The sequence below is a fragment of the Paenibacillus sp. MSJ-34 genome (genome assembly GCF_018918005.1).
Lineage (GTDB): Bacteria > Bacillota > Bacilli > Paenibacillales > Paenibacillaceae > MSJ-34.
The window spans coordinates 1-56,016 of sequence record NZ_JAHLPR010000011.1 but is presented as its reverse complement, the minus strand read 5'-3'; the positions used below and the strand labels follow the sequence as shown (position 1 = coordinate 56,016).

The 56,016-nt window shown below is 48.0% G+C and carries 60 protein-coding genes, 2 pseudogenes and 1 other annotated feature; of the genes and pseudogenes, 46 read left to right on the top strand and 16 right to left on the bottom strand.

Features of this window, described 5'->3' with window-relative positions; all coding sequences use genetic code 11:
- Positions 1 to 110: 110 nt before the first annotated feature.
- From KQI79_RS07720 to KQI79_RS07680, 9 genes are all read left to right on the top strand, one after another.
- Entirely contained in the window at positions 111 to 1,397 is a 1,287-nt protein-coding gene (locus KQI79_RS07720) for an adenylosuccinate synthase (RefSeq protein ID WP_216537652.1), read from the top strand.
- A gap of 775 nt (positions 1,398 to 2,172) precedes the next feature.
- Positions 2,173 to 3,237 carry a methyltransferase domain-containing protein gene (locus KQI79_RS28180; RefSeq protein WP_367398148.1) on the top strand — a complete coding sequence of 355 codons (1,065 nt, stop codon included), beginning with the start codon at positions 2,173 to 2,175 and terminating at the stop codon, positions 3,235 to 3,237.
- A 137-nt stretch (positions 3,238 to 3,374) separates the two neighbouring features.
- A complete protein-coding gene (locus tag KQI79_RS07710) occupies positions 3,375 to 4,130 on the top strand; it encodes a hypothetical protein (RefSeq protein WP_216537650.1) in 756 nt (251 codons plus the stop codon).
- Positions 4,131 to 4,341: 211 nt separating this feature from the next.
- Entirely contained in the window at positions 4,342 to 5,886 is a 1,545-nt protein-coding gene (locus KQI79_RS07705; protein WP_253298009.1) for a peptidoglycan DD-metalloendopeptidase family protein, read from the top strand.
- A 140-nt stretch (positions 5,887 to 6,026) separates the two neighbouring features.
- Positions 6,027 to 6,758, top strand: a complete 732-nt coding sequence (gene yycF, locus KQI79_RS07700; protein WP_216537649.1) for a response regulator YycF — start codon at positions 6,027 to 6,029, stop codon at positions 6,756 to 6,758.
- Positions 6,759 to 6,761: 3 nt separating this feature from the next.
- Positions 6,762 to 8,612, top strand: a complete 1,851-nt coding sequence (walK, locus tag KQI79_RS07695) for a cell wall metabolism sensor histidine kinase WalK (RefSeq protein WP_216537648.1) — start codon at positions 6,762 to 6,764, stop codon at positions 8,610 to 8,612.
- Positions 8,609 to 9,892 carry a YycH family regulatory protein gene (locus tag KQI79_RS07690; RefSeq protein ID WP_216537647.1) on the top strand — a complete coding sequence of 428 codons (1,284 nt, stop codon included), beginning with the start codon at positions 8,609 to 8,611 and terminating at the stop codon, positions 9,890 to 9,892. Before walK ends, KQI79_RS07690 begins: the two co-directional genes overlap by 4 nt.
- Positions 9,893 to 9,910: 18 nt before the next feature.
- A complete protein-coding gene (gene yycI / locus KQI79_RS07685) occupies positions 9,911 to 10,639 on the top strand; it encodes a two-component system regulatory protein YycI (RefSeq protein ID WP_216537646.1) in 729 nt (242 codons plus the stop codon).
- Between the two features lie 77 nt (positions 10,640 to 10,716).
- The gene (locus KQI79_RS07680) at positions 10,717 to 11,523 is read left to right on the top strand and encodes an MBL fold metallo-hydrolase (protein WP_216537645.1); all 807 of its coding nucleotides are present in this window, start codon (positions 10,717 to 10,719) and stop codon (positions 11,521 to 11,523) included.
- On the opposite strand, the gene KQI79_RS07675 is transcribed toward KQI79_RS07680, so the two are convergent.
- Complete coding sequence (locus tag KQI79_RS07675; RefSeq protein ID WP_216537644.1) at positions 11,492 to 11,698, bottom strand: hypothetical protein; 207 nt, start codon at positions 11,696 to 11,698, stop codon at positions 11,492 to 11,494. The two genes, KQI79_RS07680 and KQI79_RS07675, sit on opposite strands and share 32 nt — an antisense overlap.
- Positions 11,699 to 12,245: 547 nt before the next feature.
- Between KQI79_RS07675 and KQI79_RS07670 the strand changes: the two genes are divergently transcribed.
- The 7 genes from KQI79_RS07670 to KQI79_RS07640 all read left to right on the top strand — a co-directional run bounded on the left by KQI79_RS07670 (position 12,246) and on the right by KQI79_RS07640 (position 17,148).
- Entirely contained in the window at positions 12,246 to 13,496 is a 1,251-nt protein-coding gene (locus KQI79_RS07670; protein WP_230192593.1) for a S1C family serine protease, read from the top strand.
- Positions 13,497 to 13,628: 132 nt separating this feature from the next.
- Positions 13,629 to 13,796: a CxxH/CxxC protein gene (locus tag KQI79_RS07665; RefSeq protein ID WP_216537643.1), complete on the top strand. Its 168-nt coding sequence runs from the start codon at positions 13,629 to 13,631 to the stop codon at positions 13,794 to 13,796.
- Positions 13,797 to 14,303: 507 nt separating this feature from the next.
- Positions 14,304 to 14,783, top strand: coding sequence for a 23S rRNA (pseudouridine(1915)-N(3))-methyltransferase RlmH (gene rlmH / locus KQI79_RS07660; RefSeq protein WP_216537642.1), 480 nt, complete (start codon positions 14,304 to 14,306; stop codon positions 14,781 to 14,783).
- A gap of 103 nt (positions 14,784 to 14,886) precedes the next feature.
- A complete protein-coding gene (locus KQI79_RS07655) occupies positions 14,887 to 15,528 on the top strand; it encodes a GNAT family N-acetyltransferase (protein WP_230193386.1) in 642 nt (213 codons plus the stop codon).
- A gap of 54 nt (positions 15,529 to 15,582) precedes the next feature.
- A complete protein-coding gene (locus tag KQI79_RS07650) occupies positions 15,583 to 15,996 on the top strand; it encodes a VOC family protein (RefSeq protein WP_216537641.1) in 414 nt (137 codons plus the stop codon).
- 588 nt (positions 15,997 to 16,584) lie between these two features.
- Positions 16,585 to 16,824: an AbrB/MazE/SpoVT family DNA-binding domain-containing protein gene (locus tag KQI79_RS07645; RefSeq protein WP_230193309.1), complete on the top strand. Its 240-nt coding sequence runs from the start codon at positions 16,585 to 16,587 to the stop codon at positions 16,822 to 16,824.
- Positions 16,825 to 17,148, top strand: a complete 324-nt coding sequence (locus KQI79_RS07640) for a type II toxin-antitoxin system PemK/MazF family toxin (RefSeq protein WP_216537639.1) — start codon at positions 16,825 to 16,827, stop codon at positions 17,146 to 17,148.
- Between the two features lie 76 nt (positions 17,149 to 17,224).
- On the opposite strand, the gene KQI79_RS07635 is transcribed toward KQI79_RS07640, so the two are convergent.
- Both KQI79_RS07635 and KQI79_RS07630 read right to left on the bottom strand, forming a co-directional pair.
- Positions 17,225 to 17,701 (bottom strand): GyrI-like domain-containing protein, encoded by a 477-nt coding sequence (locus KQI79_RS07635; RefSeq protein WP_216537638.1) that lies wholly within the window; start codon positions 17,699 to 17,701, stop codon positions 17,225 to 17,227.
- A gap of 22 nt (positions 17,702 to 17,723) precedes the next feature.
- A complete protein-coding gene (locus KQI79_RS07630) occupies positions 17,724 to 18,203 on the bottom strand; it encodes a GyrI-like domain-containing protein (protein WP_216537637.1) in 480 nt (159 codons plus the stop codon).
- Between the two features lie 81 nt (positions 18,204 to 18,284).
- Between KQI79_RS07630 and KQI79_RS07625 the strand changes: the two genes are divergently transcribed.
- The 3 genes from KQI79_RS07625 to KQI79_RS07615 all read left to right on the top strand — a co-directional run bounded on the left by KQI79_RS07625 (position 18,285) and on the right by KQI79_RS07615 (position 20,875).
- Positions 18,285 to 19,271, top strand: a complete 987-nt coding sequence (locus tag KQI79_RS07625) for a helix-turn-helix transcriptional regulator (RefSeq protein ID WP_253298007.1) — start codon at positions 18,285 to 18,287, stop codon at positions 19,269 to 19,271.
- A 1-nt stretch (position 19,272) separates the two neighbouring features.
- On the top strand, positions 19,273 to 20,220 hold the full coding sequence (locus tag KQI79_RS07620; RefSeq protein WP_216537636.1) for a helix-turn-helix transcriptional regulator: 948 nt from the start codon (positions 19,273 to 19,275) through the stop codon (positions 20,218 to 20,220).
- Positions 20,221 to 20,287: 67 nt separating this feature from the next.
- On the top strand, positions 20,288 to 20,875 hold the full coding sequence (locus KQI79_RS07615) for a DinB family protein (RefSeq protein WP_216537635.1): 588 nt from the start codon (positions 20,288 to 20,290) through the stop codon (positions 20,873 to 20,875).
- Between the two features lie 68 nt (positions 20,876 to 20,943).
- Here the strand turns inward: KQI79_RS07615 and KQI79_RS07610 are convergent, their stop codons facing one another.
- Positions 20,944 to 21,912, bottom strand: a complete 969-nt coding sequence (locus KQI79_RS07610) for a DUF3137 domain-containing protein (RefSeq protein ID WP_216537634.1) — start codon at positions 21,910 to 21,912, stop codon at positions 20,944 to 20,946.
- A 165-nt stretch (positions 21,913 to 22,077) separates the two neighbouring features.
- On the opposite strand from KQI79_RS07610, the gene KQI79_RS07605 reads away from it, so the two are divergent.
- Both KQI79_RS07605 and KQI79_RS07600 read left to right on the top strand, forming a co-directional pair.
- A complete protein-coding gene (locus KQI79_RS07605) occupies positions 22,078 to 22,629 on the top strand; it encodes a LemA family protein (RefSeq protein WP_216537633.1) in 552 nt (183 codons plus the stop codon).
- Positions 22,630 to 22,792: 163 nt separating this feature from the next.
- The gene (locus KQI79_RS07600) at positions 22,793 to 23,398 is read left to right on the top strand and encodes a dihydrofolate reductase family protein (protein ID WP_216537632.1); all 606 of its coding nucleotides are present in this window, start codon (positions 22,793 to 22,795) and stop codon (positions 23,396 to 23,398) included.
- A 278-nt stretch (positions 23,399 to 23,676) separates the two neighbouring features.
- Here the strand turns inward: KQI79_RS07600 and KQI79_RS07595 are convergent, their stop codons facing one another.
- On the bottom strand, positions 23,677 to 24,861 hold the full coding sequence (locus tag KQI79_RS07595; protein WP_216537631.1) for an MFS transporter: 1,185 nt from the start codon (positions 24,859 to 24,861) through the stop codon (positions 23,677 to 23,679).
- 147 nt (positions 24,862 to 25,008) lie between these two features.
- On the opposite strand from KQI79_RS07595, the gene KQI79_RS07590 reads away from it, so the two are divergent.
- Positions 25,009 to 25,395: a winged helix-turn-helix transcriptional regulator gene (locus tag KQI79_RS07590; protein ID WP_216537630.1), complete on the top strand. Its 387-nt coding sequence runs from the start codon at positions 25,009 to 25,011 to the stop codon at positions 25,393 to 25,395.
- A gap of 382 nt (positions 25,396 to 25,777) precedes the next feature.
- Here the strand turns inward: KQI79_RS07590 and KQI79_RS07585 are convergent, their stop codons facing one another.
- Positions 25,778 to 26,986 carry an IS4 family transposase gene (locus KQI79_RS07585; protein WP_216537629.1) on the bottom strand — a complete coding sequence of 403 codons (1,209 nt, stop codon included), beginning with the start codon at positions 26,984 to 26,986 and terminating at the stop codon, positions 25,778 to 25,780.
- 61 nt (positions 26,987 to 27,047) lie between these two features.
- The gene (locus tag KQI79_RS07580) at positions 27,048 to 27,350 is read right to left on the bottom strand and encodes a DUF3116 family protein (RefSeq protein ID WP_230193307.1); all 303 of its coding nucleotides are present in this window, start codon (positions 27,348 to 27,350) and stop codon (positions 27,048 to 27,050) included.
- Positions 27,351 to 27,620: 270 nt separating this feature from the next.
- Between KQI79_RS07580 and KQI79_RS07575 the strand changes: the two genes are divergently transcribed.
- From KQI79_RS07575 to KQI79_RS07530, 10 genes are all read left to right on the top strand, one after another.
- Positions 27,621 to 28,244 (top strand): hypothetical protein, encoded by a 624-nt coding sequence (locus tag KQI79_RS07575; RefSeq protein ID WP_216537627.1) that lies wholly within the window; start codon positions 27,621 to 27,623, stop codon positions 28,242 to 28,244.
- A gap of 108 nt (positions 28,245 to 28,352) precedes the next feature.
- Complete coding sequence (locus KQI79_RS07570; protein WP_216537626.1) at positions 28,353 to 28,832, top strand: hypothetical protein; 480 nt, start codon at positions 28,353 to 28,355, stop codon at positions 28,830 to 28,832.
- Complete coding sequence (locus KQI79_RS07565; protein WP_253298006.1) at positions 28,829 to 29,677, top strand: 30S ribosomal protein S1; 849 nt, start codon at positions 28,829 to 28,831, stop codon at positions 29,675 to 29,677. Before KQI79_RS07570 ends, KQI79_RS07565 begins: the two co-directional genes overlap by 4 nt.
- A gap of 14 nt (positions 29,678 to 29,691) precedes the next feature.
- Positions 29,692 to 30,501 (top strand): replication-relaxation family protein, encoded by an 810-nt coding sequence (locus KQI79_RS07560; protein ID WP_216537625.1) that lies wholly within the window; start codon positions 29,692 to 29,694, stop codon positions 30,499 to 30,501.
- Positions 30,471 to 31,415, top strand: a complete 945-nt coding sequence (locus KQI79_RS07555) for a helix-turn-helix transcriptional regulator (protein WP_216537624.1) — start codon at positions 30,471 to 30,473, stop codon at positions 31,413 to 31,415. The genes KQI79_RS07560 and KQI79_RS07555 overlap by 31 nt, the downstream gene beginning before the upstream one ends.
- A gap of 302 nt (positions 31,416 to 31,717) precedes the next feature.
- Complete coding sequence (locus KQI79_RS07550) at positions 31,718 to 32,119, top strand: GntR family transcriptional regulator (protein WP_216537623.1); 402 nt, start codon at positions 31,718 to 31,720, stop codon at positions 32,117 to 32,119.
- Positions 32,116 to 33,213 (top strand): DUF5808 domain-containing protein, encoded by a 1,098-nt coding sequence (locus tag KQI79_RS07545; RefSeq protein ID WP_216537622.1) that lies wholly within the window; start codon positions 32,116 to 32,118, stop codon positions 33,211 to 33,213. The genes KQI79_RS07550 and KQI79_RS07545 overlap by 4 nt, the downstream gene beginning before the upstream one ends.
- Before the next feature lie 33 nt (positions 33,214 to 33,246).
- Positions 33,247 to 35,373 (top strand): serine hydrolase domain-containing protein, encoded by a 2,127-nt coding sequence (locus KQI79_RS07540; protein ID WP_216537621.1) that lies wholly within the window; start codon positions 33,247 to 33,249, stop codon positions 35,371 to 35,373.
- A gap of 268 nt (positions 35,374 to 35,641) precedes the next feature.
- Positions 35,642 to 36,253: a helix-turn-helix domain-containing protein gene (locus KQI79_RS07535; protein ID WP_216537620.1), complete on the top strand. Its 612-nt coding sequence runs from the start codon at positions 35,642 to 35,644 to the stop codon at positions 36,251 to 36,253.
- 1 nt (position 36,254) lies between these two features.
- The gene (locus KQI79_RS07530; protein WP_216537619.1) at positions 36,255 to 36,785 is read left to right on the top strand and encodes a cysteine hydrolase family protein; all 531 of its coding nucleotides are present in this window, start codon (positions 36,255 to 36,257) and stop codon (positions 36,783 to 36,785) included.
- Positions 36,786 to 36,908: 123 nt separating this feature from the next.
- Here KQI79_RS07530 and KQI79_RS07525 read toward each other — a convergent pair whose 3' ends face one another.
- Positions 36,909 to 37,568: an FMN-dependent NADH-azoreductase gene (locus KQI79_RS07525; RefSeq protein WP_216537618.1), complete on the bottom strand. Its 660-nt coding sequence runs from the start codon at positions 37,566 to 37,568 to the stop codon at positions 36,909 to 36,911.
- Between the two features lie 193 nt (positions 37,569 to 37,761).
- On the opposite strand from KQI79_RS07525, the gene KQI79_RS07520 reads away from it, so the two are divergent.
- The 3 genes and pseudogenes from KQI79_RS07520 (at position 37,762) to KQI79_RS07510 (ending at position 39,242) form a co-directional block, all read left to right on the top strand.
- Complete coding sequence (locus KQI79_RS07520) at positions 37,762 to 38,271, top strand: RrF2 family transcriptional regulator (protein ID WP_216537617.1); 510 nt, start codon at positions 37,762 to 37,764, stop codon at positions 38,269 to 38,271.
- On the top strand, positions 38,207 to 38,512 hold the full coding sequence (locus tag KQI79_RS28175; RefSeq protein WP_356710368.1) for a VOC family protein: 306 nt from the start codon (positions 38,207 to 38,209) through the stop codon (positions 38,510 to 38,512). Before KQI79_RS07520 ends, KQI79_RS28175 begins: the two co-directional genes overlap by 65 nt.
- A 23-nt stretch (positions 38,513 to 38,535) precedes the next feature.
- Positions 38,536 to 39,242 (top strand): annotated as a pseudogene (locus KQI79_RS07510) (aspartate/glutamate racemase family protein).
- Between the two features lie 168 nt (positions 39,243 to 39,410).
- On the opposite strand, the gene KQI79_RS07505 reads toward KQI79_RS07510, so the two are convergent.
- Complete coding sequence (locus KQI79_RS07505; protein WP_216537615.1) at positions 39,411 to 39,836, bottom strand: exosporium protein C; 426 nt, start codon at positions 39,834 to 39,836, stop codon at positions 39,411 to 39,413.
- A gap of 472 nt (positions 39,837 to 40,308) precedes the next feature.
- Here KQI79_RS07505 and KQI79_RS07500 point away from each other — a divergent pair, with 472 nt between their 5' ends.
- Entirely contained in the window at positions 40,309 to 41,034 is a 726-nt protein-coding gene (locus tag KQI79_RS07500; RefSeq protein WP_216537614.1) for a hypothetical protein, read from the top strand.
- A 111-nt stretch (positions 41,035 to 41,145) separates the two neighbouring features.
- Here KQI79_RS07500 and KQI79_RS07495 read toward each other — a convergent pair whose 3' ends face one another.
- Both KQI79_RS07495 and KQI79_RS07490 read right to left on the bottom strand, forming a co-directional pair.
- A complete protein-coding gene (locus tag KQI79_RS07495) occupies positions 41,146 to 41,610 on the bottom strand; it encodes a phage tail protein (protein ID WP_216537613.1) in 465 nt (154 codons plus the stop codon).
- 86 nt (positions 41,611 to 41,696) lie between these two features.
- A complete protein-coding gene (locus KQI79_RS07490) occupies positions 41,697 to 42,176 on the bottom strand; it encodes a GyrI-like domain-containing protein (RefSeq protein ID WP_216537612.1) in 480 nt (159 codons plus the stop codon).
- 108 nt (positions 42,177 to 42,284) lie between these two features.
- Between KQI79_RS07490 and KQI79_RS07485 the strand changes: the two genes are divergently transcribed.
- Positions 42,285 to 43,247, top strand: a complete 963-nt coding sequence (locus KQI79_RS07485) for a helix-turn-helix transcriptional regulator (RefSeq protein ID WP_216537611.1) — start codon at positions 42,285 to 42,287, stop codon at positions 43,245 to 43,247.
- 102 nt (positions 43,248 to 43,349) lie between these two features.
- On the opposite strand, the gene KQI79_RS07480 is transcribed toward KQI79_RS07485, so the two are convergent.
- Together KQI79_RS07480 and KQI79_RS07475 are read right to left on the bottom strand one after the other, a co-directional pair.
- Positions 43,350 to 44,144, bottom strand: a complete 795-nt coding sequence (locus KQI79_RS07480; RefSeq protein ID WP_216537610.1) for an arsenite methyltransferase — start codon at positions 44,142 to 44,144, stop codon at positions 43,350 to 43,352.
- Positions 44,145 to 44,212: 68 nt separating this feature from the next.
- The gene (locus tag KQI79_RS07475; protein WP_216537609.1) at positions 44,213 to 44,665 is read right to left on the bottom strand and encodes a MarR family winged helix-turn-helix transcriptional regulator; all 453 of its coding nucleotides are present in this window, start codon (positions 44,663 to 44,665) and stop codon (positions 44,213 to 44,215) included.
- Between the two features lie 170 nt (positions 44,666 to 44,835).
- Between KQI79_RS07475 and KQI79_RS07470 the strand changes: the two genes are divergently transcribed.
- The 3 genes and pseudogenes from KQI79_RS07470 to KQI79_RS07460 form a co-directional block, all read left to right on the top strand.
- Complete coding sequence (locus tag KQI79_RS07470) at positions 44,836 to 45,159, top strand: ArsR/SmtB family transcription factor (RefSeq protein WP_216537707.1); 324 nt, start codon at positions 44,836 to 44,838, stop codon at positions 45,157 to 45,159.
- A gap of 14 nt (positions 45,160 to 45,173) precedes the next feature.
- Entirely contained in the window at positions 45,174 to 46,229 is a 1,056-nt protein-coding gene (arsB, locus tag KQI79_RS07465) for an ACR3 family arsenite efflux transporter (RefSeq protein ID WP_290370025.1), read from the top strand.
- Positions 46,230 to 46,251: 22 nt separating this feature from the next.
- Positions 46,252 to 46,548 (top strand): annotated as a pseudogene (locus tag KQI79_RS07460) (arsenate reductase/protein-tyrosine-phosphatase family protein); the annotation flags it as partial.
- A gap of 103 nt (positions 46,549 to 46,651) precedes the next feature.
- Here the strand turns inward: KQI79_RS07460 and KQI79_RS07455 are convergent.
- Together KQI79_RS07455 and KQI79_RS07450 are read right to left on the bottom strand one after the other, a co-directional pair.
- Positions 46,652 to 47,170, bottom strand: a complete 519-nt coding sequence (locus KQI79_RS07455) for a hypothetical protein (RefSeq protein ID WP_216537607.1) — start codon at positions 47,168 to 47,170, stop codon at positions 46,652 to 46,654.
- A 103-nt stretch (positions 47,171 to 47,273) separates the two neighbouring features.
- Positions 47,274 to 48,185: a helix-turn-helix transcriptional regulator gene (locus KQI79_RS07450; RefSeq protein ID WP_216537606.1), complete on the bottom strand. Its 912-nt coding sequence runs from the start codon at positions 48,183 to 48,185 to the stop codon at positions 47,274 to 47,276.
- Between the two features lie 99 nt (positions 48,186 to 48,284).
- On the opposite strand from KQI79_RS07450, the gene KQI79_RS07445 reads away from it, so the two are divergent.
- A complete protein-coding gene (locus KQI79_RS07445) occupies positions 48,285 to 48,749 on the top strand; it encodes a VOC family protein (RefSeq protein ID WP_216537605.1) in 465 nt (154 codons plus the stop codon).
- Positions 48,750 to 48,818: 69 nt separating this feature from the next.
- Positions 48,819 to 49,083 (top strand) — a binding site (T-box leader).
- Positions 49,084 to 49,160: 77 nt separating this feature from the next.
- Entirely contained in the window at positions 49,161 to 50,831 is a 1,671-nt protein-coding gene (gene leuA, locus KQI79_RS07440; protein ID WP_216537604.1) for a 2-isopropylmalate synthase, read from the top strand.
- Between the two features lie 87 nt (positions 50,832 to 50,918).
- Here the strand turns inward: leuA and KQI79_RS07435 are convergent, their stop codons facing one another.
- Entirely contained in the window at positions 50,919 to 51,524 is a 606-nt protein-coding gene (locus KQI79_RS07435) for a TetR/AcrR family transcriptional regulator (RefSeq protein ID WP_216537603.1), read from the bottom strand.
- A gap of 194 nt (positions 51,525 to 51,718) precedes the next feature.
- On the opposite strand from KQI79_RS07435, the gene KQI79_RS07430 reads away from it, so the two are divergent.
- From KQI79_RS07430 to KQI79_RS07415, 4 genes are all read left to right on the top strand, one after another.
- Positions 51,719 to 52,498, top strand: coding sequence for a nuclear transport factor 2 family protein (locus KQI79_RS07430; protein ID WP_216537602.1), 780 nt, complete (start codon positions 51,719 to 51,721; stop codon positions 52,496 to 52,498).
- 41 nt (positions 52,499 to 52,539) lie between these two features.
- Entirely contained in the window at positions 52,540 to 53,733 is a 1,194-nt protein-coding gene (locus KQI79_RS07425) for a YhgE/Pip domain-containing protein (protein WP_216537601.1), read from the top strand.
- A gap of 363 nt (positions 53,734 to 54,096) precedes the next feature.
- Positions 54,097 to 55,137: an NHL repeat-containing protein gene (locus tag KQI79_RS07420; RefSeq protein ID WP_216537600.1), complete on the top strand. Its 1,041-nt coding sequence runs from the start codon at positions 54,097 to 54,099 to the stop codon at positions 55,135 to 55,137.
- Between the two features lie 221 nt (positions 55,138 to 55,358).
- Positions 55,359 to 55,838, top strand: coding sequence for an SRPBCC family protein (locus tag KQI79_RS07415; protein WP_216537599.1), 480 nt, complete (start codon positions 55,359 to 55,361; stop codon positions 55,836 to 55,838).
- Positions 55,839 to 56,016: the final 178 nt, after the last annotated feature.

Here is a 56,016-nt window from a genome sequence, read left to right as displayed (position 1 = left end):
TTGATTGTTCGTTTTTGTTGACTTTGCTTTTCGGTATTGATAAACTGATATTGCTGCTTTAACGCAGCAGAAGATGAGGTGTGAACGCACCCGAAACGGGGGAATGGTTTATGTCAACAGTTGTCGTTGTCGGAACGCAGTGGGGAGATGAAGGTAAAGGGAAAATTACCGATTATCTCGCCGAAAGCGCCGATGTCGTGGCGCGTTATCAGGGCGGCAACAATGCCGGTCATACCATACTAATCAACGATAAAAAGTATAAGCTGACTTTGATCCCGTCCGGTATTTTCTACCATGACAAAACTTGTGTCATCGGCAACGGTGCAGTTATCAATCCTGCCGCGTTGATCGAGGAAATTAACTATATTCGTGACAATGGATTTTCTACCGACAATTTGCGCTTAAGCGACCGCGCGCACGTCATTATGCCATATCATCTAGTGCTTGACGGTCTGGAGGAAGACCGCAAAGGCGCCAACAAAATCGGAACGACGCGCAAAGGGATCGGCCCTTGCTATATGGATAAAGCGGCGCGCAACGGGATCCGCATCGCCGATTTGCTGGATGCGGAGGAATTCGAAACGAGGCTCCGCCGTCTCGTTGCGGAGAAAAATCATTTGATTGAGCAAGTATACGGCGGGGAGCCGCTGGATGCGGATCAAATTCTGGCCGAGTATTTAGGCTATGCGGACACTCTTCGCCCGTACGTGACGGACACTTCGGTCGTGCTGAACGATGCGATCGACGAGGGACGCAAAGTGCTGTTCGAAGGCGCCCAAGGCGTCATGCTCGATATCGACCAAGGAACGTATCCGTTCGTGACGTCGTCCAATCCGACGGCGGGCGGCGTCTGCATCGGATCGGGCGTAGGCCCTTCGAAGATCAACCAGGTCATCGGGGTTGCGAAGGCTTATACGACCCGTGTCGGCGACGGTCCGTTCCCGACCGAGCTGAACGACGAAACCGGCGATTACATTCGCGAGAAAGGCTTCGAGTACGGGACGGTCACCGGGCGTCCGCGCCGCGTCGGCTGGTTCGACAGCGTGGTGGTGCGCCATGCCCGCCGCGTGAGCGGCATTACCGGCTTGTCGCTTAATTCGCTCGACGTGTTGACCGGGCTCGAGACGGTGAAGATTTGTACCGGATACAAATACAAGGATCAAATCATCGAGCATTATCCCGCAAGCTTGAAAGTGCTGGGCGAATGCGAAGCGATCTATGAGGAGATGCCGGGTTGGTCGGAAGACATCACTCGGGCGAAATCGCTGGAAGATCTGCCGGAAACGACCCGCAATTACGTCAAGCGCGTGTCCGAATTGACCGGCATTCCGATCGCGATCTTCTCGGTCGGCCGCAACCGCGAGCAAACGAATCAAGTACGTCCGATTTACGGATAGGATGGTTAGCAAATACGGTTCTCTTCGCTTATGATGGCGAGGGGGGCCGTTTTTTTGTTGTCGTCTCTCTATACATACGGAAGATTGTTTTTTTGTCAGTTCTCTCTATTCCTACGGGTGGGTTGCTTTTTCCCCTCCTTTTGTCGATATCCCCTTCGTTCAGTGAGCCGGTTATGCAGAGGTACGTACGCGAGCCGTGAGTAGTGTACGTTGATTGGTAGCTTAAAAGTCTTTGCTGCTTGCCCTTTTTCCTTTTATCCTTGGCCGGTCAGTCTAGCTGCCGATTTCTTTTACGGGGCACCGATTGCTCCGTTTTACTTTGCATGCCCCGTTCTATTCTGAGCGAGCGGGATTTCGACAGAAGGCGGAAAAGGAGGAGAAGCCGGGTCTGGAAAGAGCGCGTTAGGCTGCAGAGAACACGTTTGGCAGCAGAGCGCGTTCGGTTGCAGTGAGCACATTCGCAACACGCAGGGTACTTTAGCGGAAAAAAGTACAGCTAATTCGGCGGCATTGCCGACGATGTTCGTATTAGCGGCAATTTCCGGCGCTAATTTCGATAGTACCCCTGAATGGGCCGATTCCGGGGGAATTAACGGTAGTTTTTCCATGTAATTGAGTAAAAAGAAAAGGAAGGGGCGAATTAATGCCTGGTTTTACCGCTAATGGATCGTGAGCCAGGAATGGATCGTAATTGTGTGAAGCCGCGAATGGACGGGCGAAGAGGGCTTTACCTTGACGTTGCGAGAAGGTTTACAATAAGAGAGAGGTGACGGTTGTGAATATTAACGAAGCGGCCAAACAACTGAATATTACGGCGCGCGCGATCCGCTTTTATGAGCAGAAAGGGCTCGTATCGCCGCATAAGCATCCCGACAATCAATACCGGCAGTTTACGGAGCAAGATATCGAACGGCTGCGCACGATTGCCGCCTTGCGGGAAATCGGGGTCGGCCTGGAAGGGATCAAAAGCATATTGCTGCAGATGGAGCAAGGCAACCAGACGGAGCTGCAATATTATTTGGAAACGCAGCGCAACGCCATGTTCTCGCAATGGATCGAGCTTAGGCAATTGATAGCCGCGGCCGATACGATGATCGAGCGATTGAAGCGGCAGGACCGGCTTCATCCCGACGAAATCCATAAGCTGGCGGCAGGATTGCGCGGCTTGAAGGAAGCGCGCGGCAATTGGAAGGATCAATGGGGATTTGACGAGATGGCGCCGGACTATGACGATCTTGTTCTTAATGAGAAACAGATCGAACATACGCGGTTCAACCCGCATGAAGATTACGACCAGGTGCTGGATCTCGTCGTGGAATGGGTGGCGCCTTCCCCCGGGGACGCCGGTCTGGATCTCGGAATCGGAACGGGAAACTTGGCGGGACGCTTCTTGCGGAAAAACATCACGATGATGGGCCTTGACCAATCCCGGGAGATGCTGAAGCAATGCCGGCGCAAATATCCGGACTTGGAAACGAAGCTTGGCAATTTGCTGGCGGTTCCGTTCTTCGACGGGCAATTTGATTTTGTCGTGAGCAGCTATGCGCTGCATCATCTCACCGCGGAGCAAAAACGATTGGCGCTGGGAGAAATGAGCAGAGTATTGAAGCCGAAAGGGAAAATATGCATTGCCGATTTAATGTTCGAGAACGAACAGGCGCGGACCGGCTATATGGACCGTTTACGGGAGGCGGGCCATTGGGAAGCGGTCGATTCGATCGAAAGCGAATATTACGCCGACCGTTCCCAACTGATCCGGTGGCTGCGGGAGTACGGATTTGCCACGGTGCAGCATCGGGTCAACGATTTGATGCATCTCGTCTATGGCGAGCGGAACTAGAGGTGAGAAGCGGGAGAAGCGAGGGAAAGATTCGCAGGCGGGACGATATTTTCGGTTCAAGTTTGCGCGAATGGGAATGGAGCCTATCTTTTTCGTTAATACTGGTGAGTACATAGATTGTAGGAGGAACGCAATTGATGAGAGTACTCGGAAAGTTGACGAAATTGATAGGCATCGTTGTATTGGCAAGCGCTATTTCCATCATGACGGCCGGATATATTGTAGATTCGTATATTCAAAGTTTGCTGCAAAAATTCAACCTGCAGGCGGCGGCGCAGCCGCTTGCTCTATCCAATCTGCTGGGCGGATTATGGGGCTCGAAGACGCCGGCCGCGAAGGAGGACGCCGTGGCGGTTAACGGGCAGCCTGCGGGAACCGAGGGGGCGAAGTCCGGAGGAGCGGCGGACGAGACCGGGACAATTGGCAGCGGCAAGACTGCGGCGACCGGCGATCAAGCCGGATCGAACGGCAGCGGCGCCGCAGGAGAGGGCGGCAGCGGACAATCCGCAGGCGGGACGAGCGCGGGCAGCGGGCTGGCAACCGGCGGATTAGGCGCAGGCAACGGCTTGAACGGGACGATATCCGGACAAGAACAAGCCGGAGGCCAAGAGGCTTCGGGGCAGACGGGAAGCGCGGGCGCAGGCAGCGGCAACGAGACTGTGATATCGCGCGAAGAATTGGCCAATGCGAGAGGGCAGCTCAGCTCGCAGGATAAGGAACAATTATTTTCCCTGCTCATTACGAAAATACCGCAAGAGGACCTGCAGAAAATCTCTCTCTACGTCGAGGATGGATTGACGGAGAGCGAATTGAAAGAAATCGAGCAAATGATAGCCATGCATGTACGCGATGACGAATATGACAAACTGATGAATATTCTTAAAAAATATTAAGGCGTTGCGAACCGAAATCCTTGTTGGGCCGAACATTCCGATCTTTCGACCTACGCCGTCAGACATATTGTAGCGGCATCTTTCTTCCTACTTTTTTCCTATTGTGGGGTTGAATTTGGAAGGAAGGCTGTGTTAAAGTAATTTGTAGGTGAAATGGTTAAAATTTTGACACCATTTCCCTGTCATTTTACGAACAATAAAGGAGACGGTCATGGCAAGGAACAAGCTTACACATTGGGCCGATACCGTATGGAAGAATGCGAGAATCGTCATGCGGCCGGCTCGGTGGACAGACCTGGCAAGGAATGCGAAAGATCGGTATATTCAGTCTCGGACGCATCAATGGATAGCCGGGTCGAAGCAGCGCATCGCTCTTGTTGCCGGAGGATTTCTTCTCATCGGGGCCGCTGCATATACAGGGATCAATTACGTACAAAATAATACAATAGAATTATATAAAGTCTATATGAACGGAACGGAAATCGGGAGCGTAAGCGACCCGCAAGCGATCGATACGTTGATTGCCTTGAAAACGAAAGAAATGCAAGAGAAGTACCCGGAAGCGAATGTTCAATTGCAAACCGAAGGGCTAACCTATGAAGCGTATAAGAAGTTTCAAGGGGAAGCGGACGATGAAACAACGTTATCCCAGCTCGGTTCGATGTTCACCGTCTATGCGGCGGGAGTGGAGTTGAAGGTGGACGGGAAAACGATCGGAATCGTCAAGGATCAGGAAACGGCCGACCAAATATTGGCGGAAGTGAAAAAGCAATACACTAGCGGAGAAGCGAAGCCAATCGGAAGGGTGAGAACGCTTTCATCCGGCGCGAGGAATCATTCGCAAACGAAAGAGATGGTCCGGGTGGAAAAGGCCGCCTTTGAGGAGGAAGTACATACCGACGCCGTGCAAACAGCGCCCGACCAGGTCATTAACGCTGAGGAAGCGCTCCGGTTGCTGACAACCGGCGATGCGAAGCCTGTCAAATATAAGGTGGAGCCGGGAGATACGGTCTCGGGAATCGCGCATAAGTTCGACATTTCCAAGCAAGTGATTTACGAGAACAATCCGGACATCGAAGAGCTGTATTTGCAAATCGGGCAGGAGCTGGATTTAACGGTGATACAGCCTGCGCTGACGGTGAGTACGGTGGAGAAGGTGACGGAGAATGTCGTCATTGAACCGGACACGGTCGTTCAGAACGATCCGAACATGAAAGCCGGAGAGAAGAAAGTGATTCGCCCCGGCAAAAGCGGTTTAAAGCAAATGTCGTACCGGTTGACGAAGAAGAACGGGTTGCTCGTTTCGGAAGAATGGTTGGGTCAGCAGGTGATTACGCCTTCCGTCGCGGAGATCATTGTGAAAGGGACGAAAGTCGTTGGCGAAGGTTCGGGTTCCTTCCGATGGCCCGTATCCGGCGCCCGCTTAACCAGCAGTTACGGAAAACGGTGGGGCCGCATGCATAACGGAGTGGATCTCGTTTCCTCGAACAAGACGATTATGGCTTCGGACAGCGGCGTCGTTTCGTTCGCAGGAAAGAAGAGCGGCTTCGGCAACGCCATCATTATCGATCATAAGAACGGTTATGAAACATTATACGGTCATCTGAGCAAAATTAGCGTGAAAAAGGGAGATAAAGTCGAGAAAGGCGAGAAAATCGGCGTTATGGGCAATACCGGACGCTCGACCGGCACTCATCTGCATTTTGAAGTTCATAAAAACGGGTCGATTCAAAACCCGATGAAATATTTGAAATAAGGCGCAGCAGCCTTGAAAAGAAGCATTGTCGAAGTTACCGTTCGGCGATGCTTTTTTCCGTTATTTATTGTTTTAAAGGGAAGGATCAGGTGTGGTAAGATAGAGGAAGATAAGTATATGGTTTATAGGCGGTGAACAGGATGCACGGAAAAATATTAGTAGTTGACGACGAGCAGCCGATTGCAGATATTTTAAAATTCAACTTGGAAAAAGAGGGCTACCAGGTCATTTGCGCTTTTGACGGCGCGGAAGCGGTGGAGCTTGCCTTCCGGGAAAAGCCGGATTTAATCCTGCTCGACCTGATGCTGCCGGTAAAAGACGGGATGGATGTATGCCGCGAGGTGCGCGCCCAATTGCAGACGCCGATCATTATGCTGACCGCGAAGGATACGGAGCTGGACAAGGTGCTCGGGCTGGAGCTCGGCGCCGACGATTATGTGACCAAGCCGTTCAGCACCCGCGAATTGCTCGCGCGCGTGAAAGCGCATTTGCGCCGCCAGGCGAAGAACGCCGCTCCGGCGCCGGCGGGACAAGATACCGCGGGAGAGGACAAGCAGGGAATTCACTATTTCAATTTGTTCATCGATACGGATATGTATGTCGTGTATAAAGACGGCGAACCGCTCGACTTGACGCATCGCGAGTATGAGCTTGTCTTTTACATGGTCAAAAACGGCGGTAAAGTCATGACGCGCGAGCATTTGCTGCAGGCGGTATGGGGATTCGAATATTTCGGCGACGTACGGACCGTGGATGTGACGATTCGCCGGCTGCGCGAGAAAATCGAAGACGATCCGAGCAAACCCGAATATATTATGACCCGGCGCGGTTTGGGATATATGATGCGCAACCCGAAAACGGGAGGATTATAATTCATGAAATTGTTTCGTTTTTTCCGTACGATTCAAGCGAAACTCATCATCATTTACGTCCTGCTCATATTAATTGCGATGCAGTTAATCGGGGTTTATTTCGTGAGTGTGATGAAAACCTCGCTGACGAGCAATTTCACCAGGGACTTAAAGGGAAAAGCGGAGATGTTGTCGGGCATTGCGGTTAATTATATCAATGTCAAGCCGGAAGAGGGAACGAACGAGCAAACGTTGTCGATCGACGATTTGAATACGGTCGTACGCGACCTGTTCTCGATCAACGACGGGGAAATTCAAATTTTGGACGCGAGCGGAAAGGTGCTTACGACGTCGCTCCAGTCGCATCATGCGTATATTGGGCGTAAAAATACGCAAACGGTCGTCAGCCGCGCTCTCCAAGGCATTCGGGACAACGAGGATGAAATGATCGACGAGAACCGGGTTCGGAAGAAAATTATCGCCAAACCGGTCATCAGCAACAACCCAAGCAATAGCAAAGTGATCGGGGCGGTCTATATCGCCGCGTCGATGAAGGAACTGTACGATACGATCGACCGGATTAACAATATATTCGTATCCGGCACCCTGATTGCGCTTGGATTAACCGCGTCGCTCGGCGTTATCCTGGCCCATACGATCACCAGTCCGATCAAGGAAATTACGAAGCATGCCACCGCCGTGGCGGAAGGAAGGTTCGACCAGCGCGTGCCCGTGCTCGGCAACGACGAGATCGGCCAATTGAGCGAGGCTTTCAACTATATGACGCAGCGGCTCAGGGACGCCTTGTCGCAGAACGAGGAAGAGAAGGAGAAGCTGGAATCGGTTCTGACCAATATGAGCGACGGCGTGCTGGCGACCGACGAGCTCGGCAATATTATCGTTATGAACCGGCGCGCGAAGGAAATGCTGCGCACCGACGATATTACGCTGCACGGCAAAGATATTTCGACGCTGCTCGGCATTTCGAAGCAAACGGTCGACTCGCTGATGAAGGATTCGCATCGCTCTACGCTGCTGCCGATTGCGCTCGACAGTACGGAGGAACCGATCATCGTGCGCGTCACGTTCTCGCCGATTCACCGGCGGGATCAAGGGATAACGGGGACGATCGCCGTTCTGCAGGACGTAACCGAGCAGGAGAAGCTGGAGGAATCGCGCCGGGAATTTGTGGCGAATGTGTCGCATGAATTGCGGACGCCGCTGACGACGATTCGAAGTTATGTCGAAGCGTTAAGCGACGGAGCGTTGGAAGAGCCTCAGCTTGCGAACCGTTTCGTCGGGGTCGTGCAGAGCGAATCGGAGCGGATGATCCGGCTTGTGACCGATTTGCTGCATCTGTCGCGTTTCGACTCCAAGCAGGCCATTATGCGCAAACAGCCGACCCGCATCGTGGAAATGCTGGAAGAGGTGGCGGACCGCTTCTCGTTTCAAATGCAGCAGAAGCGGATTCGGCCGACCATTCTGATCGAGAAAGGAATCGATACGGTCGTGCTGGATCGCGACCAAATCGATCAAGTGTTGGACAATCTGGTGTCGAATGCGTTGAAATATACGCCGGACGGCGGCAGGATCGAAATTGAAGCGCGCAAATCAGGCAGCGATAAAATCGCTTTTTCCGTTAAAGATACAGGCATCGGCATTCCGAAAAAAGATCTGGACCGGATATTCGACCGCTTCTACCGTGTCGACAAGGCGCGGTCGCGCAGTATGGGCGGTACCGGACTAGGACTTTCCATTGCCCGGGAAATTGTGAAGGCGCATGGAGGCACGATTACCCTCGAATCGGAATTGAACGCAGGCACCAAGGTCACGTTCACGATCGTGACGGAGACGGAAGGGAGTGAGGCAAGTTGATAGAGAAAATGAAATCCGTTCTGCTGGCGGCATTGGTCGTCTTAAGCTTGGTGCAGAGCTATTTCCTTTCCTATAGCATGCCGTACTTCGAACCCATCCAGAAGACGGAGAGCAATTATGTCAAAACGGAGGAGATGGGCCCGGAAGAGAAAGTGGAGAACTTGATTTTCCCGGATCAAATGATACTGCATTTGGGAGAAGGGAAGCATACGTTATTCTCGCCGGACCTGGTCTTCTATAAAGAAATTTATAAACGGCTGCAAGGGCGCAAATTCGACGGGTTTCAACGCCATCCGTACAATATGATGGATTGGAACCGGGTGCGCAATGAGAACCAAGGGATCGAACTGCGGTTCTCCCAAGGCGTGCCGATCGCGCTGCTGCAGCGCGTGATGCAAATTCAGGCGGATACGACGTTTGCGGAGGAAGTCGTCGACCGGATCTGGATCTATACGTCCGGCGACAACGAGGATGTGCGATCCTTGTTCTTCAGCGCCAAAGGGGATATCGTGTACGAAGCGACGCGAGCCGACTTGACGGTGCAGGACGTGAAGCAGCATCTCGTCTTCGGCGAAGGCTGGATGCCGTATCACTCCGCCGACGGCAAAATCTATTTGCCTGACGAGCCGATCGAAATGGTGCAGGCGACGCTGCCGTACCAAACGTTTACGTCGGAGCAAATGCAGCGCAACCTGTTTCTCGATCCGAGCACGACGCGCATGATTCAGGAAAAGGACGGTTCGGAAATCTTTACGGACGGCAAACGGAGTTTGCAGGTGAAACAGGATCAGAAATGGATGATCTTCTCCGACCCGATCGCCCGGGCGGACAATAAGAACGATTTGAGCGACAACGTGCTGTCGGCGGTCCAGTTCGTCAATCAGCACGGCGGCTGGAACGGGACGTACCGTCTGGCGATTCCGCAGCATCCGGCGGAAGGCAGCGAAGTGATGTTCCAACAATATTACGGAGCCTATCCGATTATCTCATCGGATGATTTCCGGTTCGGGCATATCCGGCTCGTGATGCAGCAGAGCGTCGTCTCCGGTTATGAGCGTTCGCTGATTCATGTCGAAGACAGAGCGGAGAGCAAGTCGATCCGAACATTGCCGGGAGGTCCGGAGCTCGAGGCGATGATCGAACAATACCGGAAAAATTCGTCTTACGGCATCGAGGCCGTATTTCCGGCTTATCGGCCTGTGCTTGCCGAGGAGAGCATGAGCCTGATTCCGGTATGGGCGGTTAAGCTCAAGGACGGTACGACGGATATATTGAGGTAGTATGTTAGGAGGTTGCCCATGGATTGGAGTCGCGCGAAGAGTGTGTTGATATTTGCCTTCTTGCTTCTGAATCTGGTGCTCGGGTATCAGCTTTGGCTCGATGTGCGGGAACAGTGGAACTCCAACCTGGACTGGACTTCGTTGCCGGAAGAGACGAAGGCCGTCATGGAGCAGAAGCGTATTCAGGTGCCGGCCAAAATTCCGTCCGACACGCCGGTTATGCGCGAAGTGACGGTGCGATTCGTCGATCCCGAACCGTTCGGGAAGACGGTGAAGCTGGAAGAGCCTGTTGACAGTAAAGTGATCTTTACCGAGAAGGAACTGCGCAAGGCGCTTGAAGATCAAATTCCAGGCATTGAAAATTATAAGTACGATCCGCTGATTGCGTCGGACGAAGCTTTCGTCCTGAATCTGCTGCTTGATCGCAAGTGGCCGATGTTCGAAGTGCAGATGGAGCTGTTCTATGCGAATCAGAAAATTGTGGCGTACCGGGAAAGTCATGTGGAGATGCTCGTTTCCGAAGACGATAAGGAGCAAAAGGTGCTGCCGGCTACGACGGCGCTCGGCCGCCTGATCGAAAAATATTTGCCGCAAGGCGCCATCGTGAAAGATATTCAACTCGGCTATCACGGCCAAGTGTATAATGAGACGCTGGTGACGGCGCCGTCCTGGCGGGTCATGCTGGAGAACGGAGATATTTATTTCGTCAATGCGATTAGCGCGGAAGTGTACCATCCGCAATCGTAACGATCCTTAAGCGGGATTTGGGAAATGATTACAGTGGTTGGTGCGCTTTCGCATACAAGAGAAGGGGAAATGGACATATGGGTTTACGATTTACGGTTTTGTCCAGCGGTTCGACGGGGAACGCGACGGTCGTTGAGAATGAAGACGCAAGGTTATTGGTGGATGCCGGTTTAAGCGCAAAACGCGTGGACGAATTGTTGCAGGAGCGGGGCGTGTCCGGGGAAGAGCTCGACGGCATTCTCGTCACGCACGAACATTCCGACCATATTAAAGGATTGGGCGCTCTGGCGAGAAAGTACGATTTGCCGGTCTATGCGAATGAAGCGACTTGGGAAGCGTTAAACAAACATATTGGAGAAATTGCCGAGGAGAAGCGCATCGTCATGAATACGGGCGAAGCGCTCGATTTCGGCACGCTTCGCGTGGAATCGTACGGTATCTCGCATGATGCCGCCGAGCCTGTCGGGTATTGTTTCTACGACGGGGACGAGAAATTAAGCTTGGCGACAGATCTCGGCTATGTTAGCGAGAAAGTGAAGCAGGCGATTGAAGATTCCGACGTACTCGTGTTGGAAGCGAATCATGACATCGAAATGCTGCGCATGGGCAAATATCCTTGGAATATTAAGCGGCGGATTTTAGGCGATTTGGGGCATTTGTCCAACGAAACGGCGGGCGAAGCGTTGTGCGAATTGGCGACAGGCAACACGCGCCGCGTCTATCTCGCGCATTTAAGCCGGGAGCATAATATGATGGATTTAGCCAAGATGACGGTGCGCGATGTCATGGAGAGCAACGGGTACTTTTTTAAAGATAGCGAATTGCAGCTAAGAGATACGTATTATGACCGGCCTACGCCATGGGATAAGGTGAGCGAGAAATAAATTGATCGAGTTCCGCCGCTTTCTCTTCGATTTCGCTGCGGGTCAATATTTGCTTCTCCACAAGCAGTTCGATGAGCGTGCTTAAGGCGAGCGTATTGCGGTAATGCTCTTCTTTCAGATCGGCCAGCTTGGCAACAAGGTCAACTTGCTCCATGGGCGAGAACATACGGGACATCCTAAACCCCTCCTTGGAATTTTGTGCGCGGTACGGCATGTACATATTAACAATTTTATGCTCTCATTTTTGTGGTATGATGAAAGGGTGAGAATGAATAGAATGCGAGGACAAGCGCCGGGATAAATTTGATTCGCCGATATGGCATAAATCGAACGGCGATTGCTTAAAGATTTATGAGAGCTTAATCGCAAGAACCTAAGTTTGTCTATTAGAGGTTGTTCAAAAAGTCAACTTTTGATCACGAAGCGTGACTGTTGGCAGATTCGACTTCGAATCTTGCGTTCACCCTCGAAGAGCAAATGCTTACGAAGTATGTTTCCTCCGGAAACATTTGAGGTTCTCATGTAGGTTTTGCCTACACTGCGCTCCTCCTTCTTCGGGTTCTCGCAACCTTCTCGGTGCTGAAAAGCCGACTTTTTGAACACGTATTATTATTTATTGTAGGCAGTTGCAGGACAAAACATTCTTCCTTTTTGGGGATAAAAGAATATGATTTATGTAAGAGAAGCAGTGATGCGCAGCGCATCGAGGGGAGATGACCCGAGTGAGCTTGTTTGACGACGATTTTTATTCACCGAAATTGCCGCGCCGGATCGGATGGCGCAAACGAGGGTCACGTCGGGAACGGAGCATGTTTCACGGCCGGAGCCGCAGACGCTGGTCGACATGGCAAATATCCGTGTTCAGTTCGGTTTGCAGCGCCATTGCGGCCGTGCTGTTGTACAGCTGGATCGCGGATGTCCGCAGTCCGGAGCCCGCGCCGGTGCCCGCCGCGGCGATGATCACGGCGCCGCCGCAACATCAGCCTGTCATCGATCCGTACGACCGGATTCCGCTTGCGTCGGAGAAGGTGCGCCCCGCCGTCGTCAGCATCGTGAATAAACAAAAGGGAATGCGAAGCGGCCTGATGGCCGACGCCGGCTTGGGATCGGGCATTATTATTCAGAAAGACCGCGGCAAAGCGTTGATCGTGACGAACTATCATGTGATTGACGAGGCCGATGAATTGGAAGTGTCTTTGATTGACGGCACGCGCAAACCGGCCAAAGTGGTCGGGAAGGATCGAATTAGCGATATCGCCGTACTGGAAATCGACGACCAAGGCATCGATACGGTGGCGGAAATCGGCGATTCGGCGAAGCTTCGCATGGGGGAAACGGTGATCGCGATCGGCAACCCGCTGGGGCTGGGCGAGTCGTTGTCGTCCGGCATCATTAGCAAGACGCTGCAGATTGTTCCGATCTCGTTGAACGGAGACGGCGTGTACGATTGGGAGCAAGAGGTGATCCAGATCGACGCGGCCATCAATGAGGGCAACAGCGGCGGGGCGTTGATCGATCTGGAGGGACGCGTCATCGGCATTAACGCGATGAAAATCGCGGATATCGGGGTCGAAGGAATCGGATTCGCCTTGCCGATCAATTCGGTGATGGACATTGCCAACTCGCTCATTCGCGAGGGGCGGGTCATACGCCCGTATATCGGCGTGTACACGATCGATTTGAACAATCCGTACGCTCCGATCGAGGACGATATGCGCAAAAGCTTGAAGCTGCCTGCCGGCGTCAAAGACGGAGTGATCGTGCTGGAGGCGGTCGGCCCTTCGAAGAAGGCGGGACTCAAGCTGAACGATGTCATCGTCCGGCTGGACGACAAGGAGATCGGGAGCACGCTTGAGCTGCGTAAATATTTGTACGGAAGCAAGCGGGTAGGCGAGCCGATCGAGGTGACGTATTACCGCGCCGGGAAGATGTATACGGTGACGGTCGCGCTTGGCGATAAGCCCGAGGAATAGCGGAGCGGGGGGCGTGCGGCGGGCTGATGACCGTTTCGCCTCCGAAGTAAAGATGATTGTGCTATTGCTAAGATATAATAGTGATGATAGCAGCGGATGAGACATGTTTACGACAGGGAAAGAGGGACTTGGATGTACGTAGTTTGCAAAAATCATGTGGAACGGGCGATCGACCGCTTTGTCGAAGAGTTCGAGGATGCGCCGGATATTGTGGATTTGAAGGAAACGGAATTTTCGGACTGGGATCCTCCGGCCACCTGTGTGGAATGCGGCGAGAAAGCGGAGTTTTTGGTGGTGTAGGGGCTGAGGGTTGATGTGTTCTGTTTGCGGCATGCGGGTCGAATCGACCTCGCCATGTAGCGCCATGCGCGGGGAGATTCGTGCGGTACGGACTCGTCGGCGGGGGAGTTTGTAGGTTGCGACTGCCGCCCCGATGCGGGTCGGCGGACCCGGAGCTGCCGAGTCTTTGGTGATGGAACGAAAAGGCCTTATTTGAACCTTGAAAGTCCTTCATTTACGGTGAAAACGGCTTATGATGCAGATCTTGGGAACGAATGTGCTCTAATAGCGAATGTAAATTCCATATTAGGGTATGTTGGTTCCCACTTTTGCGTTTTAGAGGGACGAATGGCCGGAAATAAGGTAAAATGGGGCGTAAATAAGGAATTATTGGTCCTTATTATGAATGAGGGCCGGACCGGAAAAGCTTTGGAATAGGATGGCACTGGACAGAATTGCCGGATGGAGCTTAGTTGTTGCGTTTCCTTCCGGCCGACAACAGATCCGGAGTGGCAGGGAGAGACAATAATGTTGGTACAAATTATCGGCGTAGGCAAATTGAAGGAAAAATATTTGGTGCAGGGGATCGCGGAATACGCGAAAAGGCTTGCCCCGTATTTGAAGCTGCAAATCATCGAGGTGCCTGATGAGAAGGCGCCGGAGAACCTGAGCGATGCGGAGCTCGCTCAGGTGCGGGAGCGCGAGGGCGCCAAGCTGCTCGCGCATATCAAGGGCGATGCGCATGTCATCGCCCTCGCGATCGACGGCCAACTCTGGTCGAGCGAGGAGTTGGCCGCGCAATTGGACAAGCTCGGTACCTACGGTACGAGCCATGTCGTCTTCGTCATCGGCGGGTCCAACGGACTGTCCGATGACGTGCTGCGCCGCGCGCAGCAGCGCCTGTCGTTCGGCCGCATGACCTATCCGCATCAACTGATGCGGCTCATCCTGGCCGAACAAATCTACCGCGCGGTGAAGATCAACCGCGGTGAACCGTATCATCGCTAGTGGTAAAGCGGAGGGTCGCAGTAAGTGTCGAAGCATCGGTATTAATTCCTCGTAATGGTGCTTGAAAATGGCAGTCTTTCATGTTTGAAATGAGGTGAGTTCTTTGTCGGAAGGAATACCGGATAAAAACTTGTTTATGATGTGTTCCGTGTTGAATCGTGCCGCAGTTCGAAGTCTCCCGCAAGGTCTTCACATTCGCAAGTGTCGAGAAGATGAACTCGGCATTTGGATGGACTTTCCGTTTGATGATCCGACAGAGGCTGAAAAGTATCGGGGATTCATGTCGACCTACTTTCAAAATGTATATGCGGATAAGAAAGAATTGTTTTTTGATAAATGTCTGTTCGTATGTGATTCGCAAGACCGACCAATTGGAACATGCTTCGCTTGGAGAGCTTATGAGAAAATCACGACGATTCATTGGTTCAAGGTATTAAAACAATATGAAGGATTAGGAATCGGTAGAGCATTGCTTTCTTATGTCATGCAAAGTCTGTCGGCTTGTGATTATCCGGTGTTTCTACATACGCAGCCATCGAGTTACCGAGCTATCAAACTGTATGCTGATTTTGGATTTTCATTGTTGAGCGATCCGGTGATTGGCACGAGAACGAATGATTTGAATGAGTGTCTTCCGATCTTGCAATCAGTTATGCCAAGTAAAGATTTTCAATCGCTGAAAGTGGTTAGAGCTCCGAAGTTCTTTTTGGAGGCTGTGAGTAGTTCTTCTATAGAACAATTTTAGTGTGATGTCTTTGCTGTTATTTTACCATACCTTGGAAAAGGGGCGTTTTATACCATGCGTAAACGAACTGCACCGACCTCCAGCATTGTTATTGACCGTCTTGATCACCTTGTTCTTACTGTTAATAATCTGCAAAGTACGATAGAGTTCTACGGGAAAGTGCTTGGTATGGAGGTCGTCCAGTTCGGCGGAGGACGATACGCTTTGCAGTTTGGCCGGCAGAAGATCAATCTGCACGAGCGCGGACGCGAATTCGAGCCGAAGGCAAATACGCCGTGCCCGGGCTCGGCAGATTTGTGTTTTATTACGAATATGCCGCTAGATGACGTGATTCGGCATTTGGAGAATTGCGATGTTTCCATTGAAGAAGGCCCGGTAGATCGTACAGGCGCAATGGGTAAAATTCGCTCCGTCTATGTGCGCGATCCGGATCTGAACCTGATCGAAATTTCAAATTATGTGTCCTGAGCTGAATCCCATAGGAAGATGAGGGCATCGCGAACGGAGGAGGCTTCCCGAGGTTGGGGAAGAATGGAGGCGCTCAAATACTTGAGGATCTTTGCTAATGATTATGCCAAGACGTTCATGTCGTATATGTTGCGTAATAAATGTAAAGTTCGGAGTGATGACTTCGATTTCTTTTTTACGGAAAACTTGCCCGCCCATGACAATCCCTATTATTTTAAGGAAACTTCTTCTTCTCTCACGTTTTCCTCTATTGAATAAAGACATAAAGGACAATCACGGTCGGAAGAATTTCACTCATTTATGCAAAGAACTGGAACAATTGGATTGGTGGTCGACGATTCTTTATCAGCTTATCCATTCTTATCCGGATCATACCGAAAAAGGACACTAACCTAGGTGTTCGCCGAACTAGGATGTGTCCCTTATTGTCATAGTTTACCCTATCCATGGATACGGTGAATCGATCATAAATGACATCGAAGTTTGGATAAGGTATCATTCCCAACCCTATTGTATATACTGGTATATACATATATGTTGGGGTGTGATAAAATGATTGAAAGGAATCGGAAAGAGGGAGGACTCTCCATGACGACAACCGTACAAAAATGGGGCAACAGTCTCGGCATTCGTATTCCCAGCCGGATCGCGGAAAAGATTGCGGTCAGCCAAGGTTCGGAAGTGGACTTGATTGTGGGCGACGATCATTCGCTCATCGTAATACCTAAAAAGAAAAAGCCGACATTGGAAGAATTGTTGGCCCAATGCAAACCGGAAAATCGACACGATGAAATGGATTTCGGCGCAGAGGGGAAGGAATTGCTCTAGATGAGTGCAGATCGAGGAGATCTCGTATGGATAAATTTTAATCCCCAAGCAGGTCACGAACAAGCTGGCAGAAGAGCTGCAATCGTGCTTTCTCCAAAAAAGTTTAATGAAACGACGGGGTTTGTCTCGGTTTGTCCAATCACGCATACGGTCCGCGGATGGGGGTTTGAAGTGTTGCTCCCCAAAGGGCTGGTGTTTGACGGGGTCATTTTAACGGATCAGATCAAAAATCTGGATTGGAGAGCTGGACGCATTGACATTGTCGGCAAAGCCCCAAATGAAGTCGTCAATGAATGCTTAGACAAAATACACACCTTCTTGTAGCCGGCAGGCCATCCCGCAAAGAAAGGCCATCTCACGAAAAGATGGCCCGAAATCCCAGCATTGTGCATCCGAATCCTTATTTTTTTACCACAGGCACCCAAAATTCGCCGTAGAACGTACCGTCGCCGTTATCTTGGCGAAACGTTGCATTTGGACCGCCGATGTATGCATAATCCGTGATTCGGGGCAACACTTCGCCGAAAGCATGGTAAGTCAGTTGATCAAACAAAGCTTCTTTCTCCCCGTTACCTGCGACCACGACGTACTCGCTCTCCGGAAACTCGATGATGCGCGTCGCGTCAGCCACCGATTTCCTCGCTTCGACCGCGAAATAATTCCACGGTTTGCCTTGATACACCTCGTTGACCGACCATTCGCGATCGTCTTTCGCGGCGGCTTTGAGCTTGTCAAAACGCCCATCCGCCTTGAGTCGGCCCCAAAATTCGGCTTTTTCCTTCAGCAATGCCGACATGTCTTGGAAGTTCGACCGTATCGGGAACCCGTAAGCGGTCAATGTGAATGATTTTTTGTGTTCGATCGTGTAATCTGGCATGGAAACGCTCCTTTATCCGAGATTATCCTGCGACTTTTTTGACACGAAGCCACATTTCGCCGTAAAACTCGCCATTTTCAGCCGGCTTGACGAAGGTGGAGTTGCCCGGACCCACGTATTTATAGTCGGTAATTTGTTGCAGCAAGCCGCCGAAAACTTTGCCCGTGATTTCATCGGCGAGACGGTCTTTGTCAGCGCCTGTGCCAGGCACGACGAGATAATCGCCGGCGAGGAAATCGAGAACGACCGTGCCTTCCAGTTCAAACTCGCCCATCACGCCGAAGCCCCGCCAAGGCTTGCCGCGGACGCTGTGGTTGATTTGGTACAATTGTCCGTCGGCGAGCGCGAGCAGTTCGGCTAGCTTGCCGTTTTCCGTAATTTCCGCTTTTAATGCTGCCGTTTTGGCCGCGTTGCCTGCCCAATCGTTGTAGTCTTCAAGTGTAACACCGAAAGCCGTCATTTTGAAGTTTTCCGGGACGGTTTGGATGGAGTAGTGAGTCACTATGTTCGCTCCTTTGCGGTTTTATTTACAAGACTGATTCTATTGGTCAAATGTATCAAAAAGTGATACGATTTATGTACCATGAAAAAAACGGAACGAATTAACCTTATCATGCGCTACATCAATAATCGCGCGCATTTTACGATTGCCGAGATTCAGCGGGAGTTCAAGATTTCCCGCGCGACGGCGATTCGCGACATTAATGAGATTCAGGCGATGGGGTTTCCGCTGACGACGGAAGTTGGGCGCGGCGGCGGCTACTCTGTTTTGCAAAACCGGTATTTGCCCGCCGTTCGCTTCACGCCGGATGAGCTGAAGGCGATTTTTATCAGCTTTATCGCGTCCAAAAATTCGCAGCTGCCTTATCTGCATAATCGCCGCTCGATCACGGAAAAACTGATTGGCATCGCGTCGCAAACCCAGCAAGACGAACTGATTGAGCTGAATCGTATCCTGCTTTTTGAAAATACGAATCCGGCGAATCCGAATCTTCTGGAGCTTGATGATGCCGCGCCTCCGGAATTGAACCAGCTGATTTCGCTTGCCGTGCGGGATCGGCACTTGCGCTTGACTTATGAGCTAAGTCCCGGCTGGCCGCAGTTGATGGACGTTTTTTTGCTGCATATTTTCAACTCAAACGCGCAGTGGCTTGCCGAGGTATATGATTTGGATACGGACGAGTTTCGATACTTGCCTGTGGAGATGTTGAGGGATTCCGCCATTTCCGGGCAGAAGATGAAATGTACCGAGCAAGAGATTATGGATAAAAAACTGGTTCGTACCCGGGAGTCCAATCTTGTTGTGAAGCTGGATGCGGCCGGGATTCGGCGCTTTAAGCGCATGCATCCGCCTGGGATTATTTTGTCCCTTACCGGGATGTTCCAGTCGAGCGGGATCTTTCATGTTCAATTGGATGTGTCCGATGCCGAGGCGCTCGAGTACTACGCGGATTGGCTTTTGTTTTTGGGAAAAGGGGTCGAGTTTGAGCGGATTCCGGATGAGCTGCGCAATCTATTGGAAGAGCGTTTGGCACAATTAACATTTCCTCAAAGAAGTGGAAGAGGATGATATGAACAAAACCGATCGGATGTTAGCCATCGTCATTGAGTTGCAACGTAAAGGCGTGTTGCGCGCCGAGGATTTGGCTGCCAAGTTTGAGACGAGTGTCCGCACGATTTACCGAGACGTTCAAGCGCTAAGCGAAGCGGGTGTTCCAATCGCGGGTGCTCCGGGGAGAGGTTACTCCTTAATGGAAGGCTATTTTCTTCCTCCCGTCAGCTTCACGGCTGAGGAAGCGGTGGCGCTGCTCATTGGGACGGATTTCGTCGAAATGAGGCTGGATGCCGAGTACGGCGCGAAGGCCCGAAGTTCGCAGGAGAAGATCGAGGCGATTTTACCGGAGAACGTACGCGAGGAGACCGAACGGATCCGATCGGCGATCCGGTTGCTGAATGAAAAAGGGGCGAAGATGCGAGAGAAGGAAAAAGAGACGTTCGAACAGTTGCGCCGTGCGATTCTGCGGAAGCGCAAGGTTCATTTCCGCTACTCTAAAAACTTGCCGGATTCGGACGGAACGCGTCATAGCGAACGAACGGTTGATCCGTACGGACTCGTTTTTTCCCAAGGAGCGTGGGTGCTTGTGGCGTTCTGCCGGCTGAGACACGACATCCGGCACTTTCGGCTGTCTCGCATCAACGAGCTTGCCGTTCTGGAAGATTCGTTCCGGGTCATTCCGGGTTTTCGCTTTCAGGATCACCGGCCTGTTGACGATCGGAAGGTGACCGTCCGCATCTTGGTCGACCACGCCATTGTGGACCGGGTTCAGGAATCGGACAATTTCTATATGGAGTCTTTGGAACCGGGGGAAGAAGGCTGGCTGGCGACGTTCCGCGTCCGGCGGGTGGAGGATCTCCTTCAATGGACGCTTGGCTGGGGGGCGGCGGTGCGTGTGCAGGGGCCGGAATCGTTGCGCGAACGGGTGCGCGAGGAAATCGAAAAAATGCTTGAACGCTACTGACAAACAGCTGTCAGTAGCGTTTTTGTATGCTGGATTCATCTTAAAGAAAAAGGAGCTGGATTCGGCAATGGATACGAAAGAGACGTTGCGTAAATTCGAGGAGACGGTCAGCGGTTATATTCGAGAATTAGACGGCACAAGTCTTGATCAGTTGGTTTGGAAGCCGGCGGAAGACGAATGGTCGCTTGGCCAGATGTACATGCATTTAATTCGTTCCGCGCAGTTTATGCATTTGCGGAACGCCGCATTGTGCCTTGAACCGAACGGCAGCCCTGAGGTCTCCCGGGCGGGAAAGACGAAGCAGGGAGAGGAATTGTTCCAGACGGGGAGCTTCCCGCCGGTTCGAATCCGCGTTCCCCCGTCCCCGCAGTACACGCCGCCGCAACCGGAAAGCAAGCAACAACTCGCCGACGGGCTGCGGGAAACGGTACGCCGGATGATTGAGATTGAACCGGCGATTGCGTCGGAGTTTGATCCGGTGTCCCTGGCGCGGTTGGAACCGGGGAAGGAGATCGTTCGGAATACGGTTCTCCATCCGCATTTCGGCGGTTTGAACGCGCTGGAATGGTTCCAACTGATCGAGATGCATTATCGCCACCATTTGCGCCAGAAGAAGCGACTGTACGAAGCTTGGAGGGAAGCGCACAAGCGATGAATGCGGCATCCGATAAAGGATGGCCGCAAACTTGCCGTTACCGCCAGCGCGGAGAACCGCATCATGGATCAGCCGCGTCTCTTGGCCCGCTTGTTCCAGATGCGCAGGTTCAGGTTCAGCAGTTCGATGATGTCCATGATCGCTTTGATCTCGTCATAGGTGCGTTTCATTCCGCCGGCATCAAGCTTCTTCAGGCCATCGGATTCGAAAAAGTCGACGTTATGAATCGAGATGACCAGCATGCCTTCATGAAGGCAAATCGCCATACCCTTCCTTGGAAACAGCTTGCGCAGGTTGATCATTCGTTCCTGCATGTTGGCAGGCAGCAAATATCGGGCTGTAATCTCGTCGGTCGTGGTAATCCTAAATATCCGGTCGAATTCATGGCTGTCGCTGTTCATTTGAGAGCCGATCCTGGTTAAACGCCGATATATTTTTCCTGTTCGTGTCGTTAGCGTTGTCGTCCCTTCGAATGCTTTGTGGAAATCGGCAATGAACACGAGACCATTGTATACGGTAAGGTTGATATCTTGATTGGCAAAGGGGATATCGCGGTTATGTTTGAAGGTGAGATCCGAAAATTGAAAATCCGTGCTTCCCAGGTATCCGCTGAAAAAATCCTCCCCCTCAAGGAAGATGCGATCTGCTTTATACTTCCCGAATAAAGGGATGTTGAAGAGGAGATGTTCGCTGACATGCTTCGATTGATTGTATCTGCATTGAACTGAAGTTTTGCCCGGGGCGTCAGCATTGGAGAAGCTTTTGATCATGTCCGTGACCAATCGCGGCATGATCAGCTTCTTGTATTCTTTGCTGTAATTTTTATGAGCCAGCCTATACATGAAAATGAAAAAGGGAACAGAAACGACCACAGCTCCAATATTAAAAAAGTAAACCCCAAAAAGGAATAATCCGCCGCAAAGCAACGGCGCAATCAGATAACGTCCGAGCAGTGCCTTTTTTCGATGCTTTTCCAATTCGGCCCATTCTTTGGTTCCGGAAAGTTGCTGTATAAAGTTCTCATAATCCGGGATCATTTGTTTTCCTCCGCCTAATAGCCGTGTTAAACCGTTCCGGCCGATTCTCTCATGCTCTATATCCTCATGATTCGACAGTTTCTGCTAAAATTCCTTGTTATTTTTTCACAATTGCAATACTATATTCATAGTGTTTGAGAAACACAAAATGAAAGGGCGGAGGGTATGATTATTGCTTCAGTCATTATTGCAGTCATCGTGCTGTATCTCATCTACTTGTACAACCGGTTGTTCAAGATGCGGAACCGGATTCGGGAGGCGTTTCAAGCGGTAGAGGTGTATTTGCAGCAGCGATTTGACACGCTGATCCAGATCGGCGAAGCAGTGGTTGCATATGCCAAGCACGAACGCGATACGCTCAAGGAAATAACGGCCATGAGACAAGGTCTCGCCGGCCGTTCGATATCCGAGAAGCTGCAAGCTTACGAGGATTTGAATCAAAAATTGGAAGGAATTCGGATTCAAGCCGAAGACTACCCGCAGTTACAGGCGAGTCGCAACTTCCTCCACCTGCAGCATACGGTGAACGACCTGGAAGAGAAGTTGTCCGCCGCCCGTCGTACATACAACGCCAATGTCATTGCTTACAATAATGCAATCGGCATGATTCCGGCGGTTTTGTTCGCCGGTATGTTCGGCTTTAAAGCGGAGTCGATGTATGAAGTTCCGGAATCGAAAAAGCAAGAAATCGATATGAAACAATTGTTGAAAGGTTAAGCGTTTGCACTGTAAAGCATCTATAGCCACTGCGGCTGCAGATGCTTTTTTCATGTGAATAAATGCAGCTAACAAAGAGCATTCTTGCGGGGAAATAATCGGATAAGGTTTTCGCCTTATTAAGGTTACGGAAATTTGTAAATCGGATATTGGAGGATCTTTCATGAGAAAAATGATTGTGCTCGAACATATCTCCCTTGATGGTGTCATACAAGGGCCGGGCCGGCCGGACGAAGATACCAGCGAAGGCTTTACGTACGGCGGATGGATTGCGCCATACTCTGATGAATCCCTTGGGGCGATCTTGAGAAAGCAGATGAACCAAACATTCGATTTATTGTTAGGGCGCAAAACCTTTGAAATTTGGGCATCGTATTGGCCGCAACATGGAGATATATGGCCTGAGGTTAACAAGGCGACCAAATACGTCGCCTCGAATACAATAACAACCGGCGATTGGCAGCCGTCCGTGATTTTAAGTGGAGATATTGCGGAAAAAGTCAGCAAGATCAAGCGACAGCAAGGACCGGACTTGCATGTTTGGGGAAGTGGGGAACTCATTCAAACACTTCTCAAGCATGACTTGGTAGATGTGTTTTGGCTGATGATCTACCCGATAACGTTAGGCTGTGGAAAGCGACTGTTTGCCGATGGCACAATCCCGGCGGCATTCAAGGTTACGGAAAGCTATACCACTCCGAATGGGGTTATTATTGTCAGTTACGAGCGTGCAGGCGCAATAAGAACCGAAAGCTCCGACCTATTGTAGAATGAACATTGCAAGCGAACAAGGAAATTGTGCGATAATTTTCGAAAAAGTCATGGCCCAAATCACGGAGAAATGGACCGGAGAAAGCCGCGTTGAAGAAGCCGTTGGACGAGCACAATGCGGAGTGGAGCAGACCCCATAGCGTGTGCATGACCTTGGAATTGTAAACGAATGCGGCATCTCCCGGGATTCATCCCATTCGTGCGTGTACGAGAGCTCAGATATCTCTCCGATTCCCCTTCTCTGATCTCCACTCCGCATCTGAAACGGCCCTTCAATCAACGTGAACCGGACGGCTCGCTCGTACGCAGCGTTTGGCGATCCCGAAGCCAGGCATAGCTGCTTAGGATGATGCCGGCCGTCGTTACGCAGGCGCCTACGAAATAGATGGACCTTAGCCCAAAACCTCCGTGGATGACCGCGCCTCCCCACCATGCCGCCAAGGCGGCCGCAAGCTGGTACGCGGAAGCGTTGACGGCGATCGCGAGTGTCGGCGCGGACCGGGCGGTTGCGAACACCCTCGTCTGCATGCCGGGAATCACCGAGAAGCACAATGCGCCCATCAGGAAGACCAGGACGGCGGCAACAAACGCGTCGGAAGCAAATAGCCCGAACAAGAGAAGGCAGGCGGCAAGCGAAGCCAGCAAGGACACTTGCGACGTCATCGGCGCGCGGTCGGACAACCGGCCGCCGATGAAATTTCCGATCGTCGCCCCTACTCCGTATGCCAGCAATAATAGGGCTACCGATTCCTCGCTGAATCCGCTGATGCTTGTCAACAACGGCGAGAGGTAGGTAAAGACGGCAAGTTGTCCGGCGTTGCCAATCGCGGTGACGGCGATCGCGATCAACACGTCGGGACTCCGGAAAACCCGCCATTCCGTCCAGACGGAGGTTCGTGAAGATTCGCGCGGGAGATTCGGGACCAGGCGGATCACCAGAAGCCATCCGACGGCACCGCATAGGGCGATCGCCATGAAGGTGGCCCTCCACCCCGCATGGGTTCCGATGAAGGTCCCGATCGGCGCGCCCAGGATCATCGACAGGTTCATTCCGAAAGCAAGCATCGACACCGCGGACGCCTGTTTCCCTGCCGGAGCGGTAGAAGCCGCAATCACGATCGCGTTGGCGAAGAAGGTGGCGGTCACCAGTGACGTGATCATCCGCGCTGCGAACAGAGCGGGATAATTCGGGGCGACCGCCGACACCAAATTCCCGATCACCGATACCGCAAGAAGCCAAACGATGAGCGGTTTGCGGGAGAAACGGACGGTGAGCGACGTAAGCAGCGGCCCGCCGACGATCATGCCGATCGCGTAGGCGGTGACCAATAGACCCGCGTCCGATATCGAGATCCGCAGGTCATCCGCGATCGCGGGAAGGATTCCCGCGATGACGAACTCGCCCGTTGTATTGCCGAAGACGCATACGATAAGCGCAAGAACGATCCAAATATTTCTCATCCGGCACCACCTCTCGAGGAGATTTTGCGCCGTTTTCCGGAAAGCGACGATCTAAATATAGAACGACCTGTAACGAAATGCAATAACGCACATTTTTGTGCTATGATAACAAAAATGGAACAATTGAACGGATCGGAGGGGAAGCAAATGGGGAAGGGGAATACGCCTTACGGCTGCCCGATGGAAGTCACGCTGGATGTGATCGGGGGTAAATGGAAAGGCATTATCCTGGGTTTGCTGGCCGAAAAAACGAGGCGGTTCACGGAAATCAAACGCGAGCTTCCGGACATTACGCAGCGAATCTTGACATTGCAGTTGAGAGAGCTGGAGGCGGACGGCATCATCAGCCGGACGGTATACCAGGAGGTTCCGCCGAAGGTGGAATATACATTGACCGAATTCGGCCGAACGTTGAAGCCGATTTTGCTGGCCATGCACGAGTGGGGAGACCGATATGGCAGCGAAGTCATCAAGAGGAAACAAGGGACACATGCCCCGCCGGCATGCGACTTTACGCCCTTCTTGAAGGAGTAGTCGAACTGCATATTGGGAAAAATGCCCGGTGGCGTCCTTTAAATTCCAGCCCTATTGGCCATGTTGGATTCTAACGGCTGTCAGCGCCGTTATTTCGCGAAAAACAGCCGGACTCCGATTGTAACGGTTGCCAGCGCCGTTATTTTCGTCTGCAGACCTGAATCATCACTAGCCTTGTAAAAAACCTTACATGGTTGTTTGGGTTTGAGGTAGATTGAACTGTTCCGGTGAATCGGTTTGTACAATATGGGGAAATAGAACACGCAGAAATATTTATTCGAATTATCAGAATTTTATCTCTTGATCATATGGACAAAAACGGTAACGATGCTTTGAATGTGGCATGTTACCGTTTACAAAACGATGTAGTCTGCTGTGCGCTTCACCTGATGATGATGTGCACTGGTTTCAGCTTAGGAGGGTGTTTCCTAGGTCGCCCTCTCTTCTTCTTCCTTCGCCCCTGACTCGATCTCGTTGGTGTACGATTTAACTCAGCCAGCAATTCCTCAACGGGACGATCTGCATATCGGTTGAGCGCCTGTAGGATCTGCCAGCAGCTTTTCTCAGGCTTCACGGTCAACCGAATCAGTTCGCAGAGGGCGTAGGCGATCAGTGTCAGGTAAATCTGATTCCACACGGCTTCCGGTTTGTAGCTGTACAGTTTTGTTAGGCGGAGATGCTGCTTCATCCATTTGAAGAACAGTTCGATCTTCCATCGATACCGGTAGATTTCACTGATCTCCTCAGCCATAAGATCCCAACGATTCGTCACCACGCGAATCTTGCACTTCTGCTTCTTGTCGTTCACGTATTCGTATTCAACGAGCCGCAGTTTGAATGCGGCTTCGGTTTTCGGATCCTTCCATTCGACGTCGGCGTCCAAGAGGATGTGGTTTTGTTCTGTAACATCACGTTTCTCCAGCACACGGAATCGGTTGTTTGCTTTCACTCGAGCGACGAACTGGTTGCCGCGCTGTACCCATTTCCGATAGTGGGCGAAGTTGATGTAGCCGCGGTCAAACACATAGGTGTTCATCGTATCAACTACAAGATCGAGTGCTACTTCTTGATCCGAAACGGCGGCGGTGGACAGGATGACTTCCTCCGGGCAAACACTGTCGGCATCGGCGACCAGCAATCGAGTATGCATCTTCACCGCATTTTTGCTGGATGATGTGTACGCCCAGGTTCCGTTGACGCGTGGAAGTCGAATTTCCGTCGAGTCAACGGTTGCCAACTTGCCTAACTTCTTAATCCCTGTCTTCCCGGCATAGCAGAGTGCGATCGCCTTGACGACCGAGGCAAACAAGTCTTGAAGCAGATCCAGCGGTAACTTCTCCAGCTTGCGACATAAGGTGGAACCGTGAATGGATTTGATTCCGATCCACTGTTGCATCCATTCCTTGGCTCTAAGATTGTTCGCAATGTCGTCGAGGGAATCGCGTTTATTCCAAGCGGCCTCCAGGAACAACAACACGGCCTTACCCGTATGGAGCTTCTGCGCACGATGATCGAAGAGAATATCCTTGTAATTCACATCAAACCAATGAAAGCATTGACGAAACACATGAGATGGTATATCGTTACCCATGGTGAGTCTCCTTTGTGATGGAGTGGGTAACATGCCTACCCCATAACAATAGGAGATTTTTTTACTCGTTCAGATTATGGAATAAATCATGAAACTCCTCATACACAGTTTTACCCAGTGGAGTCAAACTGTAAAGTTTCTGCCGACCGCTAGTATTAAACCTAACAAAACCTAGTGCTTCAATCCAACAAAGTGCATAGTTAAGTTCACCGCGACGGACCCTGCTTTCAAGAGACAAATCTTCCTTGTTGTAATCTTTTTTTGATAAGGCTTGCATAACAAGCTTGGGGGCGTTAGGAAGATTGTTAATCATAGATTCTAAATATGGTTTTAACTGCATAGACAGATCGAAATCATTGGTCATTGACATTTCACCGAACCTTTCAGGAAACTAATATATATATTAACACACAGTCTAACTAAATAATATACTTCAATCAGAGCGATTGCCTTCCAAATGATTACTGATTTCCCGACAAGATCGCGTCAAATAAAAACCAATGCCCTAGTCCATTTTACCCAATTTACATCAAGATTTACAGAGAAGGAAAGAAAACTTTAGAAAAATTTTGCGCTTATAGAATTTGGCCTTATAATAAGTCTTACAATAAGATGATGGGAAGGGGGCGGCGTCATGCACCACTTCATTGATCCTTCAATTAAACCGATCGTTACAACGAACTTAGATGGTCAAGTGCTCTATATTCGTACACACGGATTGACCCACTACGGTTTTCCGGATCTCTACCTGGACGGAACAATAGAGGACTATGAATTGCTTTTCTATGCGATTCTCGACAGAATATATGCGCTGGAGTTTGATTTTGAGGGAGCTTGGATTTTCAATGGTCGCTTGTTACTATTTGAGGTCGACGAAGTGGAGAACGTCGCCAAAATCATTTTCCCAAAAGCAGAGGACGTAAGCATCATCACCATCAACAATCCTATTACCGAAAAGCCCGTAAGATACATCAGTAAAGGCTTGAAAGAACTGTTTAATCATCCCGAAGCGAATATTGCTGCAGATATTCCTTTTGCAAAAGGGATACTGTTGCATCTGGTTGAACAGGTCGCAAAGGGAGAATCCTATGATGTCGATTCATATATCGTGTTTGAGGACTTCGAATACGGAATAGTTCCATCTCACAATCGCGTTGGTGACATCGAGTTAAATATCCAAGTAGTAAAACGTTCAAGTCAAAAGCCGATTACTCGAAGGATCGCAAAAAATGGTTCGCATTTAAGAAGGGTGAAATAATACCCTTCATTTTTTTTGTTTACTATTGTAGTATATTTATATGTATATATAATAACTAAATAACTAATATACATGAGAAAGGAGACCATTGATGAAAGGAGCATTAGATTGGTTGATGAAAGATTAGTCAGCGAATTGGAATTTGTGCTAACGCACCCGTCATGTAATGTTGAACGGGTAGAAAACTTCTATAACAACTGCCTAATAATGAACGAATCGGTCCCGATCTATGCCTTCGTAACGACAATGAAACGGATAAATCCGGGCCTTTTAAGGGAATGGTCAAAGCAGAACACAGCAGTCCGAATGGCACTCGATGATTTGGGCGTAAAGCTTTACACCCTTGGAAGTCCTGAAAAATACTCCCTACATATCCAAATAGACCTATCGGGACGTTCTCCATCACGTGGCCTATATCAAGTCACGTGGCATTCGGAAATGGATGAAAAGACGGTGAGCGGCATGTTCAAGAGGCGGGCGATCAAGGTTACTGATAGGACGCAAGGAGACGTGGAGCTCGTTGGAATCCGAACAGTGACCGATCACAAATACACACTCTATATCAAGACTAGGGAGGAATTCGCATGATAAATGAAGCATTGGCGGCCAATCCGATGCAGGAGTATCGCACCTCGCTGCGGAGGAAACAGATCCATCAGGGAGTGGTGACTGGCGTCGAAGTACACGAGCCGCACGGTAAGAAAATGCAATGTGCGCTCGTCCGACTCAACAATGGCTTGAAAGGTTTGATCTATGAAGATCAATTTGATCGTCACAAGTTCCGTTCGTTGGTCGGTTTTATTGATCATACTATCGACTTCATGGTGCTTGATGTGCAGAAGTTGGGGCTTGACCCGGAGAAAGTCCAAGTGTTTGACGAAGAAAAAGGGATTGTACTGTTATCCCGTATTCAAGCACTCGACGAACTGCAGGAAGAATTCTGGGAGACCGCCCAGGAGGATCATGTTGTCACCGGCACCGTATCTGGTTGGGAAGATGAACGACTCTATCTTTTGGTAAAGGGCGTCTCATGCGTGCTGGCAATCCAAGATTATGAATATGACTGGACACCAACTGCTCGTAATTTGGTCCCTCTCGGAACGTCGCTGACCGTTAAAATTAAGAAGATTGACCGTGAGAAGAAACAAGTTCGCGTTTCTCGTAAGGAACTCCTAGAAGATCCTTGGAATCGCGTTCGAGATAACTATGGAGTAAACAACTACTACTCAGGCGTGGTTACAAGCGTCGTCGAAAATGTCGGCATTTTTGTCAAGCTACAGCCTGGCGTAGAGGCGTTGTGTTGGTTTCCGCCAAAGTCTCCTCCGCATGGCACTCTGGTAGGGAAAAGTGTGAGCCTTCGCATCAAGAATATAGACCAAGAAAAGCGGCGCATTCGGGCAAGGATCATTAAATTCCCACATTTGATTTACTAGCAGGGGGGAGGAGAATGGAATACCACGTGTCTCCGTTAATTAAAACAGGGGACCAACCGACGCTGCAGCCAAAGCCAGTTTGGGATGATCCTTATGCTTATATAACGGGTATGGATCCCCTAACACGGCACGAGTTTTACTACATTGAAGAAAAAATTAAGCAAGGTTGGATAACCGAAAGGGACATTGAAATCGTTCGATTTTTATTTGTCCACCGTTGGATTACGCTACCGCAGATTCAGCGATTATTCTTCCCTGATGCTGAGAGGGATGAAACTACCAAGAAACGAGTCAGAAAGCTGCTCAAACACGGGTTGATTCGAAGAATACAATGGAAAAGTTATGCGAACCCCAATGAAAATCGGCAAAGTTATTACGAGCTTGGCGCGAGTGGAGCAGATATTCTTAAATTCCGGTTCGGCGTTCATTTGGGTCATCGAGATCCCAGAGCAACACGACCAACGACAATGCTCTACCGTGCGAAGTACGTCGTTACAAATGAACTGTATATTCAACTTCGCGAAAACTTTAACATGACACACTTCGAATTTCATCCGATACTGATTTTGAAGGAAGAACAGCAAGTTCCAATGGCTAGGTTCAATCTCAAAACTCCCAAAGGCAAATGCATCACATTTTATTTGGTCGTGCATCGGGAGGATGAGAAATGGATGAAAACACTCAGGTATCAAGCTCAATTCTATAAGCAATACCTCACTGAAGTTGAAAGAGAGGCCATCTTGGTTTTTCTCGTGCGATACGATGAAAAAAACGATCGACATGAGGTGGACCATTGCAAAAATCACAGCGACTCATCCAATTGATAATGCGGATCAACGCCAAACCATCCTTTACCGTTAGAGAACTGGCCGATGAATTTGGCCTGTCCACTCGAACGATTACGAGGGATCTGCTAGAACTAAGCGAACTCGGTGTTCCGGTATATTCCATTCAGGGAAGAGGAGGAGGCTATAGGCTGCTCCAAGAGAGACTTCTGCCGCCGATCAGCTTTACAGAGGGCGAAGCTCTCGCCATGTTTTTCGCGTGTCAGACGATGGATTATTATAGCTCCTTACCTTTTGGAGAGGGGGCCGACTCGGCACTTGATAAGTTTTATCATTATTTGCCTGCCGATGTAAGAGAACAGATTGATCGCCTTAAGAACAGGATTATGTTCTGGAGCCCTTATCGATTGATGTCAGCGGAGATTCTTCAAACTCTCCTGAAAGCGATTATGATCGGTAGTGTAGTCAACATCGAGTACCGATCCAGCAGCGGGGTGTCGGAGCGGAATATTCAGCCGATCGGTCTGTATGCCAGTTCGGGATATTGGTATTGTCCCGCTTATTGCTTCACTAAGGAGGACATAAGGCAGTTCAGAGCCGACCGAATCCTTTCCGCGAAGCTCGACGAAACCATTGCATGCCGGGAAGACGTAAGCCAGAAGACGTTATTGGATAAACCCAATAACAATGATCGAGAACAGATTGCCCTTGAACTTGAGATGACGAAAAAAGGAGTATGGCTGCTGGAGTCGAATCCTCGTTTTGGCCCGTTCATACAGCAAAATGAGGATGGAAGCGGGGCCTTATCGATGAAAATAGCGAAGGAGGACATGAACTTCTACGTTGACTTGATCTGGCAATTCGGGGATGAAGTCAAAGTAGTGGCCCCTGCTGAGGCCGCGGCATACATCCTTCAAAAAATCGAGAGTATGCGATCGCTTTATCTTCGATGAGCTTTACAGACGGTAGATAGGGTCATTTACTAGTGCAGCTGACCGGAAAATCAGCTGAATCCACAACTGGACCTTGCGCTTCATTATCATATGTGTTATATATGTAATATAACACATATGTAAAAAAGGAGGGTGGTTCAATATGGAACGGCTTCGACATGTCAAAATCGCGCATGGGTAATGATTGCCTGTCGCCATTGTCGGCGCGCTGCTGATGTCCTATTCGCTCGAAGTGCTTCTGCACGGCATTATCGGCCACCTTGGTTCCTGAACACGTGCAGCTGCCAAAAGGAGAGATATTCATGTTCATAGAGCTCGATCTTCAATCGGAAACCCCGATTTACGCACAACTGGTTGACCAAATCATCGAAGGGATCGCCTCCGGCGCGTTGCAGCCGGGCGACCCGCTTCCGTCGGTCCGGAGCTTGGCGGAGGACTTGGGGATCAATCTCCATACCGTCAACAAATCTTACAACTTGCTCAAGCAGGAGGGCTTCCTTCAAGTACACCGGAAAAAGGGCGTTGTCGTTCAGCCCGACGGGATGCCCGGCATGACGGAGGCGTTCGAGGAGAAGCTCCGGCGGCAGCTCCGGTCTCTTGCGGCGGAAGCAGCGGTACGAGGCATGACGGAAGAGGCATTCGCGCAGCAGAGCAGGTCGTTGTATCGGAATACCATTACAAATCGCGGAGGTGAACAGCGTTGACTGCACAGGAGACGATCATGATATCGAGCTTTTATTTATTTATCGCGTTGTTGATCGGCATACAGGCCTATATTGGCTTGCGGACCGTGTTGTTCGGCATCGCGCTGCCGGGGGAGGCCCTGCAAGATACGGCCGTCCAACGCATTCGCCGGAATTACGTTTTGCTCACTGGCGGTTTTGCGATCGTCATCGGAGTAGCTTGCTTTTTCGTGACGCGTCATCAAACGACGGGTCGGAGTATCCTGAGTTGGACGATAGCCATCTTGCTTTTAATGATTGTGTCGGTCTTCGCCATTCGGATCAGCCGGATGTCCGCGCAACGCTTGAAGGCAGCCAGAGGATGGCAGGTTGACGTGCAGACAAAGCGCGCAGCAAGCCTCGCGGTCGGCCGAACGCATGGTTCGGTGCTGGGCTCTTGGTGGTATTCGGCGCATGTCGCCGTGATGGCGCTATGCATCTTCTTTGCCGTTGCGAGATGGGACGCGATTCCGCAGTCGTTCGCGATACATATGGGGCCGAACGGCTTGCCGGATGTTTACATTTCCAAATCCGTACGGACCGTGTTCATGATGAACATCGTGCAAGCGCTAATGATCGCGTTATTCGCCGGCTATAATCTGATGATCCGCCGCGCCAGGACATCGCTGGATCCCCAGGACCGGGAAGGTTCGTTGCGGAAACAGTTGAAGCTCAAGAAAATCCATTCGATTGCGGCGTGGGGCATTTCGCTGCTGGGGATTGCAAACTTAGGGTTGTTGCAAGCCGTAATACTGTACGGCTGGAAACTCAATTTGCTTATCCGCTACAACGTCTCGTTCATAGCGGTGTTCTTCTTGACGCTGCTCGGCGTCTTGCTTTACCTGCGGTTCCGAGGTCTTGATCAGCAAAGGGACGTTCCGTCGCAGGAGGAGAGGCACTGGAAGTGGCTCGGCAGCATGTACGCGAACCCCGAAGACCCGGCCTTATTCGTTCCGGATCGATACGGATTCGGATGGACGATCAATATGGCTAATCCGCGCGGCAAGATCATAGCCGCTGCGACGATAGCCGTTCTGGCGACCGCCATTTTCGTACCCATTCTCATTTTTCGATAAATAAAGCAATCTCTTGGAGGGAGAGTTCAAAGAATGAAAAGTCGATGGATCATAGGAGCTTTGCTATCTTCGTGTCTGCTGCTCGCCTTCTGCGACGACAACACAGCACTGGCAGAGAAGCCAAGTGCTGTTCCGATAACCGTGCGAATGGCGGCAAAGGACTCGCCTTCGGACGAGGCTTTGCTCACCTACGAAGCAACCCGGAAAGTTGCAAAGGAAAAGGCAGATCTACTCACGAAAACTTACGGTACGAACAGCGTGCAGTATGCCCTTATCGATCATGGCCGCATCGTCGTATCCGGCCAATCCGGCAAGAATGACGAGAAGGGACAGAAGCCGCTCACGAAAGACACGATGTACGGGATCGGCTCGACGAGTAAAATGTTTACAACGGTTGCCGTCATGCAGTTGGTCGACCAAGGGAAAATCGATCTCGATACGCCGGTCGTCCGGTATATTCCCGAGTTTGCGATGAAGGATGAACGCTACAAGCAGATTACGCCGCGCATGCTGCTGAATCATTCTTCCGGTCTGAACGGATCGTCGATGACGAACGCCTTTTTATTCGAAGATAACGATACTTACGCCTACGATACTCTGCTGAAGCAACTGGCCGGCCAGACCTTAAAGGCGGACCCGGGCGCTTATTCTGTTTACTGCAATGACGGATTTACGCTGGCCCAGATTCTGGTCGAGCGAGTCAGCGGCATGGACTTTACCTCTTATATCCATCGATATATGACAGAGCCTCTGGGTATGGCCAATACGGCGACGCCGCTCGATTCTCCGGACGAAGCGAAGATGGCCGGACTCTATTATCCTGCCTACACAGGACAACTCCCCAACGAGACAAGCAGCTTGATCGGAATTGGAGGCATCTATTCCACAGCGGAAGATTTGGCTCGATTCTCGCAAATTTTCACGGGGAAAGCAGAAGAAGTGTTGTCCGGCAAATCGGCTGCGGCCATGGCGCAAGACGAATTCAAGACGCCTTTGTGGCCTGACGATGCGGACAGCTCATTCGAATACGGTCTCGGCTGGGACAGCGTCAATCCGTATCCCTTCAGCGAATACGGGATGAAGGCGCTGACCAAAGGCGGGGACACACTTCTCTACCACTCTTCGCTCGTTGTGCTTCCCGGGCAGGACATGGCGGCAGCTGTCGTCACTTCCGGCGGGAGCAGCGTGTACAATCAGCTTCTGGCGAATGAAATCCTGCTGCGGGCGCTGAAGGAGAAGGGGACAATTGCCGAATTCAAGCCTGAAAAGTCGTACGGTGTGCCGGTAAAGGCCGATATGCCGGAATCCGTGCAGCAGTATTCGGGAATCTATGGCGCGTTCAGTGGAACGATAAACATCGATATTACCAAAGGCGGCGTCATGTCCGTCACTTCGGAGCAGTCGCCCGATACTCCGGCTCAGATCTTCGGGTATTCGGCGGACGGCACGTTCCGGAGTGCGTATGGGAATACGATCATCAGCTTCGTGACGGAGGAGAACGGCCGCACCTACTTATGGCTTCGTCAATACGCTTCGTTGCCGGGTCTTGGGCAGAAGGCGATATCGGAGTACAACGCCGAGAAGCTCCGGCCCCAGGATCTTCCGGCAGAGACTCGAAAAGCATGGATGAAGCGCGACGGCAAGAAGTATTATCTGCTGAACGAGAAGTATACGTCGATCGTTTATTTGATGATGCAGCCCTTCCAATTGAATGTGTCGAAACAATTGCCGGGGTACGTGTCGGATAAGCGAATAACGGGCCCGAATACGGCCGTCTCCGAATTGCAAATTCCAGGAATGAGCGGGCGGGATCTTTCAGCCTATACGTTCTTTACACAGGATGGTGCAGAGTACCTGGATGTTGGCGGAAGCATTTTAGTGAATGAGGACGCCGTGAACCCCATCTACGTCGCTAAGAAGTCAATCGTTACGATTCCGTCGAACGGCTACGCCCGATGGTATTCGGTAAGCGACAAAGACGGGGGCAAGATCGTTAAGGTGAACATGCCCTCGAATGCTTCCTTCGCTGTTTATAATGCGAAGGGAACATGCGTCTACTTCAGTGTCGTCGGAGGCAAGGATCAGGTCGAACTGCCCGCGGGAGGAGCCATTGTTTTCGCCGGAGATGCCGGCACGAAGTTCGAGATTTCCGCGGAGTAAACGTCGCTATAAGTATTTCATAACTGGATTAAGATACAGTCCTGCGTATAAGAAAGAAGAAAGTTCCTCAAGAAAAGTTGGTCCGTAGTGGATTTGGAAAGGGGAAAGAACGAAGCGGTATCTGGAGGGGGGACCTTTGCTTGCGGAAAGCAAAAGCCCCCCCTCATTAAATCGCTTTTAAGATAACGCAGGATAACGGCACTCTACGGAGCGTTTATTGAGAAGGGAACACTTAATCAATATTCTAGAAATACGGGAGGTGGACAATATGGATTGCCAGAAGGTGGGGAGACTCATTCTGAGTCTCCGAAAAGAGAAAAACATGACTCAGAAAGATTTAGCCGATCTTATGAATATTAGCGATAAGACGATTTCCAAATGGGAACGCGGTTTAGGGTGCCCAGACGTGTCCTTGTTAAGCGAGTTATCCAAGAGTCTGGGAGTAAATATCGAGAAGATTTTATTGGGGGAACTGGATCCGAATGAAGAGAATAGAGGGAATATGAAGAACATCAATTTTTACGTATGTCAAAGTTGCAGCAATATCATAACCAGTACAGGTTCAACAAGCATTTCGTGTTGTGGCAGGATTTTGGAGCCGATGCTTTCAAATATTGAGAACGATGAGCACCAAATAACCGTTGATGAGATTGAAGATGATTACTTTATTAAAATTCAACATGAGATGAGCAGAGATCATTATATAGCCTTTATTGCTTATATCTCTTACGATAGGGTGCTGATCGTAAGATTGTACCCTGAACAAGCCGCAGAAGTGCGTTTCCCAAAAATGTACGGCGGAACGTTATATACGTACTGCAATCGGCACGGATTATGGAAACATGAGAAAACGAAGCGCAGAACAAGGAGAATTAACTGAAATGAAAAAAGCACTTCTAATTATAGACATGCAGGTTATGCCTTTTGTATGGAAAAATTTCGGTGGAAAATCTCTTTATCAAGAAGAAAAATTGCTTGCCAATACCAAGCGCTTGATTGAAAAAGCCCGCAAGAGCAACTCACCCATTTTCTATATCATGTTTACCGAGCGTGAAGGCTCACTGAGATCCGAGAATCAACCGCTGTGGCGAGTACACGAGCAGATCGCTCCCGTTGAACACGATCATATCATTATTAAATCTCATGCGGATTCGTTTCTGGAATCGGGGCTCCACAATCAGCTTAAGGACCTCTGTATCGACACTTTAATTATGTGCGGAATCCAGACCGAGTATTGTGTGGACACGACCGTGAAGAGTGGTTTTTCTCATGGTTATCAAGTAGAATTGGTGAAGGATTGCCACAGTACCTATGATACCGACGAATTAACGGCAGAAAAAATAATAAACCATCACAATAGCATTCTTGCTCAATTTGCTGCTATTGTTCTCACCAATGAAGTCCAGTTTTAGAATCAGACTGACAGCGCAGAGAACCGTACCATAAGTGACGGTACACACTTTAAGAAATATCAGCAGATTAATATAAAAAAACAACCAATCCTACAGATCGGCTGCCATATTTTTTTGTATTTCCTATTTAGCCGCTAATTTTATAGCTTGCTCTTCAGCTTCTTTATATCCTTTTTGTAATACTTCATTTCTGTCCAGAATGGCTGTTCCTTGTACTCGAATGGTTTCAAAATCTTCGATTCCAATCAGATGAAACATGGACTTCAAAAATTTATGCGAGTACTCCACTTCGGTATAATAGTCATTATTGGTGAATATTGATCCACTGGCTTGAATGACAACGATGCTTCTTCCATCGTTGAGAAGACCGACGGATCTTCTTCCATTGTCCGATGCAGTATCGGTATATGTAAAAGTTTCCCTCGCAATCATAATATTATCCATATAATCCTTTAGTTTTGAGGGGATATTGAAGTTATGCAACGGATAAACAATGACATACTTATTCGCACTTTTGAATTGCTTCAATATCTCATTCATGCGGTCTGTTACTTCTTTTTCTTGACTTGTTAATTTTTCCCCATCCTTTTGTTTCGCCCATGCGCTTAGAACTTTTTTATCTAACAGGGGTACTTCATCTTCGTACAGATTAATTTGTTCAATGACTTCATCAGTTGAATGCTTCTTTTTGTATACTTTCAAGAAGTAATGAAATACATTTAGACTCGCAGAGGTTTTAGAATCAAATACGGGGTGTGCATTGATGATAAGCAATTTACTCATGTATATTTTCCTCCTAAATTGAAAAGTTTATTATTATCGATCAACTTAATCGACGATTAGTATAATCCATAATATATTTTCCCCAATGGCATGTCAACTTTCAGCCATATAATTTACGTAAATTTACAAAATGAAATTGATGCTATACTATGTTTTTGTATACCTCTTACCATGAAAGCGGGTGATGTGATCGATGCAGTACAGTGTAATGGTTGAATATGCTTTGCATAGCCTTGTTTATTTAATAGACATACCGGAAGAGGAAAGTATAGGAATAAAAGATCTTTCAGAATTTCAAGGGCTTTCGGAAACGTATCTCTCGAAAGTTTTCGGTAAATTGACTAAGGCTGGTATTGTGAGCTCTACACCTGGTGTAAAGGGAGGATATAAATTAGCTAAACTTCCCGAGGAGATCTCGTTTTGGGATGTAGTTGAAGCGGTTGAAGGAAAGAAACCTATTTTTCAATGTAAAAATATATTAAAAACGAATGTCATGTATAAAGATAATGAAGAATGTACGTCATGCACTCAAAGTAATCCTTTATGTACAATTAACTTGACGATGTTGGAAGCAGAAGAGCATATGCGAAAGGTTTTACGTAATAAAACTCTTGCTTGGTTGAATAAGGAACTAGATCATGTTTTACCTGAGAACGTGCGAGCTGGTAGCCGCAACTATTTTAAGAATAAAAATTCAGACTAAAACTTATAAGAAAGCAGTAAGTTCAAAGAAAGTGACGGGGCACGTGACGATGGTTGAGATGCTAACGAATGATTTGCTTGCGTTGCATGATCGGATTCAACAAGCTGGAGCCCATATTGATAAAGAACCTGAATTTACTAATGATTTCGGTTATTTCACCTTCTACGATCCGGACGGGCATTATATTCGGGCGGTCGAAGAAAGAGGCGTGTCTTTCGATTTGAAACAAAAAATAAGATAAAAAAGAATGGATGTGATCAGATAGTGAAAACAATAGGACTTATAGGCGGCATGAGTTGGGAATCATCCATGCTCTATTACCAGATCATCAATGAGAGGGTAAAAGAAAGGAAAGGTGGACACCACTCAGCAAAGAGTCTGCTATATTCCGTAGATTTTCAAGAAATCAAGGATCTCCAGCATCAAGGGAATTGGACCGAGGCTACGAAGATCATGATGAATCGGCACAAAAACTTGAAGCAGGCGGAGCCGAAGTCATCGTCATATGTACGAATACGATGCACAAGATGGCGCCCGAAGTAATGAACTCGGTATCGATTCCTTTACTTCATATTGCAGATGCAACAGCAAATAAAATTGTTAGCGATCATATCAAGAAGGTGGCTTTGTTAGGGACCGCTTTTACTATGGAGGAACCATTTTACAAGGGCAGACTTGTCGATCGGTTTGGACTTGAGGTGGTTGTTCCGGATGAAGCGGATCGAGTAGTCATTCACGATATCATCTATAACGAGCTTTGTCTTGGAATAATAAATGAACATTCAAAGAAAAGATATCTAGACATCATTGACAGTCTTATCCGTAAGGGAGCGGAAGCTGTTATTCTCGGATGTACGGAAATCGCAATGCTCATCTCAAAAGACGACTGTAATATCCCGATTTATGATACAACACGGCTTCATGCCGAGGCTGCCGTTGATTATGCGTTAGGAGACGAGGAGTCAAAATGAAAGAATAAAATGGTGTCAAGCGAGCGAATGGGCAGGGGAACGGCCCGGCCGCTTCCAATCCGAAGCGGATGTGCGTAAGACCGCGCTTTTGCATGAACGTCACGATCCGCTCATAGAAAGAGGACGCTCCGGGCTCGTTATTGGCGACGCCGATGGTATGAGGTGCTGTTAGTTTCTGGTTTTAACCGCTAACCCGCTAAAAGATATTGGTCCTACTACATCTACTCTTGTATTTGCAGTTAGGTTTTCTGCTGTGACTGTGTAAGCATGAGTACCTGCCCTTACATTTCTATCTTCAGCTTGGAAGGTAACGATATAATTTTGCTCCGAACCTTTAGATTCGATACCTTGCTGTGTGTTGAAAATTTCTTTATTGCCACGGAAGACTCTAAAGCGAATTTGCGCAATGCCTTTAACACCTCTGACACCAACGGATGCCACCAAATCTACCCGGTTCGGTTGTGAATTCGCTGGAATTCGTACAGCGATCGATGCAATGCCAGATCTTTGCGGGGAACGTCGAATCGTAAACGATTTGGCCGGGTTGAAGCGGCTAAGCGGTTGAACGGCCGCTTTATCAAGGATACGTACCAAAAAATCAGCTCCTCTTGTTTAATGCTCCAATTTATGTCAGTTATAAAGGGAACGATTGGGCACATATAAGATGCTTACATAGATTTGTGTTAAAAATGGGGTCTTGGCCCAATGCTTTAGTAAAATCAATGAAAGGGCTATCTTTGACATAGACATGTAAAGTAAATTTATCCACTAGATAAGGGGTTATTGTTCTTCGCGGACACAGGAGACGCTAATTGTGACAAACGACCCGATTGCGGCCAGTTTGCGGACAGACGATCCTTTATTCGCGGCAAAAGCGTAAAAATAAGCCCTGCGACGAACGGATAACGGAACCAATGTCCGCCGAAACAGCGAATAAGCGGTTTTGACGCAAAATAACGGTCGTACGGTCCGGTTAGCAATTTCTCGATGCAACGTCATTGGTAATTGAGCGAACTATTTCTGTCTGTTTTCAATATGAGCCTTACGGCAAGGGAGGATGAAAAACGTGTTAAATTATAAAAAACCAAGGTTCTGGGTACTTGTTTTCTCCATTGTCATTATCATAGCAGTTGGGATTGGATGGATAGCAAATTCTAAAATGAAGGGGATCGATGAATTAGAACAAATGACCGGCTCAAAGAATATACCATCAGGTGAAGAAGTTTCTTTTGAACAACCGGAGCAATCCGCAGAAGAAATATTAAGAGACCTAGCAAATCAACAGTTTCCAATTAAAGGGAACCAAATTGGTGATGATGATCAAGAAACCGTTGCAGCATTTGGTAAAGCTTTTGTAAATTTATATAACGGAGCTATTGCAGAACAAAAAGCAGTATCATTTCAAAATTATATATCTAACGAGAATCTTCTAAAATTTACAAATAAAATGTTAGAGTTAGAACAAAGAAAGGAACAAAAGGGAGGCATCGGTGTAATTTTCGGTTTGGAAAATGAATTCAAGGAAGCAGAGTTCATGAAACTTGATGAAAATCTCTACTACGTAAGTTTACCTTTTTCGAACCAAGGGTCTGGAATGAACTTCAAGATGTTAGTTCAAGCTGAAAACAAGGCATTAAAAATGGTTGATTTGTACTTTGGAAACAAGGATGGTGTTGATACGATTGTAACGGGTCATCCCGCTGTTAGAAAACTTCATGATCCAACACTATGGGATGACCCAATATGGGTTGATGGCGTTTTTGAACAGCTTGAAAATATGAATCTGAACTGAACGATTGAGCATGTTTGTTCATAACAAGCCTCGGCGACCGGCATCGGCGAGGCGAAAAATGCAACAGCACCCTCTAATTTGATCGAGAGGTGCTGTTGTTATTTGAATGCTTTAATATTCTCCTTTAATGACAAAAAACGAGCCCCGAATGGTTCCAGCCAGTTTAGACTTCTGCCTGGCAAACTTAAACTTTCCTTCTAACTCCTGCGGTACCTCCATCCCCTCGGAAAGCTTAAAACCAACAGCACGCTTCTTAGGGTCATCAACCGTATACAAGACGTTGACCTCTAGCCCATCCTCATAAAAGACGTAAGCCCATTGGATATTTTCCACTTGAAAACGCGACGTTTCCAAAGGTTTGGCCGCAAACTCAAGATCACGTTCTTCTTTCAAAATTCGGTTCACATAATCAAGCGTTTCCTGGCTTTCGCTGGCCGGTACAACTGTAAATTCATGCTTATATTTGTTCATAAAGTAACGGGCTTCATTCGCGCGTAAACCGGCAAGCGCTTCTGCTACGGGCGAAGATTCTAAACCAACCGTAGATACATTTTTAAAATCAACGATATAAGACATGTCCATCCCTCCTAAAAGTTTTGCGAGCGTTACTTCTCAGAACCTACTTCGAGCAAAACTCGCATCGGAAGCTTTCACTTATCTCTTCATTTTCTTACAACAGGAATCCACATTTCACCAAATACGAGGCCGTTTCGCTGCCCCATCTCAACCGTTGCGTTTGGCCCGCCAACATAGGCAAAATTCTGCGCTTCCGGCAAGACTTGTCCAAAGGCAATGCCGGTAAGCAGATTGCTCAACTCATCGGACGTCTTCGCTTCCCCTTTGACAACGAGGTATTCCCCTTTAGGAAATTGGATTACTCTGGTCGCTTCCGGTACCGACGCCTCTGTCATGACGCCGGCATAATACATCATCTTGTTATTCACCGCTTCGTTCACGGCAAAAATGTAGTCATTTGCGGCTACGGCCTTTAAAGTGTCAAGCCTTCCATCTTGTTTCACTGCCTCCCAAAAGTCTGCTTTTTCCTTGTTTATGCCAACATAATCTGTGTAATCGCTCTGAAGCTCCTTTCCAATACCTAAAACGATAAAGCTGTCTTTTTCTTCAAGGGTATAATTTGTCATGTTCAAAACCTTCCTTTTTTAAATTAATCAAATGATTTGTCTTTTCACTTGATGGGTTTATAATAACCTTAAATCATGTCAAAAAGTGATACTGTTTAGGGGGGCCCGATGAAAAAAGTTGAACGGATTAATATTATCATGCGATATATCAACAACCGCGCCCACTTTACCATTTCTGAAATCATGCGAGAATTTAACATTTCTCGTTCGACGGCTATTCGGGATATCCGGGAAATCGAAGCCATGGGGATGCCGCTTGTCGCTGAAGTCGGAAGGGATGGGGGTTATTTTGTCATGAACAACTCTGTCTTGCCCACGGTCCGCTTTACCGATAATGAGATCAAAGCTCTTTTTATTGCCTTTATGGCCACAAGAAACCAACAACTCCCTTATCTGAAGAGCCGTCAGTCTTTAGCTGAAAAATTGCTAGGCCTCATCTCGGAAAACCAGCAAGACGACCTTGTTGTTTTGAATCAAATCTTGCTTTTTGAAGGGACCAATCCCCATAATCCCGACCTGCTTGATCTGTCGGACTTGCCCCATCCGATGTTGGAAAAACTCATCCAAATCCTTCTTACGGACAGTTACTTATTGGTTTCCATCAAGGAAGAGAAGGTTATCAAGTCTTATCCCGTTTATCTCTTGCATCTATATCGTGAAAAAAGCCTATGGCAAATTGAAGGCTTCGACTTAGAGGAAGAAAAGAGACGGATTATTCCAGTCGACAATCTTGTCGATGTAGAACCATACCCTGCGAAAAAAAGAACAAGCAAGAAAAAGATATTAGAAAAACTAAATAAGCAGGAAGAATCCATCAACCTTGTCGTTGAACTTGGTCCCAAGGCGATTGCTCAGTTCAAAAAATACCATCCTGTAAGAATTTCAATTTCCTATACGAATCCTTATCAAACTACAGCCATTCTAAAGACTTGTATCCATGTTGACAATTCGGAAGAATTGACCGAAATGACAAATTGGCTGCTTTTCTTAGGTGGGGATATCAAGGTCCGGGAAATGCCGGAAGAACTCTTAGAAGGTTTACAAGAGAGATTATTCCTATACTGCCCATAAGCAGTGCCGGTTAAACTCTAACGCAGCGATAGAGCAATATAGATAAAAAAGAAAGCCCTTTCTAAAGGGCTCTGAATTCATATAAAAGGGGTCTGTGTTTGTCTACGGTTTGATCGCTTTGATAACGGCAGAGACAATATAATCCTCCGCCTTCGACCCAGGAACCCAATCTTTGATAAATGACCTGGATTCCTCTTTCGGCTCGACCACTACATTTTGAAATCCACTTTGCGTAAGCATCGTTTTCAGCTCATCAACGAACGAGGCCCCGGATATACACCCCGAATATAAAACATCCAAGTCGTTTTTTATTTCCACTGGAAGTTCTGCTGTCGTTACGACATCGGAAATAGCCAGACGCCCGCCGTAGCGCAGGACGCGGAATGCTTCATCAAACACTTGTTGTTTATCCGGCGAAAGATTGATGACACAGTTGGAAATGATAACATCCACCGTTTGATCCGGAACCGGTAAATGCTCGATCTCCCCTAGCCGAAAATCTGTGTTCGCGAACCCGCCTTTGACGGCGTTGTTGCGGGTGCGACTCACCATTTCCGGCGTCATATCGACCCCGATCACATGGCCGGTTTCCCCGACTTGCCGAGACGCCAGAAAACAATCGAAACCGCCGCCGCTGCCGAGGTCCAATACTACTTCTCCCGGTTTAAGCTCCGCGATAGCTTGCGGATTGCCGCAACCAAGACCAAGGTTTGCACCGTCCGGAACAGCGGTTAATTCTTCGGATGAATAGCCCAACTGCGAAGAAACGTCATGGGCCGATCCGCAGCAGCTTGAAGCTGGCGAGCAGCACGAACCCGACTCCACTTCTTGCAACGCGATTTCCTTATAACGGCTGCGTACATTTTGGCGAATTTGATCGTTCGTTACTTGATTCATGAATCATCTCTCCTTCACTTTTTTATAAGGATAGTTATTTGCAAATTGCAAATATTTTAGAAAAAAGATCACCCGCAAGAAGGGGTTGAACAGCATTGGCCGGATTTCGCCATCGCTTCGTTTAATAGCTTGATCGAGCGAATGACGGTATCTTTTTCAAAATCGTTCATGTGCGAAAAAATTTCGTTTAAATAGTCGTTCATTTGTTGGTCAATCGACGCCGCAACATACTTGCCTTCCGTCGTTAGGGAAAGCAGATTTACCCTCCGGTCGTCCGGATTGGGCGTTTTCTTCACTAATTTCATCTTGATTAACGATTGGACTTGTCGGCTGAATGTCGTTATATCTGTCCCTAATGCCTCTGCTACTTGCTGGATAGAAGGCTTATGCTGGCGATCGATTTCGTAAAGGATATGGCTTTGAATTAAGGAGATGTCGCAGCCGCCGGCAGAACAGCAGTTTTTATTCAGAAAGCCAAAGCGACGAGTCATGATTTGAAACAGTTCACGTACATTTTCCACGGTGCCTCACCTCATGAAACAGTTATACCGCATTTATTTGCAATTTGCAAGTGTAAAATTTGCCTTATCTTAGGAAATGGGTTGTGAGGGGGGGGTTCAATATTGATTTTTTTTCATAAATAAATAACAATATAGTTATATAGTTTTGATATGGGGTGATCATCATGACAATGGAATTTGAAAAGATTGCAGATATTCTGAAAGCTCTTGCCGATCCGACAAGGCTGAAAATCCTTTCTTTGCTCCGTATTCGCGATTGCTGCGTGTGTGAACTGGTTCCCATCTTTAACATTTCCCAGCCAGCCATTTCTAAACATGTAAGCCGTCTGAAAACGGCTGAACTGGTCCGCGAAACGCGAAAGGGGCAATGGGTGTTCTACTCCATCAATGAGAAGCGGTTAGAGGAAATTGGTTATGCTTTGTCCCATTTGCCTGATCTATCCGAGGAGCTGCGGAAATTGGAGCAACAAGGAATGACGGTTACATGCGAGTGAAGGGGGTACAGCAAGTGAGAAAACAAGAGAAAAAGCGACTCTCATTTCTGGATCGCTATTTGACGTTATGGATTTTTGTTGCGATGGCGATAGGAATTGGCTTGGGTTACGTATTTCCTAACTTTGTCGCCGGTTTGAATGAATTTCAAGTCGGAACCACGTCGATACCGATTGCGCTTGGTCTCATTTTAATGATGTATCCGCCGCTGGCGAAAGTACGATACGAGGAAATCGGCCGTGTCTTTCGAAATGGCAAAGTGTTAACCATTTCATTGATTCAAAACTGGCTTATCGGCCCGATCTTAATGTTTTTCCTGGCTATTATTTTTCTCCAAGGCTATCCCGAATATATGGTCGGCCTGATTATGATCGGTTTAGCCCGTTGTATTGCAATGGTTATCGTTTGGAACGATTTGTGCAGAGGGGATGCCGAGTACGCAGCGGGACTCGTTGCTTTCAACTCGATCTTTCAAGTTTTGTTTTACTCCGTCTACACCTATATCTTTGTTACGATTTTGCCGGGATGGTTCGGGTTGGAAGGCGTCGTTGTTGACATTACGATGGCCGAAGTTGCCAAGAGCGTGTTCATTTATTTAGGGATACCTTTTCTGGCCGGGATGATTACGCGCTATTCGCTTGTAAAAGCAAAAGGGCGGTCCTGGTACGAGACGGTCTTTATTCCGAAAATCAGTCCCATTACACTGATCGCTTTATTGTTTACGATCATCGTCATGTTCTCGCTGAAAGGCGAAATGATTATCCAATTGCCGTTCGATGTCGTGAGGATCGCGATTCCGCTCTTGATTTACTTTGTTGTCATGTTCCTGATTTCGTTTTTCATGGGCAAAAAAGCAGGGGCTAGTTATCCTGTGACTTCTACACTGGCATTTACCGCCTCGGGCAATAACTTCGAGCTGGCGATTGCCGTGGCCGTTGGGGTGTTTGGTATTCACTCCGGAGCGGCATTTGCGGCAGTGATCGGGCCTCTTGTGGAAGTTCCCGTGATGATTGCCTTGGTGAACGTCGCGCTCCGATTCCAGCGGAAGTATTTTCCAAAGCAAGCAGCTTAATATAATAAACAGGAGGACCACCATGTCAGAAAACAAAAAACTCGTTTATTTTCTTTGTACGGGAAACTCTTGCCGCAGCCAAATGGCGGACGGCTGGTTGAAGGCGCTCGGTAATGATCGCTACGATGTGAAAAGCGCCGGGCTGGAAGCGCATGGACTGAATCCGCGCGCCGTCCAGGTGATGAAGGAACCTGGTGTGGATATAAGCGGTCATACTTCGGACGTCATCGATCCGGAGATTTTGAATCGGGCTGACTATGTGATTACGTTATGTGGCCATGCAGAAGAACATTGTCCGGTGATTTCGAATAAAAACGTTTACGTTTGATCAGATAGCAGGCTACATAGATACGGGGTTATTGAATTTAAAACACGCCGCCATCCTACACCGGCTGACGATTCTAGAAGATGTCTATTGCCTTCTACTTTGTCCATTTTAAGCTCTTCTGAATATGTTTGAGGACATCGGAATGATTCTCGTAATAGTCAGTCGGCATATCAAAGGACACTTCTAGAACTTGATCGGCGCTCTCTACAAGGATGACCTGTATCACATTAGAAATCAATGTGTTGCTTTGCGCGTCATCGGCATTGGCTTTGAAGGTCATTAGTGTCATGTTCTTATGAAGCTCCGTTTTATCGCTGAGCGCATAGATGCCTTTGTAGGTCTCCTCTTCCCAGTCGATAAACATGCTTTTATAGACTTCCCTTGGATAAGGAAAAGAGTAGATGTAGAAAAAGCCGACTTTTTTGCCTTCGAAGTTCAGTTCGTACTTGAGTTCGTCGCTCATTTGCCCCAAAAAAGTCCATTCGTCCGGAATCTCCAACTCGACTCCTTTGAACGCGACGGTCTGATAATTCCCTGCTGTCTCCGGGGAACTACAGCCGCCCATCATTAGCGCAACCATGAGCAAGCATAACAATAGGGTGTATCTTTTCATTCGGTACCGCTCCTTTGTATATCCAAATATAATCTCTATAGTACTTTCGGTACTTTGAAAATAATTGTTTAGCTTTTGTCCATTTTAGGTTCGATTGGCAAGTTTAAAAATAATTCTCCATCATTTTCTTTAAATAATTTCGAAAGTCTTCAACATATGTTTTGGGCTCTACTATTTTTAGATTTGTACCGAAACTTGCCAAGAATTGAAATCCAATACTGTTTTGAGGAACAGTGATTGTCGCTAAGAAAAATTCGGAACTATAGTTCTCAATACTCTTTCGACCGTACCTTTCAATGAAATGATCTTTTACGCTAGGCGAAATCAACGCTCTTACGGCGACTAGTTCCGGATGATAACTTGCTTCACGTTCTTGTTCTAATAAATCATCTCTAGGACTAAATGTTTTTTCATCCATAGTAAGATGATCGATCCTCGATAATTTAAATGTTCTATATCTCATGCGTTGTAAGCAGAATCCTTTCAAATACCAACTCGCTTCACTAAAATGGAGCTGATATGGCTCGACAATTCGATTCGTGTTAGTGCCATTTTTATCAAGGTAATCAAATGAAATGAACCTTCTCTTTGCTATTGCTTCTTGACATGTCTTCAAGGCTTGACGAATCTCAGAACGACCCCCCCAATCATAAAATGACAGTTGAATCGAACCTTTCGGAGACAATGAGCTAACCATTGATTCTATTTTTTTAATAGTCAATTCAACTTCTTCGCTAATTAGAATTTGTTCCAATCCGCCGAGCGCAGTCAATATATTCTCTAAGTCGGAGCTGCTTAACAGACGTTTATCAAACTTGTATTCATCCATAATCCCGTAGCCGCCATGAACTCCATTAACAGAATAGATAGGGATGTTCGATAAACTCAGCGTTTCCATATCGCGAAGTATCGTTCTTTTGGAAACGTTAAATAATTGTGCGAATTGTTTGGTTGAAACAACATCTTTTTTCAGCAATATCATGATGATTGATATTAATCTCTCGACTTTTTCCATAGTTCTCCTTCTTTTTGTACTTTATTTAGAAATGGTGACATACACCTGTCACCTCTTATCAATTATACTTCATTTATCACAAGAAGGAGGTATTGCTCTATGTCAGCTTTTGTATATTTAAACTTTGATGGAGTTGCGGAACAAGCGATTGATTTTTATTCGAAGGCTTTACATGCGAAAGAAGTAAAACAAGTAAAATTCAAGGATTTCCCGCAAGATCCAAACTATCCATTGCCGGAAAATGAGTTACGTATGATCATGGAGTCTTCCATAGAATTCGCAGGCGGGAAAATCATGATGTCGGATATTTTGCCTTCAATGAAGAGGGTAACAGGTGAGTTAGCGAAAGGAAATAATGTAATAATTAGTCTAGTCATTGATGATAAGCAAAAACTGGAAGAATACTTTAACAATTTGTCTGTCGGCGGCAACGTTACGATGCCGTTATCCAATACGCCTTGGTCTTCGTGCTTTGGAATGCTGGTTGACAAGTTTGGAGTTAACTGGAAATTTAATAGCGATGCAGAAAAGTTCCTTGATAGAGTCATTTCCAACAAACAGTAACTCATTCTATGGAAATTGAAAATTCACTTGACACCGGACGCAGTGGTGATATAGCATATTCCTAATAATTAAAATACGTTGAAAAGGAATAGTACGGTTTTCCAAGCGCCCAGAGAGCTGTTGGACGGTGCGAAACAGCCGTGGAGAAGATCGGAACTCGCCTTGGAGTTGCTCGCTGAACCCGTGAAGTAGGCGGAGCCGGAGCCTGACCGTTATCATCAGGAGGATCGCAGGTTTGTCCGTTTTTGCAAACCCGTATCCGTAGAGTGCATGCCGACGATGGCATGAATTCGGAGTGGTACCGCGTAAGATGTTAAAGTCTTTCGTCTCTGTTCATGGAGATGAAAGGCTTTTTTTGCATGTTCAGTCATTGACAGATAAGACAGGAAATCGATGAAAGGAAGGATATCCATGAAAAATGTTGAAAAGTACGCCAGAGGATATTTTATGCCGCCGGAGACCAGCTTGAATTGGACCCGGAAGGAATATATTACCGAGGCGCCGATTTGGTGCAGCGTCGACCTTCGCGACGGCAATCAGGCATTAATCGTTCCGATGAATCTGGAGGAAAAGCTGGAATACTTCAAATTGCTTGTAGAGACCGGATTCAAGGAGATCGAGGTTGGATTTCCCGCTGCATCGGAAACGGAGTTCGCCTTTTTGCGCACATTGATCGAGCAGGATTTGATCCCGGACGATGTAACGATCCAAGTGCTTACCCAATCGAGAGAGCATATTATCCGCAAAACCTTTGAATCGCTGAAAGGCGCGAAAAAAGCCGTAGTCCATTTGTACAACTCGACCTCCGTGGCGCAGCGGGAACAGGTATTCCGCAAGTCCAAGGAAGAGATTGTCGACATCGCCGTGAGCGGCGCCAAGCTGTTGAAGGAATGCGCGCAGGAGACGGAAGGGAACTTTCAGTTCCAGTATTCGCCGGAGAGCTTTACCGGTACGGAGATCGATTTTGCACTGGACATCTGCAACAGCGTACTCGACGTATGGCAGCCGACGGCGGAGAACCCGGTCATCATCAATCTTCCCGCAACGGTATCCATGTCGATGCCTCACGTCTACGCCAGCCAGATCGAGTATATGAGCGAGCATCTGAATTACCGGGAACATGTGATTTTGTCGGTCCATCCGCATAACGACAGAGGAACGGGTGTGGCGGATGCGGAGCTGGCGATGCTGGCCGGGGCCCAGCGCGTGGAAGGCACGTTGTTCGGAAACGGGGAACGAACAGGGAACGTCGACATTGTGACGCTGGCGCTCAACATGTACTCACATGGGGTAGATCCGAAGCTGAATTTCGAGAACATCCCTGCGATCATCTCCGTGTATGAACGAATGACCAAAATGAGAGTAGGCGAAAGACATCCTTACGGAGGCGAACTGGTGTTCACCGCTTTCTCCGGTTCGCATCAGGATGCCATTGCCAAAGGAATGAAATGGCGCGAGGAACAGGAGCCCCGGCATTGGTCGGTCCCTTATCTGCTGATCGATCCCAAGGACATCGGCAGGGAGTACGAAGGCGATATTATCCGCATTAACAGCCAGTCCGGCAAAGGCGGAATCGGATACGTGCTGCAACTGAAGTACGGACTCGATCTTCCGGCGAAAATGCGCGAAAACTTCGGATACGTCGTGAAAAACGTATCGGATCAGCAGCAAAAGGAGCTGATGCCCGAAGAAATATACGATATTTTCGTGAAAGAGTATGTCAATATAAAAACGCCTGTCGAGTTTGTCAAATACCGCTTTACAGATAATGAAGATTTTCACACCGTTGTCACGATACGAACCGGCGCGGAAGTCAAGGAAATTGAAGGCACCGGAAACGGAAGACTCGATGCGATCAGCAATGCGCTGCAAACCGAACTCGGATTGAATTATACCGATTTGATTTATAAAGAGCACGCTTTGGAAACAGGCTCGAAATCGCAAGCTGTCTCCTATATCGGTATCACGGCTTCAGACGGCAGCGTATATTGGGGTTGCGGCATTGACGTCGATATTATGACCTCATCCGTAAAAGCTCTGTTTAGTGCCGTGAATCGTTTCAGCCGTAATACCACGAACTGATTACTCGCTAACGTAATTGCAGGTTTCGTTAGAGGAAACATAGGATTATTAAACTAAGGGGCTGCTGCAGGCAGCTCCTTTCGTTTTTCATTCCTCGACGGCGATGCCGGCAGCTTTCAAATGCCCGTAGGCAACGATTCTGCTAAATTGAGATGCAACTTCACCCGCAGGAAGAGGCAGATCGTTTTGAATCCACCACATGACAATCCCCATGAAAGACGAGACGAGGTATTCAAGCAGCAATTCCTTGGATACCCCAAAAGGGGAGCTTCCTTGAGCAAGATCCCAGCCTTCATTCAGTTTCTCTTTAATGATGTTCTCCATTTTCGCCCGAAACTGGTAGATTCTATTCTCTTCAATTAACATGGCATAGTAAAAGGTGGTGTTCCGCGAAATATGCTCCAGTACAGTTTGCATGACTGTCTCAAGCGTAGAAATATGGAAAGGACTCATATTGAATGGACATAGTACGACCGCATTCTTTAATTCGCTCAACAACTCATCCATGCATGTATTTAATAAATCAGGTTTATTTTGGTGATGAAGATAAAATGTGTTTCGATTGATCATAGCCCGATCTGCAATATCCTGGATCGTTATCGCTTCATATCCTTTTTCCTCAATAAGCTCATAAAACGCCATTCGAATCGATTGTCTAGTGCGCAGTACTCTCAGATCCGTTTTTCCACTCATGATTTTCGTTCCTCCCCAAATTAATTTAGACCGTTAAGCGACAAAGTTCTATGAATTGTATCTTATCCTGCAAAAACAAAAATATTAAATATTGAGCGTTGTCTTCGTCTCTATTATAATGAGCGAAAGATAAATAAACAACACAATGTTCATTATTTATCTAATGACTATAAACTCTAAGGAGGATATTTACAATGACATTCAACCATCAAAATGAGCTTGTCCTTAAAGCAACCGCTGTGCTGGAAAGTTTAGAGAGCGGCAACCCCGAAGCGATTACGGCTTACGTTCATCCCGACAAATATATTCAGCACAACCAGGCCTTACTCGATGGTCGTGAAGCCATGCTTGGCGCACTTGAACATTTGAAGAAAGTTGGTACAAAAGTAAGCATTAAGCGCACTTTAGTCGACGGAGATTATGTGGCCCTTCATTCCGTATATGATTTTCACGGCCCTAAAGTTGCCTTTGATATTTTCCGTTTTGAGAATGGACTGATCGTCGAACATTGGGACAACTTGCAAGAGATGGCGGACAAGACGCCAAGCAATCATACGATGATTGACGGACCGGTCACGATTAAGGATATCGACAAGACGGACGCAAACAAAACATATGTCAAAAGTTTTGTCGAGAATATCCTGGTTGGGAAGAACCCAAGCCTGCGCGCTTCTTACTTTGACGGGGATAACTACATTCAGCATAGTCCGCATATTGCAGACGGCCTTTCCGGCCTCGATGCCGCATTGCAGGCACTGAAGGAGAAAAATATTGAATTTCAATATACTCATGTTCATCAGGTTATCGGACAAGGCGATTTTGTGCTTACGGCGAGTGAAGGTCTCTTCGACGGTCAGCCTACCGCTTTCTACGATTTGTTCCGCGTTGAGAATGGAAAGATCGCCGAACATTGGGACGTCATCGAGGCCATACTGCCGGCAGAGAAACGAAAGAATTCGAACAGTAGATTTTGAGGTTGGTGTAGCTGAATCGCAAGAAAGACAGAGGAAAACGTATGGGCTTATTTAAAAACAGATTGATTGTTACATTACCCCTTATCGTTATGGCAGTCATCTTCATCTTTAGCCTTGCCATGATTCCCAGCATCAATCCTGCTCCCCATCGCTTGCCCATTGCCATTGTGAATGAGGATCAAGGCTTGACGGCTTCAAACGTAAATATGGGCGATACGGTTGTGTCTAACATTCAGTCGGCAACCTCTGCGAATTCGGATGGAGAGCCGGCGATGAAATGGATCGAAGTTGGCAGCGAAGAAAAAGTAAAAGCAGGACTCGATAACCAGGAATATTATGCGGCATTGGTGATTCCCGAGGATTTTAGCGAGAAGCAAGCATCGCTCATGACGCCGGATCCGTCTTCACCCCGGGTGCGGATTTATATCAACCAAGGCATGAATGCATCGGCGTCTAGTATGGCGGAACAAATGCTAGATCAAGCGATTAGAGGCATGAATGAGGAGATGCGTGCCGAGCTGTTAGCGATTTTCGATCAGCAAGGCGCTGCGGTCTCGACGAAACAAGCCGCCGCGTTCGCTTCGCCTATCGTTAGCGAAGTCATCTATGCGAATGCAATCGGAACGCGCAGTGCCAATGGGAATTCGCCGGTTTTGATGTTCCAACCTTTGTGGATGGCCAGTCTAATCGCAAATGTAATATTCTTGCTTGTAAAAAACAAATCGAATTCCGCGAATCGCAATGAACGGCTTCGGGCGAATATCGTCCAAGTCTTGTGGGGAGCGGTTATTGCTTTGGTAGCTGGATTTAGCTTCACTTGGTTCGCTGAGAGTTGGGGCTTGCACATTTCTCATTTCATGGATACGGCTTTATTTTTGGCCATTGCTTATTTCGCGTTTTTCCTCATGATAGCTGCTGTTTTCTCTTGGATGGGATTGAAAGGCATGATTCTTTTTGTATTGCTCCTATTCTTAGGTGCGCCGCTCCTTAGTCTCGCTCCTGAGTTGTTGTCTCCGTTTTACCGTGATTGGATACTGTCATGGTTGCCGATGCGCTTCTTGGTTGAGGGGCTGCGTGAGTTGTTCTTCTTCGGGCAAGGACTGAGCATGAACCATTCGACAATCGTCTTAATCCGGATCGGCGTCGGCGGCCTGTTGGTCTTGCTTGCATCTGCCTTGAAACGTTCCCGTCAACCGGAACGGAAGCAAAAGGTTGAAATTGCGCATAACCCCTAATAATCATCTCTGTGGGCACCCGTTAGGGTGCCTTTGCTGCCTCTCTGGATTGACTCGGGTACTTAGGAAGGTCAGATGGCATGAAGTTCACGCCAAAGCGACTCGAGTTGTCACAAATGTTTCATACTTCAAATGCTGGAAGAATGTTACGATTAATTTAAATTTATCTTCGTGTAATATATCATTCCTAATCCAACATTTGGAGCGTGATCATATGAATGAACAGAGATTATGCGACAAAAATCAAAAACCTTCTAAACACGATGGAAGATGGTTGTGGATTAAGGTTAATGGTATTCAAGCTGTAAAAGACATCGAGAGAATGGTCATGATCAAAAAAAAGCCATTAAAAGCGAGGTCTTAATGATGTGTTGGACGATTGAGAGGATTATTCATTTCAGCAATGAACAGAAAATCATTGATGGATATTGCCATTTCGGGTTTCATGACCAATATGGAAATCAGTATATTCTCGATCATGATCATCACTGGATTGGTGGAATAGATAAAGATAGCGGTCAACTGTATTGGACAGCTGGGCAAAAAACACAAGAAGCTTGGGTACGGCACGTTCATGTTGATTTACTGAATCCAACATACCTCTCCACTATTGATAAGGAGACTGTTGTAGTTGTAAGCAGCGGCAATAAAAAAATCTTTAAAATAAACTTTATCATCGGTTATGTTGAACTCCTTATCGACGGAGAAAAGTGGGGGCTTAAAGATATTGGAAATTGTGAATATGACCCTAGTGGATTTTTGTGGGTAAATGAAGTTACTGGCTGCAGGGTACATAAGTTTAATCTGGATGGTGAACGGATCATAATCCTTGGAAATGGTGAACCTGGGTTTCAAGAAGGTACGGTATCTTTTGAGAATGTACAATTCAATTGGATTTATGATTTAAGGCGGGGGCCAGACGGAAATATATATGTACTGGATAGCAAGAACTACTGTGTGAGAATGATTAATCCAATTTCGGGAGAAGTCGAACGAGTTGCTGGAAATGGGAAAAGCGGTTATTCTGGGGATGGGGGTTTGGCCATTCATGCAACCTTTGGATCAAATTATGCTGAACAGTTTGATGGACCCTGGTCGCTGTCTTTAGACGAAGAAGGGAATTTATATATCGGAGATACCCAAAATCATGTAGTTCGCATGGTAGATCGTAAAACGGGGATTATTTCCACTATTGCAGGGACAAATCAATTAACCGATGTTACTAATCATAGCCCTTCTTCTGAACCCATTAATCCACTTGAACTTCAACTGCTCAGGATATGTAGTCTTGACTATGCGGATAGTTTATTATTTATTCCTGAGTGGAACGGAGATTTAATTGTATTAGGCAAATCGCCGAACAAACTCCATCCTACAGAAAATAGAAAAAGCAGCAAAAATTAAGAAGGGCCATCCAAATGGGTGGCCTTAAAAATTTCCGTTACAGTCAGCGCGGTCAACCGTATCATAAGTAATTCAGTGCAGTTTTATTGAATCAATGATTAAGGAAATCGGGCGTTTTCGATGTCATGATTGGGTGATTCAAGAGCGCAATCCGAAAGAAATCGATGCATGACTAATGTGCTATACTTAAAAAAGGAATTTGCCCAATTGGAGGGATGGACATGAGCCAAAACAACGCAACAAACAAAATCCCGGCGCAAGTAGGGGAACGCGAGATTACGATCACCCGCGTATTTGACGCTTCGCGCGATCTTGTGTTCGAAGCTTGGACGAAAGAGGAACATCTATCGAAGTGGTGGGGTCCTCAAGGGTTTACGACGACGTTTCAGAAATTTGATATGAAACCGGGCGGTACGTGGCAGTTTATCATGCACAGTCCTGATGGCGTTGATTTTCCCAACACCAACGACTTTGTCGAGGTTGTTACACCCGAGCGAATCGTCTTCAAACATGCTGTGTTTCCCCATTTTCTGGCGACGGCAATCTTTGAGGATCTGGGTGGTAAGACCAAACTAACTTACAGAACCGTTTTTGAAGAAACTTCCGCTGCATTCGATAAGGTAAAAACATATGCCGTCCCAGGCGCCGAACAGACCATGGATCGTCTTGAGGAGCATCTGGCAAGTCTGTCTCAAAAGTAAGAGACCAACATCATTGCACCGAATTTATGGGCTGCCGCGCCGCGTCGAGCCCTTTTTTAACATTATAGAATTTATAAAATTTTGGGGTGGGCAGGGCTTCCGCCTCGTTTTTGTTTTTGGTAAGGTTAGGATATGGAGACGAACGTGCTAAAACGAATCTTCTTTGATGAACATGGAC

What these genes read in the sequence shown, in the direction of transcription:
- KQI79_RS07525 (WP_216537618.1), bottom strand. Translation starts at nt 37,568, where the DNA reads ATGAGTAAATTGCTTATCATCAATGCACACCCCGTATTTGATTCTAAA.
- leuA (WP_216537604.1), top strand. Translation starts at nt 49,161, where the DNA reads ATGAAAAATGTTGAAAAGTACGCCAGAGGATATTTTATGCCGCCGGAG.
- KQI79_RS07420 (WP_216537600.1), top strand. Translation starts at nt 54,097, where the DNA reads ATGATGTGTTGGACGATTGAGAGGATTATTCATTTCAGCAATGAACAG.
- KQI79_RS07580 (WP_230193307.1), bottom strand. Translation starts at nt 27,350, where the DNA reads ATGACCAATGATTTCGATCTGTCTATGCAGTTAAAACCATATTTAGAA.
- KQI79_RS07640 (WP_216537639.1), top strand. Translation starts at nt 16,825, where the DNA reads ATGAGTGCAGATCGAGGAGATCTCGTATGGATAAATTTTAATCCCCAA.
- KQI79_RS07490 (WP_216537612.1), bottom strand. Translation starts at nt 42,176, where the DNA reads ATGACAAATTATACCCTTGAAGAAAAAGACAGCTTTATCGTTTTAGGT.
- KQI79_RS07430 (WP_216537602.1), top strand. Translation starts at nt 51,719, where the DNA reads ATGACATTCAACCATCAAAATGAGCTTGTCCTTAAAGCAACCGCTGTG.
- KQI79_RS07455 (WP_216537607.1), bottom strand. Translation starts at nt 47,170, where the DNA reads ATGAAAAGATACACCCTATTGTTATGCTTGCTCATGGTTGCGCTAATG.
- KQI79_RS07650 (WP_216537641.1), top strand. Translation starts at nt 15,583, where the DNA reads ATGCGTAAACGAACTGCACCGACCTCCAGCATTGTTATTGACCGTCTT.
- KQI79_RS07550 (WP_216537623.1), top strand. Translation starts at nt 31,718, where the DNA reads ATGTTCATAGAGCTCGATCTTCAATCGGAAACCCCGATTTACGCACAA.
- KQI79_RS07705 (WP_253298009.1), top strand. Translation starts at nt 4,342, where the DNA reads ATGGCAAGGAACAAGCTTACACATTGGGCCGATACCGTATGGAAGAAT.
- KQI79_RS07635 (WP_216537638.1), bottom strand. Translation starts at nt 17,701, where the DNA reads ATGCCAGATTACACGATCGAACACAAAAAATCATTCACATTGACCGCT.
- KQI79_RS07540 (WP_216537621.1), top strand. Translation starts at nt 33,247, where the DNA reads ATGAAAAGTCGATGGATCATAGGAGCTTTGCTATCTTCGTGTCTGCTG.
- KQI79_RS07600 (WP_216537632.1), top strand. Translation starts at nt 22,793, where the DNA reads ATGAGAAAAATGATTGTGCTCGAACATATCTCCCTTGATGGTGTCATA.
- yycI (WP_216537646.1), top strand. Translation starts at nt 9,911, where the DNA reads ATGGATTGGAGTCGCGCGAAGAGTGTGTTGATATTTGCCTTCTTGCTT.
- KQI79_RS07415 (WP_216537599.1), top strand. Translation starts at nt 55,359, where the DNA reads ATGAGCCAAAACAACGCAACAAACAAAATCCCGGCGCAAGTAGGGGAA.
- KQI79_RS28175 (WP_356710368.1), top strand. Translation starts at nt 38,207, where the DNA reads ATGTTTTACCTGAGAACGTGCGAGCTGGTAGCCGCAACTATTTTAAGA.
- KQI79_RS07480 (WP_216537610.1), bottom strand. Translation starts at nt 44,144, where the DNA reads ATGAATCAAGTAACGAACGATCAAATTCGCCAAAATGTACGCAGCCGT.
- walK (WP_216537648.1), top strand. Translation starts at nt 6,762, where the DNA reads ATGAAATTGTTTCGTTTTTTCCGTACGATTCAAGCGAAACTCATCATC.
- KQI79_RS07520 (WP_216537617.1), top strand. Translation starts at nt 37,762, where the DNA reads ATGCAGTACAGTGTAATGGTTGAATATGCTTTGCATAGCCTTGTTTAT.
- KQI79_RS07615 (WP_216537635.1), top strand. Translation starts at nt 20,288, where the DNA reads ATGGATACGAAAGAGACGTTGCGTAAATTCGAGGAGACGGTCAGCGGT.
- KQI79_RS07595 (WP_216537631.1), bottom strand. Translation starts at nt 24,861, where the DNA reads ATGAGAAATATTTGGATCGTTCTTGCGCTTATCGTATGCGTCTTCGGC.
- KQI79_RS07720 (WP_216537652.1), top strand. Translation starts at nt 111, where the DNA reads ATGTCAACAGTTGTCGTTGTCGGAACGCAGTGGGGAGATGAAGGTAAA.
- KQI79_RS07565 (WP_253298006.1), top strand. Translation starts at nt 28,829, where the DNA reads ATGATAAATGAAGCATTGGCGGCCAATCCGATGCAGGAGTATCGCACC.
- KQI79_RS07530 (WP_216537619.1), top strand. Translation starts at nt 36,255, where the DNA reads ATGAAAAAAGCACTTCTAATTATAGACATGCAGGTTATGCCTTTTGTA.
- KQI79_RS07625 (WP_253298007.1), top strand. Translation starts at nt 18,285, where the DNA reads ATGAAAAAAACGGAACGAATTAACCTTATCATGCGCTACATCAATAAT.
- KQI79_RS07675 (WP_216537644.1), bottom strand. Translation starts at nt 11,698, where the DNA reads ATGTCCCGTATGTTCTCGCCCATGGAGCAAGTTGACCTTGTTGCCAAG.
- rlmH (WP_216537642.1), top strand. Translation starts at nt 14,304, where the DNA reads ATGTTGGTACAAATTATCGGCGTAGGCAAATTGAAGGAAAAATATTTG.
- KQI79_RS07620 (WP_216537636.1), top strand. Translation starts at nt 19,273, where the DNA reads ATGAACAAAACCGATCGGATGTTAGCCATCGTCATTGAGTTGCAACGT.
- KQI79_RS07435 (WP_216537603.1), bottom strand. Translation starts at nt 51,524, where the DNA reads ATGAGTGGAAAAACGGATCTGAGAGTACTGCGCACTAGACAATCGATT.
- KQI79_RS07495 (WP_216537613.1), bottom strand. Translation starts at nt 41,610, where the DNA reads ATGTCTTATATCGTTGATTTTAAAAATGTATCTACGGTTGGTTTAGAA.
- KQI79_RS07485 (WP_216537611.1), top strand. Translation starts at nt 42,285, where the DNA reads ATGAAAAAAGTTGAACGGATTAATATTATCATGCGATATATCAACAAC.
- KQI79_RS07585 (WP_216537629.1), bottom strand. Translation starts at nt 26,986, where the DNA reads ATGGGTAACGATATACCATCTCATGTGTTTCGTCAATGCTTTCATTGG.
- KQI79_RS07610 (WP_216537634.1), bottom strand. Translation starts at nt 21,912, where the DNA reads ATGATCCCGGATTATGAGAACTTTATACAGCAACTTTCCGGAACCAAA.
- KQI79_RS07560 (WP_216537625.1), top strand. Translation starts at nt 29,692, where the DNA reads ATGGAATACCACGTGTCTCCGTTAATTAAAACAGGGGACCAACCGACG.
- KQI79_RS07665 (WP_216537643.1), top strand. Translation starts at nt 13,629, where the DNA reads ATGTACGTAGTTTGCAAAAATCATGTGGAACGGGCGATCGACCGCTTT.
- KQI79_RS07535 (WP_216537620.1), top strand. Translation starts at nt 35,642, where the DNA reads ATGGATTGCCAGAAGGTGGGGAGACTCATTCTGAGTCTCCGAAAAGAG.
- KQI79_RS07590 (WP_216537630.1), top strand. Translation starts at nt 25,009, where the DNA reads ATGGGGAAGGGGAATACGCCTTACGGCTGCCCGATGGAAGTCACGCTG.
- KQI79_RS07680 (WP_216537645.1), top strand. Translation starts at nt 10,717, where the DNA reads ATGGGTTTACGATTTACGGTTTTGTCCAGCGGTTCGACGGGGAACGCG.
- KQI79_RS07425 (WP_216537601.1), top strand. Translation starts at nt 52,540, where the DNA reads ATGGGCTTATTTAAAAACAGATTGATTGTTACATTACCCCTTATCGTT.
- KQI79_RS07470 (WP_216537707.1), top strand. Translation starts at nt 44,836, where the DNA reads ATGGAATTTGAAAAGATTGCAGATATTCTGAAAGCTCTTGCCGATCCG.
- KQI79_RS07605 (WP_216537633.1), top strand. Translation starts at nt 22,078, where the DNA reads ATGATTATTGCTTCAGTCATTATTGCAGTCATCGTGCTGTATCTCATC.
- KQI79_RS07450 (WP_216537606.1), bottom strand. Translation starts at nt 48,185, where the DNA reads ATGGAAAAAGTCGAGAGATTAATATCAATCATCATGATATTGCTGAAA.
- KQI79_RS07710 (WP_216537650.1), top strand. Translation starts at nt 3,375, where the DNA reads ATGAGAGTACTCGGAAAGTTGACGAAATTGATAGGCATCGTTGTATTG.
- KQI79_RS07445 (WP_216537605.1), top strand. Translation starts at nt 48,285, where the DNA reads ATGTCAGCTTTTGTATATTTAAACTTTGATGGAGTTGCGGAACAAGCG.
- KQI79_RS07575 (WP_216537627.1), top strand. Translation starts at nt 27,621, where the DNA reads ATGCACCACTTCATTGATCCTTCAATTAAACCGATCGTTACAACGAAC.
- KQI79_RS07645 (WP_230193309.1), top strand. Translation starts at nt 16,585, where the DNA reads ATGACGACAACCGTACAAAAATGGGGCAACAGTCTCGGCATTCGTATT.
- yycF (WP_216537649.1), top strand. Translation starts at nt 6,027, where the DNA reads ATGCACGGAAAAATATTAGTAGTTGACGACGAGCAGCCGATTGCAGAT.